The following is a 57671-nucleotide window of genomic DNA, read 5'->3' on the forward strand; positions in this document are numbered from 1 at the left end:
CTGGACTTCGCGGCGATCGACGCCGTGTTCGCCGCCGCCGAGCGGCACGGCCAGCTCGTCATGCCGGTGCTGTCCCCGCAGGACGGCGCGTGCGGCAACGAGCTGTACAAGGACCGCGCCTGGTACGAACACGGCTGGACCACGCGCCGGGCCCCCTTCGCGGTCAGCTACCGCGACTGGGTCCGCCTGGCCGTGGACCGGTGGCGGGTGTCGCCGGCGCTCGCCGCGTGGGACCTGCTGGGCGAGCCCGAGCCCGGCGTGTGCGGCGACGCCGCGTGCAGCCTGCCGCGGCGCTCCTGCCCACCCGACTCGGCGCAGCTGCTGCGCGCGTGGACCGACGCGGTCGGCCGGATCGTGCGGGAGACGGACCCGCGGCACCCGATCACCCTCGGCCTGATCGGCGGGGACCAGTGCGGCAGCGCCGGGGACGGCTACGCGCAGCTCGCCCGGTCGCCGTACGTGGACGTGCTGCAGTACCACGACTACGACGAGGCGGCGTGGCTGCCGGTGCGGCTCGGGCAGGTGACCAAGCCGATCCTGGTGGCCGAGCTCGGCATCGAGGCCGGCAGCTGCCTGCCGCTGCCCGAACGGGCCGAACGCGTGGATGCGGCGCTGACCGGCTACCGCGAGACCGGGGCCGCCGGCGCGCTGCTGTGGGCGTTCGTGCCCGACCCGCGCGGCGGCGAGTGCACGTACGACATCGGCCCCGGCGACCCGGCGTTCGACGTGCTGGCCCGGCACGGGAGCTACTGACCCGTGCCGCGTCGATCGCCGAGTGCGCGGATGTGCGCCCGGTCGTCGTCCTGCATCGAACCACCGTTCCCGCACCGTTCGAACGGACCTGTCCGCCAGTCGGATACGGAACCGGAACACGGTCGCTCGCAGTAATTCGTTTGCGGGTTCACCCCGTGGTGAATATTGTCTGCTGCGTCCGGCGGAGAGGCCGGTCGAACTCGGATGGAAAGTGGTGAATTATGCCCCGGACAGCCGCCGAGCTCCTTCACGATCCCGTGAAGCGCTCGGACCGGTGATCCGCACCCACCATCGGATCGCCTGTCCGGTGTGAGGTCTTCGCGGGATCGACAGTGCTCGGCACACATTGCAGCACAGTTGATCTCACAGAGGAGAACCCAAGTGTCCCACAGTGGCACATCGATATCGCACCTTTCCACGTTCACATGTATCCGGTGCGGGCTGACGGTACCTGCCGCGACGCCTGCCGGTGCAGCACGGACGCACTGCCCGAACTGCCTCGCCGGAAAGCACCGACCCGGACCGGACGCCGGGTGTGGAGCACGCACGCACCCGATCTCGATCGCGGTGCTCCGGGGTGGAGAGTGGATGCTCATCCACCGCTGTACCGCCTGCGGTGGCCTCGACGCGTGCCCGGTGGTCGAGGACGACAACCAGTTGCTGTTGCTCCGCATCGCGGTGAAACCGCTGGCGCAACCGCCGTTCCCGCTCGAGCATCTCGCACAACTGTAGGAGCGCTCGGTGTCCCGCAGGAACAATCGAACAGCTCGAGTGCAGCGGCCGAAGCCGGCACATCGCGACGCACCCGCGCGGCACGGAACATCGTTCCGCTGCCTCGGATGCGGTCTGGACGTGCCGATGCAGGCGCCCGGAACCGCGCACCGCAACCACTGCCCGCACTGCCTGTCCAGTAGGCACGTCGATCGTGTGCCCGGCGACCGGGCCGCCGGCTGCGGGGGCCGGATGGAGCCCATCTCGGTGACCGTGCGCGGGGGTGGGGAATGGGTGATCATCCACCGGTGCCGCACCTGCGGCACGCTCGACGCCAACCGCTGCGCCGGGGACGACAACCCGCTTGCGCTCGTCCGGATCGTGCTGCGGCCGATCTCGGCCTCGGGCGTGCTCCTCGACGGGTAGAGGCCGACGCCCCGGGAGCGCTTTCCATCTCGCTGCGGAAGGCCTTGTCTGCCGGCGGGGACGGCAGGATCGACCGAACGTCGCGGGTGCCGTCCGTCCGTGTCAGCTGGACGGTTCGGTCGCCGGGTGGGCCGGGAGATGAGTCGCGGCCCAGCTGGCGAGAAGCTTGAGCCGGTCTTCGGAGTCGGTTCCGGGTTCGGCGGTGTAGATGGTCAGGTCCAGGACCCAGTCGTCGTCCGCTGCCAGGTCGAGGGAGTGGTAGACGAGGTCGAGCGTGCCGACCACCGGGTGGTTGAACTGCTTGTTCCCGGCGTGATGGATGCGGACGTTGTGTGCTGCCCACCGGGCGCGGAATTCGTCGCTGAGCGTGGAGAGTTCACCGACGAGCTGACGCAGGTCCTTGTTGTGGGGATCGCGGCCGGCCTCGGCGCGCAGCAGTGCCACGGTCACGTTTGCGGCGCCGTCCCAGTCGGGGAAGTAGTCGCGAGCGCCGGGATCGAGGAACTGGAAGCGGGCGATGTTGGCGGTTCTGCGGTCGTCGGCGAACATCGGCGAGTACAGCGCGCGGCCGAGCGCGTTGGTGGCGAGGATGTCCATGCGCCCGTTGCGGACGAACGCGGCGGAGGAGGTCATCGAGTCGAGCATCCACTGCACCCTCGGCCGCACCTGGGCCTGCTTGCGGGCGCGGGGTGCGCGGTGGGTGGGCCGGGCGGCGCGGGCGAGGTCGAACAGGTAGGTGCGTTCGGCCTCGTCGAGTTGCAGTGCCCGGGCGACCGCCTCGAGGACGTCCTCGGAGACGCCGCCGATGTGGCCCTTCTCCAGGCGGGTGTACCACTCCGTGCTCACCCCGGCCAGCACAGCGACCTCCTCGCGCCGCAATCCGGGGACCCGGCGGCGCCCGCCGCCGGCGGGCAGCCCGACCTGCTGCGGGGTCAGCCGGGCCCGCCGGGTGGCGAGGAAGCTGCGGATATCGGCGCGGTTGTCCACGCCGTCCACGGTACGTCCGGTGCGGCGTCGTGGGAGGTTGTGCTTGTACCCCCCATGAACGCGACCTCCCGCGCGGGTGGTGCGCGGTGTTCCATGGAATCGGCCCGGATAACAGCCGGGACACCCACATCAGATCTCGTGCGAACAAGGAGCACCGTCATGCGTGGAGCAATCCTGTACGCCCCCGGCGACGTCCGTGTCGAGGAACGCGACCGTCCGTCCCTCGTCGAACCCACCGACGCGATCCTCCGGCTCTCCGCGGCATGTGTGTGCGGCTCGGACCTGTGGCCCTACCGCGGTGTCGAAACCTACGACGGCCCGATCCCCATGGGTCACGAGTACGTCGGCATCGTCGAGGAGATCGGCGCGGACGTCGCGAATGTGAAGGTCGGCGACTTCGTCGTCGGCTCGTTCTTCGCGTCCGACAACACCTGCGAGATCTGCCGCGCCGGGTATCAGAGCTCGTGCGTCCACCGGGTGATCATGGGCAGCCTCGGTTCCCAGGCAGAGTTCCTGCGGGTCCCGCTGGCGGACGGCACGCTCGTGGCCACTCCGGGCATGCCCGAACCCGACCTCATCCCGTCTCTGCTGGCCGCCTCGGACGTCCTCGGCACCGGCTGGTTCGGTGCCGTCGCCGCCGAGGCCGGACCGGGCAAGACCGTCGCGGTCGTCGGCGACGGCGCCGTCGGTCTGCTCGCGGTGCTGGCGGCCAAGCAGCTCGGCGCCGAGCGGATCATCGCGATGAGCCGTCACGAACCCCGGCAGCGGCTGGCCCGCGAGTTCGGTGCCACCGATATCGTCACCGAACGGGGTGACGCGGGCGTGGCCCGGATCAAGGAGCTCACCGGCGGGCTGGGCGCGCACTCGGTCGTCGAGGCCGTCGGCACCCAGGAGTCGATGATGCAGGCCATCCGGTCCACCCGGCCCGGCGGGCACGTCGGTTACGTCGGGGTCGCCCACGACGTGCAGCTGCCCGGCGAGGAGCTGTTCTTCTCGCACGTGCACCTGCACGGCGGTCCGGCGCCGGTCCGGCAGTATCTGCCCGAACTGATCGACCTGATCTGGAGCCGAACAATCAACCCGGGCAAGGTGTTCGACCTGGAGTTGCCCCTCGAGCAGGCCGCCGACGGCTACAAGGCCATGGACGAGCGAAGCGCCATCAAGGTCCTGCTCCGCCCCTGACCTCCATCGTCACCCGTGGGTGGCCACCGTCCGAGTCTGCCGCGCGGCCGACTCCCGACTCATCAGGAACCGTTCGTTCATGCCTGCATCCCTGACCTCCGTCCGACGCGACGACAGCCGGACCACCGTGGGCGAGGTCGCCCGCGCCTCGAACCTCGCCCCGCCGGGCCGGGCACTGGGTGTCGTGCTGAGCCTGCTCACCGTCTTCGGCCCGATCTCCATGGACCTGTACCTGCCGGTCCTGCCCGCGCTCACCGCCGACCTCGGGGCGAGCACGTCCGCGGCACAGCTGACCGTCACCGCCTGCCTGCTCGGACTCGCCCTCGGGCAGGTCGTCGCCGGTCCGCTGTCGGACCGGTTCGGTCGCCGTCGTCCGCTGCTGATCGGAGTCGGGGCCTTCATCGCCGCGTCCGCCTGGTGCGCGGTGAGCCAGACCATCGAGATGCTCGTCGCGGCGCGCCTGGTGCAGGGGCTGACCGGTGCGGTCGGCATCGTCATTGCCCAGGCCGCCGGTCGGGATCTGTATTCCGGCGCCCGGCTGCTGCGCTACTACGGCCGGCTCACCGTCCTCGGCGGACTGGCCGCGATCATCGGACCGGTCATCGGCGGGCAGCTGGCGAAGATCACCGATTGGCGGGGCACCTTCGTGTTCCTGGCCGTCGTGGGCGTGGCCATCCTCGCAGCGAGTACCGGGGTGTTGCGTGAGACGCTGCCACCGGGTAGTCGACGAGCCGGTGGCCTGGCCGACAGTGGGCGGGTGTTCCGCCGGCTGGTCTCGGAGAGGGTCTTCCTCGGCGCGGTCCTCATCACGGGGTTCGTCAACGCCGCCCTGTTCGCCTATCTCAGCGGCGCGACGTTCGTGCTGCAGGGCATCTACGGCCTGTCGCCGCAGGGCTACTCCTATGCGTTCGGGCTGAACTCGTTGGGATTCATGGTCTTCGGATACCTCGCCGGCCGCATCGCGGAGCGGTGGTCGGTCTACGGCACCCTGGTCGCCGGTCTGATCATGGTCGTGGCCGGCGCCGGTGGCGTGCTGCTCACCGCCACCGCACACCTGCCGCTGGCCGCGATGGTCGTCTCGTTGCTCACGATGGTCAGCGGGGTGGCGGTCACGACCCCGCCGTCGACGTCCCTCGCGCTGGAGAACTATCCCGAGGTGGCCGGTTCGGCCGCCTCGCTGCTGGGGCTGGCCCGGTTCGCATTCGGCGGCGTCACCGCACCCCTCGTCGGGCTGGCCGGCCCGGAGACCGCGGTGCCGCTGGGCGTCGTCACCGTCACGGCAGCCCTGCTCGGCCTCGTCGGCTACGTCCTGCTCCGCCCACCGACAGCCGGCACGCCGGAACACCGTGCGTTCGCCTGAACCTTCAGCCCGGCCCGAAACCACAGCAATTCCACTCAGAGGAGAAGCCTCCATGCGTGTCCATGCCTACGCAGCCTCGTCCGCATCCGCGCCGCTGGCCCCGACGGTCATCGAACGACGGGACGTCGGACCCAACGACGTGCTCATCGAGATCAAGTACGCCGGCATCTGCCACTCCGACATCCACACCGTCCGCGGCGACTGGGGACCCCAGCCCTACCCGCTCGTCCCCGGCCACGAGATCGTCGGTCTCGTCGCCGAGGTCGGTGCCGACGTCACCCGCCACCGGGTCGGTGACCGCGTCGGAGTGGGCTGCATGGTCGACTCCTGCCGCGAGTGCGTGAACTGCCGCAACGGCGACGAGCAGTACTGCCTCGACGGCATGGTCCCCACCTACGCGGGCGTCGACCGGGACGGCACCACCACCCAGGGCGGCTATGCGACCCATGTCGTCGTCGACGCCGACTTCGTGCTCTCCGTGCCCGAGACGCTCGACTTCGCGGCCGCTGCGCCGCTGCTGTGCGCCGGCATCACCACCTACTCGCCGTTGCGGCGCTGGAACGCCGGACCGGGCACGAAGGTCGCCGTCGTCGGTCTCGGCGGTCTGGGGCACTTGGCCGTCAAGATCGCCCACGCCCTCGGAGCCGAGGTGACGGTGCTGTCCCAGTCGTTGAAGAAGCGGGAGGACGGCCTGCGGCTCGGTGCCGACCACTACCACGCCACCAGCGATCCGGCCACATTCGAGCAGCTCTCGAGCCTTTTCGATCTGATCGTCAACACGGTCAGTGCCGCCATCGATGTCGACGCCTACCTCGGTCTGCTCGCGGTGGACGGCACCCTGGTCAACGTCGGTGCACCGGCCGAACCCCTCAGCCTGAACGTCTTCTCCCTCATCGGCGGCCGCCGCTCCTACGCCGGCTCGATGATCGGTGGCATCCGCCAGACCCAGGAGATGCTCAACTTCTGCGCCGCACACGACATCGGCGCCGACGTCGAGGTCATCCCCGCGGACCGGATCAACGACGCCTACGAGCGCGTCCTGGCGTCCGATGTCCGCTATCGGTTCGTCATCGACACCGCCACCCTCGGTTGATCTGCAGCCCGGAGTACCTGAGCGCATGCACGGGCGCGCCCGAACCACCACGCCGAAGGAAGCCCGATGGACACCCGCTTTCGTGCAGTGCACGTGTCGCTGTCGCTGGCTCTCGTAACCCTTGCAGCCGCGTGCAGCAGTCCTCCGGAGCCCACCGTCGACGACGAGTGGGACCGCATCCGTATCGCACTCATCGTCGACGGGCAACGCCTGACGGGAACGCTGTCGGACACCCCTGCCGGTCGCGACCTCCTCGCGCAGCTCCCTTTGACCCTCACCATGACCGACTTCGGATCCGTGGAAAAGGTCGCCGAGCTACCCACGTCCCTGTCGATCACCGGCGCCCCACCCGGCGCAGACCCTGCCCCGGGGGGCATCGGCTACTACGCGCCGTGGAACGACCTCGTCCTCTACTACGGCGACCAGAGCTACCACGACGGCATCGTGAGGCTGGGAACCCTCGACGGGGGAGTGGACGTCATCGGGCAGCACACCGGCGACCTCCTGGTGGAAATCGAGCATGTGGGGGACTGAACCGGGGGAGCGGCCCATGAGCTTTCGTAAGAACGTGGAAGACCCGGAGCGCCAGTGCGAGACCCATACCCGCCGTCCGGAGGTAGTCGTCTTCGGATTGGTCATCTTGATCCTGGTTGTGACGACATACCTGGACTCGAGGTAGGGGGATCGCCGGTTCGGTCGCCGGGCTGTCCGCACTGCTGCGCGTGCTCGCAGTGGGATTCCGAGGGAGCGAAGGGTGGGACCTCACGGTCCCACCCTTCGCCGTCTTCGGTCTCAGGCGTCCGTGTCGAGCGTCGGGGTGCCCTGGTCTTCGGGGAACCACATGCTGACCCGAGCGAGCGTGCCACCGTCCGTCGTGGGCAGCGTGACGCCGGAGATGTAGGCCGAATCGTCGGAGGCCATGAACAACGCTGCGCGCGCGTTGTCCATCAGTGACGGTGGCCGATTCAGCTTGAGGGGGATGGGGGAGATGCCGGGATCCCAGGGGCCGGCGACCTCTTCGTAGGACTGTCCCACCACCGGGGTTCCGGCCGGCGCCAGGAAGTTCGGCGACATGCCGTGCGTTGGAGCGATCGCGTTGACCCGGATGCCGTACTTGCCCAGGTCCAGGCTCAGTCCCCGCACCAGGCCGTTCACTCCCGCCTTCGTGGCCGAGTACATCGCAATGCTGTGGTACGCCACGAACGAGGCGGCGGACGAGGTCGCCAGGATGACACCGCCGCCGTTGGCCCGAAGGGCGGGAACCGCAGCCTTGGCGGTGTAGAAAACACCGGAGAGGTTGACGCCGACCACGTCCTGCCAGTCGGCATCGGTCAGATCCTCGAATTCGACCTGCTCACCCCCGGCGACCGAGGGCACGCCACCGCGGGAGACCACACCGGCGTTGGCGAAGGCGATATCGAGCTTGCCGAAGGCGGAGACCGTCGCCGCGACGGCGTCGATCACCTGCTGTTCCCTGCGCACATCCGCAGTCACTGCGATGGCGTCGCCGCCGTGCTGCTCGATCAGTTCCACGGTTCCCTTGGTGCGCTCCGGGTCGATGTCGACCACCGCCACCTTTGCGCCTTCGGAAGCGAAGAGCTGAGCGCACTGGCGTCCCAGGCCGGACCCCGCTCCGGTGATGAGAGCGACCTTGTCTGGGAGGCGTCCCATGATTGTCCTTTCCCGTTCTGGTTCTTGTCCGATGTGTGGACGGAAGTTGTTGGGCGCGTACGGTCCCCGTGGTGCGGGCGACAAGGCAGAGGTGGTCGCCAGGGGTGGAGTGAGAGGGGGCCGCACGGGTGCTTGGTGTGGAGCGTGTCACAAACTATAGGAGCCGTGGCGCGGACAGTCAACAGATGACAAATATCGATTGACGTAATATGTAACTGGTCGTAATGTGAGTCACAGAGGGGCCGGGCGCGCCGGATGGCTATCACGCGCCCCGTCGCTCCCGTGAGACCTCCTGCTGTCCTCTGCCGACACCGTCCGTGCAGGGAGGCGGCCCTTGTTCGAGCAAGGAGCTCATATGACACTGCACGACAACAGCTTTGCCCCGCCGAGCGGAGCCGCAGTGCCGCGACTGGTGGTGGACCGTTCGGCCTGCGCCGGACACGGACTGTGCTACGGCCGTTCTCCGCAGATACTCGACTGCGACGACGCGGGAGATCCGGTCGTGCTGAAGGCGTTGTTGAGTACCGATCAGGAAATCGCCGCCGCCGAGGCGGCGGCCCTGGTATGCCCGGAACGCGCCCTGAGCATCGAATTCAATTGACCCTACTGTGATCGAGGAACTCACCATGACCAGCACGACAGCTGCCGGCGCCGCTCCTGAAGAGCTCGTCGTCGACTTCGACATCTACGATCCGTCGTTGGCCGGCCCGGTCGACACTGTTCAGGACAAGGCCGCCGAATTGGCGGCGAAGGGCCCGGTGGTCTACTCGACAGCGCATGGCGGACATTGGATCGTCACGCGCTACAAGGAGATCCACGAAGTCCTGCGCGATCCCGAGACGTTCTCGAGCTACCCGAACAACCTCGTTACCGGACCGGGCGGCATGGGCAAGTTCATCCCGATCGAGCTCGATCCCCCGGAGCACACCGGCTATCGCACGGCGCTGCAACCGCTGTTCTCACCCAATCGCATGAAGGCACTGACCGAGCAGATCCGTGGAGTGATCAACGAACTCATCGACGGATTCGCCGCCCGGGGACAGGCGGAGTTCATCTCCGAATTCGCTCACGAGTTGCCGGCCCGGGTGTTCCTGGCGCTGATGGACTGGCCACTCGCGGACGCGCCGATGTTCACCGAGGCCACCGACACCATCCTGATGGGGAAGCCGGGTGCCGGCGAAGAGGAGTCCCAGCAGGCGCGCGCGGCCGCCGGAATGCAGATGCTCGGCTACTTCCAGAACATGGTCGACCAGCGGCGGAAGATGCCCGGCGAGGACGTCACGTCCGCTCTGATTCATACCGAGGTCGAGCTCGAAGACGGAAAGCGGCTGCTGACCGACGAAGAGCTCAACCGCATGTTCTTCCTGCTGCTCATCGCGGGACTGCACACGGTGCAGGGTTCGCTGGCGTGGAGCGTTATTCACCTGGTCAACAATCCGGACCAGCGCGAAGCCCTGATCGCCGACGAATCGCTGATACCCAGTGCCGTCGAAGAGATCCTTCGGATCGAGGCCGCAGTGGTGCCCGGGCGCTGTGCGACTCGCGACGTCGAACTCGGTGGTGTGCAGATCAAGAAGGGTGATCAGCTCATCCTCATGCTCTGTTCGGCCAACCGTGACGCCGAGGAATTCGACGACCCGGATGAGCTTCAGCTCGAACGTCACCCGAATCGGCATCTCTCCTTCGGCTCGGGTCCCCACCGGTGCCTGGGCTCCCACCTGGCGCGGATCGAACTGTCGCTCGCCCTCGAGGAGTTGCACCGACGGATTCCCGATTACGACCTGATTTCCGAGGAGCCGCCTCTCCTGCACGCCACCCAGGTGCGGGGGTGCATGCGGTTGCCCATCCGATTCACACCGGAGGCGTAAGAACGGTTCGACGTCGGCGCTCGAGCGGCGGGGTATGCGCACGCATGCCCCGCCGCTCGAACGTCACCGATCGACATCGCCGCACGCCCGGAACGAATGAGTCGCTGCGAACACAGAACCGATATCCACAGCACCTCCGGTCTGCAATTCGAGGCAGATGTCCACCGGCCTCGGGTGTGAACCGCTCACTGATCCGTCGTGCGCCGCCGCCACGGGGAACCGGCTCGTCCGCACGCCTGCGCCACGGTCGGCAGAGGCATGAGGTGGGGACAGCGGACGAAATCCGGCCCTTGTATCATGAACACGAATTTATCGGTGATTCGCCGAGTTTGCGGGAGGCGGCATGGCGCGACGACGGAACGGGAGTGTCCTCAGTGAGGACGCCGAGGAGGCGCGTGCTCAGATCCTCGAGGCCACGGAAACGGCCTTCCAGCGGTACGGGGTGGTCAAGACCACCATGGACGATGTCGCGAAGGAGGCCGGCGTCTCCCGGCCAACGATCTACCGCTATTTTCGCGATCGCGACACCTTGATCGCAGCAGTCATCGAAGTCCGCTCGCGCCGTTTGTTCGACCAGGCACGTGCGTATTTGCGAAAGCGGAAGACCTTCGCCGAGCAGGTGGTCGACGGTCTCATCTTTCTGGTGGACCGGGGGCGGAAGGACCCGATCATTCGGTTGATCGTCAGCCCCGAACACATGGACATGGCGACGGCGCTACTCGGCAGCTCCGGCCTGGCCAAGCGGCTCACGCACGAGATGTGGGCGCCGCTGATGGACGAAGCGCGCGAGCGCGGGGAGGTCCGCGAAGGGGTTTCCGACGACGAGATCGCCGAGTGGATAACTCTGGTAGAGCTGATACTGGTCGGACGAATGGACTTCGACCAGGGAGACGATGCCGACCATCGACGACTGCTGACCAAGTTCATGCTGCCGGGAATCGTCACCGATACGTCTGCGGCCGACGCTCGTCTGAACTGAACCACGAATACTGTCGGCAGGGGTCCCGAGGCGCGCTGCGCTTCGGGGCCTTTCGCGTGTCCGCCCCGGAGTGCCGCTCGGTGAGCAGGCCCGAATTCTAAGCGACCCCGCAAGAGGCGAAAGTCCCTCTTGCGTGGCTCGCACCCACGCGATATAACGAAATACGAAAATTGTCATGTGTAAGAGCGAGCCACGTCTCGGCTGGAAGGGTGGCGTGAGAGCCCCGGCGGGGAAGAGGCGTCACCCGGCTTTCGCGTGCACCGCGGGCGCGGAGTGCTGCGGCACGACCGAGCCGGCCCTCGGCTCCGGATGAAAAGGTCCCGGCCCAAGTGGGTTGACGTTCGGTCAAATGACAAAATATGATATCTGTCACCTGTTGTTCACGGCATTGCCGTCGCGGTCGAGTCGGCCCGACAGAAAGCCAGGTCGCCAATGGCTCATGTAATCACGCAGCCATGCTGCAACGACGCCAGTTGCGTCTCGGTGTGCCCAGTCGATTGCATCCATCCCACGCCGGACGAGCGGGCCTACGCTCGCACCGAGATGCTCTTCATCGACCCGGCAACGTGCATCGACTGCGGCGCGTGCGTGGACGAATGCCCCGTCGACGCCATCGTTCCGGAAGGGGACATGACGCCCGAGATGCAGGCGTTTCCGGACCTGAACGCCGCCTACTACCAAGACAATCCGATACAACCGAGGCAAATCGGACTTCCCGGGGCGGAGCGGCCGACGATCCGGTCCGCGTCCGAGACGCTCCGCGTCGCAATTGTCGGAAGCGGACCGTCCGCCTGTTACCTCGCCGACGAGCTGACGGCCACCAAAGGCCTCGACGTGCTGGTCACCGTGGTGGAGAAGCTGCCGGTAATCGGGGGCCTCGTCCGCTACGGGGTGGCACCGGACCACGGTCGAACCAAGAACGTAGTCGGGACCTTCGCGCGGACGCTAGGGCGAAAGAACTGCATTGCGTACCTCAATGTCGAAATCGGAAGGCACATTTCGCACGAGGAACTGCTCGCCCATCATCATGCGGTCGTATACGCGAGCGGAGCTGCGGGCGATCGCGCCCTCGGAATTCTCGGAGAGGCCCTGCCGGGAGTCCACTCCGCTCGCGAATTCGTGGCCTGGTACAACGGCCACCCCGACTTCGCCGGCGCCGAATTCGACTTCTCCAGCAGCCGGGCAGTCGTGATCGGGAACGGAAACGTAGCACTCGACGCCGCGCGCATACTGGTCAGTGACGTCAGTCGCCTGATGAAGACCGACATCGCGGACTACGCCCTGGAAGCACTTGCCGCAAGCCGAATACGAGAGGTGATCGTGCTCGGGCGGCGTGCCGCGGACAGCGCCGCCTTCAGCACCCCCGAGCTGATCGGTCTCGGCAACCTTGCCGGCGTGGACGTCACAACCTCCGAGATCGTGCATCGCAAGGACGCAGAGGACTCTCTCACGCGTATGAGGCATGCGGTCCTCGATGGTTACGGCACGACTGAATCCGGCACCGGCAACCGCCGGATTCATCTCCAATTCCTCCGTACCCCAGTGGAAATACTGGGTACCGAGCGAGCGACCGGCATCCGTGTCGAGCGGAACGTCGCCGCACTCGACGGTGCCGGATCGACGGTCGAACCCACAGGCTTCTACGAGACCATCGAGTCGGGACTCATTCTGCGCTCCATCGGGTTCCGTGGCGCCACGGTCGGCAATCTGCCCTTCGACGATGTGCGCGGGGTGCTGCCCAACGATGCGGGAGCTGTCATCGATCCGAGAACAGGGCAGGCCGTGCGCGGGGCGTACGTGGCGGGATGGCTGAAACGCGGACCGACCGGGGTGATCGGAACGAACAAGTCGTGTTCGATCGAGACAGCGCGCCGCATCGTTGCCGACTTCGTCGGTGGCCGCCTGGCGACTCCCGGAGCGGGAACGGCCGAGTTCGACGATCTCGTCGCCCTCCGGCAACCTCAGCGGCTCGACCTGAAGGGGTGGAAGAACATCGACAACCACGAGCGGAACCTGGGAAGAAGTGCGGGACGGCCCAGGGTCAAGATCGTGAGCAGAGACGACATGGTGGACGTAGCGCAAGGGTCCAAGGTTCGTGCCGGCACCTGCGAACCCGAGCGGGTCGCTGTCACCTGACGAACGAGACCACCAGGGACACAATCCACCGGCCCGTGCAGTTCGCACCTACGTCGGTGGCGGAGGAGGCGAGCAGCGATGACGCTGTTGGGCAGTTTGGGGCTGTTGGGTGCGAGCCTGGCCACGCTCGGCTCGAACGCGGGGCTGTACGCGGTGCGCACCGCGGGCCTGCCCGCGCACGAGATCTACGGCGAGGAAGACTTCGACGCGATGCTCGCGCTGCCCAAGCGCACCGTGCGTACCGAGGACGGCGTCGACCTCGCCGTCCGGGAGGTGGGTTCGGCCCTGGCGCCGCTGACGATCGTGTTCGTGCACGGGTACTGCCTGCGCATGCAGTCCTGGCATCTGCAGATGCGCCACCTGCAGGAGCGGTGGGGCAAGGACGTGCGGATGGTCTTCTACGACCAGCGCGGCCACGGGGAATCCGCCGTGTCGACGTCGAAGTCCTGCACCATCGCTCAGCTCGGCCGCGATCTGGGCACCGTCATCGACACCGTCGTCCCCACCGGCCCGGTGGTCGTGGTCGGGCACTCGATGGGCGGGATGACGACCATCGCCCTGGCCGCCCAGCGCCCGGAGTTGTTCGACGAACGCATCGTCGGGGTGGGCCTGCTCGCCACCACCGCCGCCGGGCTGACCAAGACCGGCATCGGCCGTAACCTCGAGAACCCGGTGATCGACGCGTTCCGGCATCTGGCCCGCACCGCGCCGGGGTTCGTGCAGTACGCCCGTGGGGCCGCCAAGGCGATCATCGCGCCGATCCTGCGCGCCGCGTCCTACGGGACGGTGGTCAGCCCGAAGCTGGTGGAGTTCTCCGACCGGATGCTGGCGGAAACCTCGGTGCTGACCATCGTGAACTTCCTGCGCACCCTCGAACTGCACGACGAGTCGGCGGCGTTGCCGGTGCTCGGACAGGTGCCCGTGCTGGTGCTGTGCGGGGACGCCGACATGATCATCCCGTTCTCCGGCTCCGAGGAGCTCGCGGCGGCGTTGCCGGACGTCGAGCTCAAGCGGGTCCGCGGGGCCGGGCACCTGGTCCAGCTCGAGTTCCCCGAGGTCGTCGTCGGTGCGCTGGACCGGCTCATCCAGCGCGGGTTCGCCCACGACGCCGGCAGGAGGCGCGCCGGGTGAACAACCGCGACGAGATTTCCTTCGATTGCCGGCATCTCCGCGAACGGGCTACGTAGGCGCACATGCCCGTCTGGCCTCTGTGGGGATGTCCACGCCGGCCGATAATGCCTTGTTTGCAGGATAATTGATCGCGCTCTGTCCGGCGCTGTGGTTCATCGCGGTCGGCGACGGCTTGCTGAACGTTCCGACAAGGACAAATGACATTCGATCGAGCTGTGCGAGTGCATTATTGCTGTTGCTTTCCGTCTATACCGTTGTGGCCAAGCCGATGTCATCCTGCACGAAGGTGCCGCTCGCGGTGTGCCGGTCAATTCAGCTCCGGCAGAGCCTTATTGGACTAGTTCGGGATGGCCTGCCGTCGGCGACCAACAATTGACAATTTTCGTAGTCTGACTCATAGTTACATGCAATCGAGGTCTGGATCACACATCCCGCCGGAGTGTTCGAAGAGCGTTTCGATCGATAAGCACTCCGGGGGAGTCCAATTGGGACGAGACAATCGGCAGCCTGCAATCGTGACCAATGCGTTCGGAGGCCGTGCCGGCGAACGGGAGGAAAATCGTGGGAGTCGAAGTAGCTGTCGAGGGGTTGACGAAGTCCTTCGGGTCTCAGCGGATCTGGCAGGACGTGACGTTGACGCTGCCGGCGGGTGAGGTGTCGGCGCTGCTGGGCCCGTCGGGTACGGGCAAGTCGGTGTTCCTCAAGTCGCTGATCGGTCTGCTGCGGCCGGAGCGGGGCTCGATCGTCATCGACGGCACCGACATCCTGCAGTGCTCCTCGAAGGAGCTCTACGAGATCCGCAAGCTGTTCGGGGTGCTGTTCCAGGACGGTGCGCTGTTCGGGTCGATGAACCTCTACGACAACGTGGCGTTCCCGCTGCGCGAGCACACCAAGAAGTCCGAGTCCGAGATCCGCAAGATCGTGATGGAGAAGCTCGAGCTCGTCGGTCTGCTCGGCGCCGAGGACAAGCTGCCCGGCGAGATCTCCGGCGGCATGCGCAAGCGGGCCGGGCTGGCGCGGGCGCTGGTGCTCGATCCGCAGATCATCCTGGTCGACGAGCCGGACTCGGGGCTGGATCCGGTGCGCACCACCTACATCAGCCAGACGCTGATCGACATCAACGCCGAGATCGACGCGACGATCCTGATCGTCTCGCACAACATCAACCTGGCGCGGACGGTGCCGGACAACATCGGGATGCTGTTCCGTCGGGAGCTGGTGATGTTCGGTCCGCGCGAGGTGCTGCTCACCAGTGACGAGCCGGTGGTCAAGCAGTTCCTGGGCGGCACGATGATCGGGCCGATCGGGATGTCGGAGGAGAAGGACGAGGCGACGATGGCGCAGGAGCAGGCCCTCGTCGACGCCGGGCACCACGCCGGTGGGGTGGAGGACGTCGAGGGCATCGTGCCGCAGATGAAGGCCACCCCGGGGATGCCCGAGCGGCAGGCCGTCGCCCGCCGGCAGGAGCGGGTGCGGCACATCCTGCACACCCTGCCCGAGGCCGCCCAGCAGGCCATCCTCGAATCCTTGGAACACGAGAACACCATGTCCGATTTCATCGGATCAGAGGCCCCGACGACGGTGCTCCCACGAGTAGCGCTGTGACGCGGCGCCAGTCGCACGGTCGAGACCGGCCGCGGCGAGTTCACGCCGGCAACTATTGCGCCACCCCGGGTGGCCACGAACGAGAAAGGTACCGACCTGTGAGAAGGCGGGACTGTAGGACGACTGCCGTCGAACCCCTGATGGGGGAGCGATGAGGACGGGTCCGGCGCTGCCGGTAGAGACAGAGACGCCGCCGGAGCGTCGGGATCAGGAGCCGATCCCCTGGCGGCGGAACGTCGTACTCCGGAAGATCGGCGGCTACGTCACGAACAAACCGACCCAGAGCCTCGCAACCATCGGCCGGTCTGCGAGGCTCGGTGGCAACGTCGTGCGCTACTGCATCGAGGACACCATTGCACTGAGACTGTCGGTACGCGAGGTGGTCGAGCAGATGTGGAAGCTACTCAAGGTGACGGCGCTGCCCGCCCTGCTGATGGCCGTCCCGATCGGAGCCGAGGTGTCCGTTCAGGTCGGCGGCATCATGAACCAGGTGGGTGCGAACTCACTGGCCGGCGCGGCGAGCGGCCTCGGGGTCGTCGGTCAGGGAGCGCCGATGGCCGCCGGGTTGCTCATGAGCGGTGCGGCCGCATCCGCTATCGCGTCGGACCTCGGCGCGCGAGCGATCCGCGAAGAGATCGAAGCGATCCGGGTCATGGGTATCGACCCGGTGCAGCGACTCGTAGTCCCGCGATTCCTTGCGATGATCGCGATCGCTCCCATGCTGTGCATCATCATCATCGCAGCGGGAGTCTCGGCGGGTCTGTTGATCTCCGCGAACGTGAACGACGTCGTCCCAGGCAGCTTCTGGCAGTCGTTCGGCGCGTTCGCCACGCCCACGGATCTCGCGTTCTCGGTGCTGAAGTCGGTGATCTTCGCCGCGATGGTGGTGTTGATCGCCGGACTGCGGGGACTCGAGGCAAAGGGCGGGCCGACCGGCGTTGCCAATGCCGTCAACGCGTCGGTCGTGCTCAGCGTCTTCTGCATCTTTGCGGCGAATCTTGTCGTGAGCCAGCTGCAGATGATGTTCTTCCCGGCACGGTTGGCATGATGGCGACGAATACTCCAGCACATCGCGGCGCGACCGCGCCGACGTTCCCCGTACGCATCACCGGCACGGCGACGCGCCGGATCCGGGCGAGCGTCGAGGAAGTCGGACAGATCGCGCTCTTCGTCGGCAAGACCGTCTACCTGCTGCCCAAGACTGCCCGTCACTACCGCAAGCAAACTCTCACCACGATGAACAACATGGCCTGGGGCAACGGGTCGTTGGTGGTGGACGGCGGCGTGATCAGCCTGATGTTCTTCCTCGGCATCGCAGTGGGCGCCGTCGTCGCGATCCAGGCGTTCATGGCCTTCGACCTTCTGGGGTTCGGCGCGTTGACCGGCATCATCGGCTCGTTCGGCAACGTCCGTGTGATCGCCCCCATCATCACGGGAATCGGTTTCGCCGCCCAGGCCGGATGCCGCATGACGGCCGAGATCGGTTCGATGCGGATCTCGGAGGAAATCGATGCCACCGAGTCGATCGGACTCCAAGCCATCCCCTTCGTGGTCGGACCGCGGCTCATCGGAAGCATGCTCGTCGTGCTTCCGGGCTACCTCATGGCTCTCGTCGTCAGCTTCGTCACCGGTGGTCTGGTGGTCAAGACGTTCCACGCACAGCCGGAGGGCACCTACGACCACTACTTCGCCCAATTCCTGAATGTGCCCGACCTGGCCGCATCCGTGGTGAAGGCGTTGATCTTCTGTGGTGTCGTCACGATGATCCATTGCTATTACGGGTATTTCGCATCCGGGGGTCCGGCTGGGGTCGGAGCCGCATCCGGACGTGCGATCCGCGCGAGCCTCGTCGCGATCGTCGTCCTGAACTTTCTGATGACGGTCGCCATCTGGGGTCTGAGCCCCGAACTGGTCTTCAAGGGATGATGGGATGAGCACTTCCAGGAACCAGGACTTCCTGCGGGGATCCGCAGCGAATCAGTCCCGAGTATTGGCGGTCGCCGGCGTCGCAGTGATCGGCCTGGCGGGTGTGGTGGTCACCGCCACCGCGTCTCTGTATCCACGCATGACCGCGCCGCACGGGCTCGCCGTCGGGGTCGAGGTCCCCTATGTCGGTCCGGGGGTGACGGAAGGAACCAAGGTGGTCCTGCGGGGACAGAGCGTCGGTCTGGTCGAACGGCTCGACCGAACCGAGGCGGGCTCGGTGCAGATGCGGCTCGTCCTCGATCAGCACCAGGTCGCCGGGCTGACGGACTCGTTCGAGGTGGACTTCCGTCCCGAGAACTACTTCGGAACATCCGCAGTGAACATCGTCGTCATGCCCGGCGGCGACCCCCTCGAGCCCGACACCGAAGTGCAGCGGACGCCAGGAGGCGACTTCACGATGTCGACGATGATCGAGCAGGGCTCGCTCACCATCGACGGAACCCTGACCGACCGGATGGTCACGTCGCTCGACAAGTCGGTGCACTACCTCGACGGACTGGCACCGTGGATCGAGACGGGTGTGCTGGTCGCCGACCGTGTCGCACAGGCGCAGCAGGCGCCACCGAGCGAGCTGATGACGAGATTCAACGACATCCTCGCGGCAACACCAGGATTCAGCGATCAGGCGATCGAGGCACTGATGTACATCTACGACAGCGTCTACAACCGCCTGCCGGACGGCTCGATTGGTGTGGACGATGCCGTCTTCGACGAGTCGAACGCCGGCCTGACGCTGGCCGCCAATCAGCTGTTCGGCCAAGCCGGTGCCCTGCTCGCCTCGCACGGGGAGGAACTGACACCGCTGACGCAGATCGTCGTGGAAGTGTCGGATGTCTTCCCGCACCTCGTCAACGGCGGCCTGACGCCGGAGCAGGCGCGGGAGATCGTTGGTCGATTCGACTCCGCGTTCGTCGACACCCCAGACGGGCAACGCCTCCGGTTGCGCGTCGTGCTCGACGGATTTCCGGCGCTTGCGGCCCCGCTCGGGATCGCCGCCGCGCCGGCCGAACCGAACGGGGGAGAGCGATGAACGCGCGTGCCGTCTTCCTCGCGACCGTCCTCAAACTCGCGATAGCAGCAGCTGTCTCGGCTCTGCTGTTCGTGCTGGTGATCAGCGCCATGCGCAGTCCCGTGGCCGGTGACACCCGCACCTACACCGCGGAGTTCTCCGATGTGTCAGGTCTCGGGGTCAACGGTGACATTCGCACGCGTGGGGTCCGGATCGGCAAGGTCGAGGCCATCGACCTGGTGACTCGCCAGGGCAGCACCATCGCCGAGGTCCGTTTCTCGCTGCAGGAGCCATACGTTCTCACCGCGGACACGACTCTGGCGGTCAAGTACCAGAACCTCACCGGCGTGCGGTATGTGGATGCCGACTTCGGGGAAGATTCCGGGGTCCCCGTCGAAACTCTGCCTCTCGACAGGACCCGACCGTCGTTCGACATCACCGAGCTGTTCAACGGTCTGCAGCCGGTGCTTGACACCATGAGTGCCGAGGACATCAACACCTTCACCGAGAACGCCATCGCCCTGCTGCAAGGAGACGGCGGGGGACTGAAGCCGATGCTCGACGACGCGCAGAAGCTCGCCGATCTCGCGGCCGACCGGGAACAGGTCATCGCGACGTTGACGACCAATCTCGCGCGGATTTCCGACTCCATGGGTGGCCGGTCGGATGAGGTCGTGGAGTTCCTCCGCTCGATGAGCTTCCCGATCGCGAAGGCGATGACAGTCCTCGACGAGTTTCCGAAGACCGCCACGTACGGCCCTGAGTTCCTGACACCGATCAAACGGCTGCTCGACGCCTACAACCTGCAGCCGGGGGCGAACGTCGAGCAGATGGTGGCCGAAGCGTTCTCGTCGCTCGAGGAGACAGCGGAAGCTCTCCGGCTGCTACCGAGTTCGGTGGCGGGACTGCAGATCCCGGTCGGGGATTCCCCCGGACGGGAAGGATGCAGCAAGGGTGTCGCCCAGCTGCCGACCGAAGTCGACGTTCTCCTCAACGGTAGCGGGGTAGTGGTATGCAGCGCACGGTGAAGTCCGCATGGACACGGTTCGGTACTGCCCGTCTGGCGACGTGGCTCGGCAACGACATGCGCATCGGCGCCGGCGTGGTAGCCGTGGCCGTCCTCGCGCTCGTCGCGACGACCGTGCTCTACATAAGTCCCCCGGGCAGGAAGGTGGTGGCCTTCGAGACCACCGACGCGTCCGCCATCTCGGTCGGCCAGGACGTGCGGATCGCCGGGGTGTCGGTCGGCAAGGTGACGGACATGGAGCTCGGACAGTCGACCGTCCGGGTCTCGATGGAAGTCGAGGACGACGTGTTGGTGGGCACCGAGTCGCGGGTCGAGGTCCGGATGCTGACCCCGGTCGGGGGCTACGCGATCACGCTTGTCCCGCTCGGCGTGAGACCGCTCGACGAGGGGGCCCTTCCTGTGGGACAGGTGACCGTCCCGTACTCGATCGGTGACGTACTCCAGGCGGCCCCCAACACCACCGACAACGTCGACGGCGGCACGATCGATGCGAATCTGGTCCAGGTCGCCGAGGCGCTACAGCAGAACCCGGACTCGGTGGGATCGATCATCTCGGGGATGACGGCGATCGCACGTGTCATGGACCGGCAGCGTGAGCAGGTCCGGACGGTCACGGGACTCGCCTCGGAGTACCTGCAGACCTTCAACGCGAATCGCGAGCTCGTCTTCCATCTGATCCGTGAGATGGACATGGTGCTCTCGACGTACAACACCAACCATGCCGGCTTCAACGAGGCGTACCGGCTGCTCGGGCACGTGCTGATGACTGTGGCACCGTACGAGGAGTACTACCTCGACCACCGGGACGAGGTCGCGGCGGCCATCACTCAGGTGCGCGCCATGATCGAGGAATTCAACGCGTCCATGGGGCCCTCGATCGACGCCCTGACTGCGGCCCGGGAGCAATTGGCGAACTGGCTCACGCCCGAGGGGCTGGCCACGATCAGCGGAGGAACGCTCATGGCATCGGACATCTGTATTCCGGTTCCGGGACGGCAGTGCTGACGATGAACAAGGTCAAGAAGGTAGCAACGATCGGCCTGGCAGTGACCGCCGTCGTCGGCGCCGGCTTCACCGCCGCGCGCACGGCCGGAGCCGAACCCGCCCCGTCGTACTGCGCCGAAATGCCGGACGCGGTCGGGCTGTATGTGGGTAATCCGGTCACCCGGATGGGGTTCCCGGTGGGACGGGTCGAGTCGATCGTGGAGAAGGGCGGTCACGTCGAGGTGACGTTCTCGACGGACGGGGATCGCCCGCTTCCCGCCGATGTCAAAGCGGTGACCCGATCCAAGTCGATTCTCGCCGACCGCAGCCTCGAGCTCGTGGGCAACGACACGTCCGGCCCCACGCTCGAACCGGGATCCTGCATTCCGCTGCAGAACAGCCGGACTCCCAAGGCCATCTCCGAGGTCGTGGGGTCGGCGGCGGACTTCATCGAGGCCCTTTCTCCCGAAGGGAGCGCGGACACCGTCGAGATGGCCGTCGCGGGCCTGGACCAGGCTCTGCGTGGACAGGGCGACAACGCCCGGTCGATGATGCTGCATGCCGCCGATGCCATGGAAAGCCCCGACAAGTTCGTCGCCGACATCGGTACTGCCATCGCGAACATGGCGCCGTTGAGCGAGCAGGCTCTCGCCGACTGGGCAGCGATCAAGTCCGTCGTGGAGCAGATGCCGGACGTGGCGGTGGCGGGAATAGACCTGTGGCCCGGAACCATCGACGTGTGCGTGGGAATCGGCTGGCTTGTCGCCACTTTGGACGACATCCAACGCAAGTACGGCGGGGACATCTGGCCGTTCGTGCACGGTCAGGTCGCCGACGCGATCGCACTCGCCGCGGGGCGGACGGGCGAGATCCAAAGCCTCGTTGCGACGGTGCCGTCGCTCGCGGCGGTCGCGGATCAGCAGACGCGGAACGCCGGCGGGCTGACGATGCAGTACACGCCCCCCACCATCACACTGAGCGACGAGGACGCCGACCGGCTGTGCGCACTCCTCGACACCGTCCGGCCGGGTAGCTGCACACCGACCGAATCAGGAGCTCGCGTTTCGCCGACGGGTCTGATGGATCTCGTCCTCCTGAACGGGGCTGCACAGTGAAGACACGGATCGACCTCGGACGGACGGCGCGGGTGACGACAGCGCTGCTGCTGACGCTCGTCGCCTCGGCATGCTCGCTGCGGCCGGAGGACCTGCCGTCGGTCCGCGGTGGCGTCGGGGACGGGTACGAGATCTCGCTCGAGTTCGAAAGCGTCATGAATCTGCCGGCCGGAGCCGATGTGATCATGGACGGCGTACGAGTCGGTGAGGTCCGCGAGCTCGACGTGGCGGACGACAGCGTCGCCGTCGTCGCGGGGATCCGGCAGGACACGCGGGTGCCTGCGGGCGCGAGGGCCATCGTCCGGCAGAACACCCTGTTGGGTGACACCTATGTCGCCCTCGTCCGCGACCCCGACGCCGTCGTCGGGGGATACCTCGAGGAGGGAAGCACCGTCCCGTTGAGCCGGACCACGTCGCCGCCGCAGCTCGAGGACACCATGGCCGTGCTCGCGACATTTGTCAACGGCGGCAGCATCCGAAGGGTCGAGGACGTCATGGCCCGGGTGAACGCGGTGATGCCGCCCGTCCCGGAAGTGGAACGACTTGCGTCGATCGTGTCGGTGGACCTGCGCGACCTCGGCGATCGGACGGCCGAGATCGACCGGCTGCTCGTGGAAATGGATGCCACTGCGGTCACCGTGGACGCCAATGCGGACTCGCTCGCCACGATCTTCGACTCGTCGACCGTGCATTACTGGCGGCGGCTCGCGGTGGATGTCGTGTCGCACATCGGTCAGATCCTTCCTTCCGTCGGAAGCCTGTACGAGGGTGGACTGTGGCTGATCCCGATGTTCGAATCGCTCGCCGACACCACCGACGTCTCCCGGGGCGGGCCCTCGGCCACCGTGGAAGTGTCGAATTTCCTTCGGACAACACTGATTCCGTTTGCCCAGAATCCCTCGGTGGACATCGTCTCGGTGGAAACGGCGGACGGTGATCAGTTGCTTGCCGATGCCGAGAACATCCTGCGCATGTTGGGAGCTGTGAAGTGAGCCGGCGTACAGCGCGGTCGATCGTGGGTATGGGTCTGATAGCGGTGCTCTCGTTCCTGTACATGACTCAGTTGGGCCTGCGGACAGGGTTCATGGAGGACGTCTACACGGCACGGGTGCAGGTCCCCGACACGAACGGCCTGGTGGAGGGCTCGCGGGTGCTGTTGCGCGGGGTGGAGATCGGCGAGATCACCGACATCACCGCATCAGCGGACGCGATCGACGTGTCGTGGAAGTACGACCGGAACCATCCCGTCCCCGCCGACAGTGCCTTCCGCGTGGACAATCTGTCGGCGCTCGGCGAACCGTATCTCGCCGTGTGGCCGGCGTCGGCGGCCGGACCGTATCTGGACGACGGCGCGTTCGTGCCGTCCACCCAGGTTGTGGTGCCGACGACGTTCGAGGAGTTGTCCGAGCGCCTCACCCGCCTGCTCACGCAGGTCGATCCGGAGGGCGTGCGCCAGATCTTCGATGCGCTGGATGTCGCTCTGCCCGACGATCCGCGTGTGCTGGGTAATCTTTCGCGGGCGGGGGAACTGATGGCAGCCACGTTCGCCCAGAACGCGGACAGTTTCACCACGCTGCTGCGGACCGTTCAACCGTTGCTGCTGGACAGCACGACGATTCCCCTGGGGATGCACAACGCCGAGCCGCACCTCGCCGAGTTCGGAAGCGGGTTCCGCGATCTGCTCGCCGGCATCAAGTTCGCTGCCGATCGTGGGCCGCTGAATGCCGGTATCGCGCACGGTGCCAGTCCGTTCATCGGTGAACTGCAGAAGTTCCTCGATGCGACGGCCGCGGACCTCGAGGTCATCGGCGTCGATCTTCTGCCTTCGGTTTCTCAGGGCGCGAGGGCGGTCCGCACGATCGACGTCGGCCGTCTGCTCGACAATGCCCTGACCTCCACATCGTCGGGGGACGCAGTGACCGTGCACGTGCAGGCGCCGGGCAACTGACCGTCCGACGGTCCCGGCACGTCACCCCATCAGATCGATACGAACAGGAATGAGGCGCACCATGCAGATGATCACCTCCGATCAGTCCACCGATAAGAACGACCGCAGTACGGCCGAGGACGGTGTCCCTCCGCGGGAGCAGGCGGATTCGCAGCGGTCCGGGTTCACGGTGCGGCTACAACCCGGGAAGATACTCATCGGTGGACTCGTGGTGGCACTGTGCGCCGCCGTGGCCCTCCTCGGCTGGCAGGTGAGCGACAAGGCAAGCGAACTCGACCGAGTTCGCACCGAGGCGGCCGCACTCGAGCGTGCCGAACAGGCCGCGCTCGAATACGCGACAGGTGCTGCCGAAATGGACTTCCGCGACCTGCAGACCTGGCGAACCCGGCTGACCACCGGAACCAGCCCCGAACTCTCGGAGCGGCTCACTCGCGCGGCGACCTCGATGGAGCAGATCATCGTTCCGCTTCAGTGGACGTCGACGGCGCAGCCGATTACGGCCAAAGCCGAAGCCGGTCCGGACGGCATCTACACGGTCGATTGCTTCGTGAGTGTGGTGACCAAGAACGCCCAGGCCCCCGAGGGCATCCAATCGACGGCGACGTACAAGCTGAGCATGGACAGCCGCGACGAGTGGAAGATCGCCGAAATCAGCGGTGTCGGATCGGCTCTGGGCGACGGCAATACACCCAGGTGAGGGGCGCCGTGCATTGTCGGTGGCGGCGGTCGGTGGAAGGAGGTCGGAGATGTCGTCGAGTGAGCCGGCGAGCATGGTGATGGCGATAGGAACCGCGGTCGGCGTGGTGGTCTCGGGGATGGATCTGCCGCAGCCGCTCGAGGACCAGGCCCGGGTGGCAGTCGAGGCGGTGCAGGAGGCTGCCGGCACTCTGGACCGGCAGGTCGCCGATCTGGTGGCGGGGTTGCCCGAGCCGATGCGTCCGGCGGCGGAGCAGGCCGTGGCGGACGCGACGTCGGCGGCGAAGGACGCGCTGATGCCGCACCTGCCGGCGGAGGCGGCCGCGGTGCTCGAACCGCCGCCGGCGCCGGTGGAGAACCCGGTGCAGGCCGTGCTCGAACAGGTGCCGTCGGTGCCGGCGCCGGCCGCGCCGGCGGGACGGCCGTCGGTGTTCGGGGCGCCGGCCACCGGGGCGACGGGCAGCGGCGCGTGGGCGCCGGGTCCGGCGTGGGGTGGCGGCGCGGTGACGTTGCCGTCGATCCCGGCGATCCTGCCCGGGACGAACCTGGCGCCGATCGGCGCGATCGCGGTGTTCGCGCCGTGGCTGCGCAAGGCCGGCCAGTTGTGCGACGGGGTCGGCGCGCCGGTGCTGGCGGCGCTGTACTCGGCGGAGAACGGCTTCCGGTACGGGCCCAGCGCCCCGGTCTCGCCGGTGGGGGCGAAGGGGCCGGGGCAGTTCATGCCCGGAACCTGGGATGCCTACGGCAAGGACGCCGACGGGGACGGGCGGGCCGATGTGCTGGGCATCGCCGATCCGGTGATGGCGTCGGGGAATCTGTTGTGCGACAACTACCGGCAGATCGAGCAGTGGAAGGCGCAGGGGGTGGTGCGCGGGGACACCCTGGACCTGACGTTGGCGGCGTACAACGCCGGGTTGGGGGCGGTGCGCCGGTCCGGGGGGATGCCGTCGGGGTCGCCGGACTACGAGAACCAGACCAAGCCGTACGTGGCGAAGATCCGGGCGACGGAGATGGTGTTCGCGCGGCTGCTCTCGCCGTTCTTCGGGCTGGGGTTGCCGGGGATGACCGAGACCGGCAACCGGGTGGTGGACCTGGCGTTCCGGTATCTGGGGTTGCCGTACGTGTGGGGTGGCGGCAACGTCAACGGTCCGTCGGGGGGCGGGTTCGACTGCTCGGGCCTGACGTCGTACGCGGTGTACGCGGCGACCGGGGTGAGGTTGCCGCGCACCTCGCAGACGCAGTGGCGGGTCGGCACCGAGATCCCGATCCAGCTGGCCCGGCCGGGGGATCTGGTGTTCGGCAACTGGCAGTCCGACGGGCCGGGGCATGTGGGCATCTACATCGGCGGCGGTCAGATGGTGCACGCCCCGACGTTCGGGGACGTGGTGCGCGTCGGCGCGGTCTTCCCCGGCATGAAGGCCCGGCGCCTGCTCTGAACGGAGACCCTACGGGTCGCTGACTTGTCGGCCCCTTCCCCAAGCAAACCCACGGACCATACCCCGATACCGCGTCTCGGCCAGCACGTCTGGCCGCGTGCCGAAAAGGCAAGCGGCTGAGCTGGACCCGGTCGGACGTGTCGACCCGTGCTCGATCGGGTGCCCGGTGCCGTTCACCGGGACGGTGGAATGCCGGATGCGGTTGGTTAGCGTCGGACCCGCACGGAAAACGACGTGACCGCGTGCGCCTCGGTCACCGGAACGGCCCTCGCACGCACGCAGGGAAAACACCCGTGGCCCCCGGGCACGGCTGGTGACAGTCGTGTGCGAGGGCTGGTGAACGGGTCAGGACGTCGGCGGACTCGTCCGGGTCACGTCGGCGGCGCGGGACGCTGCGCCGGGCCGGTAGACGGGGTGCGCGGCGCGCGGCGCCGGCCACTCCCGGAGATGTACGCCTGGAATCGGCGTGTGGATACAATCCACCTCACGGTGCATGACAGCTCTTCTCTGTCGTGTGCCCAGACCCCGGTTCGGTGTTGGCGCACCGGCCGGGGTCGCCCCGTTTTCGGGGCTGGTGCAGCGATGGTGGCACGCGGCCTGCGGGTGCGTCAACCGATCCGGTACAGACGCCAGGTCGGCTGGTTGTCGCCGTCGTTGGGGATCTCCAGATCGAGGGTCGCGATGTCGGCGCCGGTCTCGAAGACGGTGGGGTAGCGGCGGTTCACCGCATCCGAGACGCCGCGACCCTCGTTCGGCACGGTGAGCAGATACCGCACGCCGTTCGCGGCCGGATCGTTGAGGATGCGGGTGAAGTCGGCGTCGGACGGGATGACGAACTGCTCGGGCCGGTCGGTGGCGGTGAGGACCGCGAACCCGTACACGGTGTCCATCACCACCGAGCCCGGGGGCAGGTCGAGCGCGTCGAGATGGTCCGCGATGCGACGTTCCGTGCCGAACGACGCGATGATGCGGTTCTCCTGGTCCCGCAGCTGCGACGTGTCGTCCGGATCGGGGAACAGCACGGTGCGCAGCGCGTGCTGCTCCTGCGACAGCGTCGCGTTGCCCATCGCGACGAACGTGACCGGCACCGACACCGCGAGCGCGAGCGCCCCGACCGGCGCGAGGGTGCCGCGGTCCTGCGGCCGCACCGTCGCGTGCGCGCCGAGCCGGCGCGCCCGCAGCTGCCCGCCACGGGGCGCGAGCTGCACCACCCACATCGCCGCCAGCGGCACCGCGACGAGGTAGAACCGCAGGAACGGGAACGTCATGCCGCGGAAGTACGACAGGGCCGCGAACGCGAGCACCGCCCCCAGCACGACGAACGGCACGGCGGGCTCGAGGTCCCGGCGGCGCCACGCCAGCACCGCGACGACGGGCGCGAGCAGCGGCAGCGCCGGCCCGAGCACCAGGATCTCGGCGAGGGAGAACGCCAGCGCCCCCAGGCCCCCGGTGGAGCCGCCGCCGCTCTGCTCGAGGATCGCCGCGTTGCCGTACGACGACGAGAACTGCTGCAGCGCTTCGCCGGTGATGAGCCAGCTCGTCGCCGCCCACACGAGGAACGCCAACCCCACCGGGGCGGCGACGAGGATCGCGTCGAGCAGCGCCGCCCGCCACACGCGGGTGCGCCACCACGTCACCGCGACGGCGAGCACGGTGACGGCCGCGCCGACGGCGAGCGCGTCGTACCGCGCCAGATACGCCAGCCCGACGGCGATCCCGGCGACGGCGAGGTCGTGCACGTCGTCGGTGCTGATCCACCGCACCAGCCGGCGCGTCGCCCAGCACAGCAGCATCAGGAACGGCGCCTCGCTCATGCCGTTGGCGCCGTAGTACACGATCATCGGATTGAGCGCGAACAGCGCCGTCACCGTCCACACCAGCCACGGCGACGCACCGCGGTCGCGGGCGAACAGGTGGACCTGGGTGACGGCCCCGGCCATGAACGGCGCCGACATCACCACGGCCGTGAGGCCCCACCGGGTCAGCGCCGGCCACCAGTCCGACAGCGCCACGAGCGGCAACTGCATCAACGCGGTCAGGGGCGTGAACACGAACCCGATGGCCGCCAGGTGCGGGTCGCGGCTGTGCAGGGCGCTGCGCGCGGCCGCGACGCGGCTGAGCGAATCACCTTGGAAATAGGCCACATCCAGCGAAAGGTACAGCCCCACCGCCGCATAGAGCAGGCAGGACAGCCAGAACGCCCGGGCCGAGTCGCCCCTCATGACGACAGCCCGTGGAAGGTCTTCTCCCAGTATGAGGGATTGCGGATCAGCTGATAGGTGCCCTTGATCGCTGCGACCGACATCATCAGCCAGTACACCGGCACCGTCAGGCACGCGAGCCACAGCGCCGAGTTGCCGGTCTCCCGGCACGCGACCAGGTTCATGTACAGCACGGCGGAGTTACCGAACACCAGCGAGATCAACGCGGGGAAGTACACGTACCAGGGGAAGATCTCCTCGATCAGGAACGGCTGCCCGAGCAGCCACGCGATGGTGATCAACCAGAACACCATGTTCAGGCACGCGATGATCGGCGTCCCGGCGAGCAGGGTCGTGAACCGGAGCATCCCGACCGTGCCGATGCCCCGCCACAGTTGTACGGGTCGTCGCACGTGCACGAGCCATGTCTGCAGATATCCCTTGTACCAGCGGGAACGCTGCCGGATCCAGTTGATCGGATCGCTGTTCGCCTCCTCCATCGTCGTCGAGTCCAATACGGCCGTACGGTAGCCCGACTCGGCGATGCGCACCCCGAGGTCGGCGTCCTCGGTGACGTTGTACGGATCCCACGCGCCGATCTCGTCGAACACGGCGCGCCGGATGTGGTTCGACGTACCGCCCAGCGGGATGGGCGAATTCGAGCGCATCAGGCCGGGCAGCACGAAGTTGAACCACAGCGCGTAGTCGGCGGTGAACCAGCCGGTGAGCATGTTCTGGGTGCCGTTGTGGAAGGCCAGCTTCGCCTGCACGCACGCGACGTCGTCGCCGAGCCGGTCGAACGCGACCGCCACGCGCCGCAACTGCAGCGGCTCCGGCAGGTCCTCGGCGTCGAAGATGGTGACGATGTCGCCGGTGGCGAAGTGCAGCCCGTAGTTGCAGGCCTTCGGCTTGGTCCGCGGGTCCGCCGCCGGCACCAGCAGGATCTGCACGCTCTCGCCCAGACCCGCCTGTTCGGCCGCGGCGATGGTGACGGCGTCGTCCTCCTCGAGCAGCAACAGCACCTGCAGCTTCTCGGCCGGATAGTCCAGCGCGGCCATCGCCGCGATCAGATCACCCACCACCTCCGGCTCGTTGTAGGCCGGGACCAGCACCGTGTACGTCGGCAGCGCGTGCCCGGGCACGGCCCGCGCCACGTCGTCGTCGACGGTGAGGATCGCGTCGCGCGCCAGGCCGCGGGAGAACAGCAGCAGCCGGTCCGCGAGCGTCGCGATGTACCCGGCCGTGCACACCGCCATCAGCACGGTCAGCGTCGGCGTCGTCGCGAACACCAGCGCCACGATCGCCGCGGCGACCAGGCCGAGGGTCAGCCACTTCTGCCACGGCACGAACGCCACCGACGCCGACGACAGCGGCCGCTTCTCCCGCAGCCCGTACACCGCGTCGTGCAGCGCGGCGGCCTTGAACTCCTCGTCGACTAGATTCCGCGCCACTGCGCCTCCACCAGATCACGGCCCAGCTCGGTGAGCATGTCCAGGTCCTTGTACTCGGGATCGGAATCCTCCACCGACGCCCGCCCGCGCAGGAACACCGACAGCAGATTCCGGCCGTTCGACGCCATGTTCGGCGTCGGCTGCGGGAACGGCGCATCGAGTTCGTGGTTGTCGACGGTCAGCAGGCTCACCCGCTGCGCGAGGGCGTCGCCGCGCGTCCAGATGAAGTTCATCAGGCTCCAGGTGAGCAGCAACTCGTCGTCGACGACGGTGAAGAAGTCGGCCTGCACGCCGTGGCCGAGGTCCACCCGGATCTTCGGGCTCACCCGCGCCCGCCCGAGATCGTAGGAGGTCTGTACCGGATACACCTCGAACACCCCCACCCGCCGCACCTGCAGGGTCTGCACGGCGACGGTGCGCGGCCGCGACAGCCGATCCCAGTCGGCGCGCGGCTCGACGGCCCGGATCATCTGCCGGCGCAGCTGCGCGGTGGAGCCGAAATACCTTCGCGGCCAGTCGTAGTCGATGGAGTCGATCTGATACCAGCCGGTGGGGACCACCTGCGTGACGGTGCCGCTCGGCGGTGGGCCCACCGACACCGGCGTGAGCTGCTGATCCGGCAGCGGCAGCACGGCGAGCACCAGCGCGGCCGGGACAACGAGGAACAGCGCCGAGCGCGTCGCCTCCCGCGGCGACACCGGGTTCGGGGGCAGCGTGCGCGGCGCGAGGCCGCGATACCGGTACAGGTAGAACGCGCCGCCGACGACGAGCGCCGCCGTGCCCGACGGCACGATCTGCGCGACGGCGACCCGCGCGTCCGGGTAGCGGGTGGTCACCGCGAACAGCAGCGCCAGGCCGAGCAGCATCGTCGCGGAGAAGCCGATCAGCGCGCGGCGCCGGGTGCGGCCGACCGCGACGGCGATCGCGATCGCGCCCAGCAGCACCATCAGGAACCCGGCGGCGAACTTGGTGCCGCCGAGCTGCACGAGCACCGCCCGGTAGAACAACGGCGACGTGCCCAGCAGCAGCAGCCACACCGGCCAGTACCGGGAGGCGACGCGCAGGCCGAACAGCAGCACGCACGCGCCGATCACGAACGTCCACGCCGACAGCACGTCGAGGTGCATCATCTGGTAGTTCGGCCCGTACCGCGGCAGCAGCAGCCACTTGACCGCGAGCGCGATCAGCAGGACGGCGCCGCCGACGATCCGGTCGGTCTGCCGGTCGTGGATCGGCAACTCGCCGCGGCGGCGCCGGGTGACGCCCTCGGCGGCGAGCACCGCGAACGGCGGCACGAGCAGGACGTAGCCGCCGCCCGTGCCGCGGGAGATCTCCGTGAGCAGTTGCTCCCACGTCGACCAGTACCCGAGCACGGTGGCGGCGACGATCACCGTCCACCGTGCGCTGGTGTGCGCGAACAGTGCGGCGCGCTCGGCGGTCGTGACGGTGCTCATGGCGACATCCGATCAGAGCGGGCGCGGCCGGCCGCGACGCCATCGCAAGGCCGTGACGCCCGCGGCGACGAGCCCCACGGCCAGCAGGGCGAGGCCACCGGCGAGCACCCAGCCCGTCGTCCGGCCCAGCGACTCCTGGGTGCCGGGCTCGGCGGCCGGGTCGGTGAGCGCGAGTTCGACCGGGTCGCGGTCGGCGGTGGTGAACAGCACGTCGCCGTCGAGTTCGGCCCAGCGTTGCGGGGTCGCGGCGAGCCAGCCGAGGGTGCGGTCGAGTTCGGCGGGCACCTCGGTGGCGGCGGCGACGAGGACCGTGCGGTCGCCGTCGCGCGCCACCTGCAGCGACGCGAACTCGATGTCGGTGGGGAAGGTGACGGTGGTGGCGTTCCCGGTGGCCGGGTCGAGGAGGTCGAGGGTGCGGCCCTGTGTCCCGGCGAGCGGCAGTTCCAGGGTGTCGGGGACGCGGCCGTCGGCGGCGACGACGATGGCGGGGGTGCCGCCGGTGGCGGCCTCGTCGACGCTCACCCATTCGGGATCGAGCGGCACGGAGGTCAAGCTCTGCAGCCCGGCCACGAGCGCGACGGCCCGGGCGGTGTCGGCGATCCCGGCCTCGGTGGCGGCGACGTTCACCTTCGGCAGCAGCGCCTGCGGCAGCGACCGGAAGCCCCCGGGCAGCGGCGGGTCGGCGGGCTCGGTGGTGAGGCGGCTGCCGGCGTCGACGGTCAGCGTCATCGGCTGCTGCAGGCCGCACTGGTGGGTGCCGCCGGTGGCGCGCAGGGACACCACCACGTCGGTGGTCCGTCCGAGCACGTTGTTCGGCACCGTGATCCACCGATCGAGACGGCCGGACGCGTCGGCGGGCCACGAGTCGACGACGGTGTCGCCGACCGTCACCGACACCAGGCCGCCCTCGGTCGTGGGCAGCGGGGTGTAGGAGCCCTGCAGGTTGATCCGCAGATTGTGGGACGACCGTCCCAGACGGGTCTGGTCGATGCCGAGCGGCACCTCCACCACGCCGACGCCGGTGTCGGTGAGGGCGCCGAGGCCCAGTTCGGCGAGCGTCGTCGCGTCGGGGGACAGCCGCGGCGGCCGGCCCAGCGTGCCGACCGTCGCCGCCGAGGCCACCGCGACCGACGAGATGTCGCTCGTGATGAGGCGGGCCTGGTTGCGCAGGGCGTCGGCGTCGCCGGTGACCGCGAGCGCCGGACCGCCGCCGGGCACCTGGACCAGGGTGGCGGCACCGTCGCCGTCGGTCTCGACGATCGCGATCTGCCGGGTGAACGGCCCGGCCGGGGCGGGCGGCACCGCGTCGTCGCCGGGCAGGGTCTGCACTGTCACCCGCAGCGGCCGGCCCGTGTACTGGGCGGTGACGGCCGCGGTGAGATCGAGAGCGGTGGCCGACTCGGCGGGGGTGGGGTCGGCGGGCAGCGCCAGCTCCAGCGACTCGAGGATCGGCGGCAGGAAGTCGGCGACCACGGCCGGCGGGGTCGCCGCCCCGGTGTAGCGGACGCGTCCGTCGCGCAGCACCACCGAGCGATCCGTCCAGTCCTCGGGGCAGATCCCGTCGAACGGGAGCAGGTGAAGGGTCAGGGTGACGGTGACGGCGCGGTCCGCGATCGGCGCCGCATCCAGGGGCAGCGAGACCGGCACGAGGGTTCCGGCGGCGGGCAGGTCGATGCGGGCGAGCAGTAGCCCCTGCGACTGGACGTCGATCCAGCCGCGGGCGACGTTGGCGGGCATCTGCACCGTCGTGTCGAGCGCGGCGGGCCGCAGCCCGTCCGGCACCGGGACGGTGAGGGTCGCGGTGTCGCTGTGGCCGCGGAAGGCAACCGTGTCGCCGAATCCCAGCGTCTGCGTGCCGAAGACGACGTCGCCGGGCGGCGCGACGGGGTCCTGCGCGGCGGCAGGGCCAGCGGCGAGCACGGTCAGCGCGGCCAGGGCGGGAACGAGGATGGCGTGTCCGGCACGGCGAATTGTCTGGGTCGGCACATCGGGGACTTTACGGTTGTTCGGTACGAAATGTGGGACAAGTGCGACACGGCCGCGATTGCGTGGACGCAATATCGCTCACAGTCCTCCGCGCGTTACCCATCGGCGACCAAGTTCGTACACACTGTGGGTATGTGGTGGTGGGTTGCGGCGGTTCTGGGCGCCTGGCTGCTCGTCTCGGTGGCGGTCGGTCTGGTCCTGGGCAAGGTGCTGCGCGTGGCCGACATGGAGGAATCCCTCGTCGAGATCCAGCGCGCCGAGCGCGAGAGCGAACGTCGCACCAACAAGCCCTGACATCGCTTTACATGCTTTTGACCAGCGCTTTAGTGTTTGTACTCGCGAGTAATGATCTTGAGGACTAGTGTTCCTGTGTCGCCTTCCTGTCCCCCCTGCGAAGGCGACGCTCGCAGGCCGGTAACCCCCCATCGCCGGCCCGCGCTGAGGCCCCGCCGTTTCGCCACCACGATCGGCGGGGCCTCACCCCTTTCGGGCGGCGTGCCGACCGATACGCTCGGGCGGTGACCGAGCCGCGCACCGCACCCCGCATCACCATCACCTACTGCACGCAGTGCAACTGGCTGCTGCGCGCCGGCTGGATGGCGCAGGAGCTGCTCAACACCTTCGGCACGGATCTGGGCGAGGTCGCGCTCATCCCCGGCACCGGCGGCATCTTCGTCGTCACGGCCGGTGATCGGGTGGTGTGGGACCGCAAGACCGACGGTGGGTTTCCCGACATCGTCACGCTCAAGCAGCGGGTGCGGGACGTCGTGGATCCCGAGCGGGATCTGGGGCACGGGGACGCCGCGCGCCGGGCGCAGGAATAGGATTTCTACGGCCGTATCCGGCGCCGGTACCGGCAGAACTACCCGGCCGGTTTCCAGTCGTGCTCGTGTTATCGGGTTTCGTCCGCATGCGGTGCTCTGTATCGATACCCACTCGTTGCGGCTGTGCAACATCGGTCCACCGATTTCGGAGCACACTCGGGCCATGCCTGTCGGTCGGAAGTGGTGCGAGGTCGAGAACGAGTTCTTTCCGGCCGAGGAGTTCCAAGGCGACGTGCATATGCACTGCCAGGGGCGGGCGTGGGGAATTCCGGACAGCTACGTGATGCCGTCGAAGTCGCCCGAGGACGCGGATTGAGATCCGCGGTCGCACTGGTGAGAATGTGGAGCCCTGCCGCGAGGCGCTCGCAGGAACTCGAGAGACTCCGGCTGGAGGCGGAGCGTGCGGAGGAGGCGGAGCGCAGCGCCGCGCTCGACAAGGCGACGACCGACTTTCAGATGGCCGGCTGGGCTGCCGAGTACGAACTGCGGAAGCTGTTCCAGGAGAACCTGTACGACGCATCCAAGGGCGGTTTCGAGCGAAGTAGAGACAGTGCGAAGTTCGTGCAGACAGCCGCCGCTGCCATCGGAACCATCTATATCGGCGTGTTGGGTGTGGCGTTTTCGGTGACCGATAATTCGCTACCCCTGCGCGGGGTCTTTGCCCCGCTCTTTCTGGGTATGGCCGTCGCCTTTTCCGGGTTCTATCTGGCCTTCCTCATGCCTGCGAGTCGCTCGACGCTGCGCCCTCCGACGGGCACCCTGCACAATCACCAGATGCAGCGGTTGATCTTCTTCATGGAGTGGGTCAATCGAGCGACGGGGCAGCGGCGGTACTTCATTCAAGCGAGTGTGCTCAGCCTGGCGGTGGGACTCGTCTTCATCGTCGCACCCTTCGTCAGCAGTCCGCGCCCTCCCGAAGTTCCTGCCATGCCCACCCCACCGGCCGTGCCGGCCGCGACAGACCCGGATCTGCAGCCCCGAGCGGTCGAACTGTTCCTCATCCAAGTGGACGAATTTCGGCGGGCGGTTCTCGAGAGAAACAAGGCGATTGCGGAATCCGCGCAACAGAGTGTCGAATTCGAGGAGCGGGAAGGTCGTTTGAATGCGTGGTCTGCTGTCCTGGCCGGGGTGGGCCTGATCGTCGTTCTCGTGGTCCCGGTCTTCTTCTCGCGGGAGCGAGCACCTACGCCGTGACGTGGAGGGCCGAGCACCGCGGGTGGGGCCGCACCGTGGACTATCCGGTATCGGTCCCGTGGATCAGTACACCGTGCCGGCTGGCTTCCTGCGTTCCGCAGCGGCGCCGGTGGACCAAGCCGGGCACGGATAGGAGCCCGGCGAGCGCACGGCGGGTACCGATCTCTCGAGCAGCGCTATTTCGCAGACGTAATGTTTTGGCGATTTGCCCGATTCAATGGACCGTCAGGTCCTTCCTCTTCGAATCGAGGTCTTCGTGAAGCGTCTTCTCGCCGGAATCCTGGGCTGTGCCGCGATCACCGTCGCCGTACCGGCCACCGCAAGTGCGGGCACCGGAAGTGCCGATATCCTTCCCCGCATTCTTCCCGCGGCGCTCTGCGTCGTCTCGTCCGGTTCCGGTCAGTGCGCGCTCGTTCCGCTTCCCACGCCGGGCGCGGTGATCGGCGCTGCCGAGTCGACGCGCCTCACCGTGGCCGAGTAGGGACCGGGAGCCGCGGCAGCTTCGTGCACAATCCCGGCGCGCGTCGGGCGGGACCGTTCCTCCCGGAGCCGGACAGCATCACCGGCCACAACTGCGATCAGCACCGACAGCGCTGCCCACAGGACCACCAGGCGCACGACGATGTCCATCCGTCGAACCCTGAACGATGCCGACCGAGTCCATCGTTTCGTCCGCGGCGACGGACGTGGACTGGAATAGTCCGCTGAAACGACACCGAGAGTGCAGATTGGAGGCGCGGCGTGTAGGCGCGGGCGGTGCCGCTCGAAACAGACCGACCAACTCGCATGTGAGGCCGCCTCGGGTTACGGTGTTTCGGAACATTCCGACCGGGGGGTCGAAGTGGACGCCGCGACTTCTCGCGGAATCGCCGTACTCGAGGGAGCTTTGATGCAATCCGTTCTGAAGAAGACCGCTGTGGCCGTTGTCGGGGTGGGAGCGCTGGCGCTGTGCGTGCCGGGGACCGCGGTCGCGGCAGGTAACCCGTCCGTGGGGGCGTCGGGCACGCCCGGCTCGATCACCGTCGATTTCGACTTCGCCGGGGTGGACGTCGCCGGCGGTGTCACCTGCGTGACCTATGTGTCGACCAAGCAGAGCGGGCTCGACGCCGCCGATCCGTCGGGCCGCGCCGATGCACAGGCGCCCGGCTCGAAGTTCTCCGTCGAGAACACCAGCACCTCCGCCATCACCTTCGTCCAGGACGGCCAGCCCGTCTCCCAGGGCCCGCAGCCCATCGCGGCCGGCACCTACTACGTGTACTGGGGTTGCCAGGACGCCGCCGGCACCCAGTGGGACAACGTCGGCCTGAAGTCCGGCGCGCCGTTCCAGAACCCGATCGTCGTGAACGTCGCCGGCGACGGCGCCGCTCCCGCACCCGCGGCCCCGGCCGCGCAGTCCGCCCCGACCAAGTCGGAGGGGACCGTTCCGCAGGCGGACGCCGCGCCCGAGACCGACGACGTCATCGACACCCCCGAAGAGCTGATCGGTCTCGTGATCGATCTCTTCGGCGATCAGCTGCCGGACCTCTCGCAGAGCTGACCTTCGGCACGCGCAGGCGGCATCCTCCACGGGATGCCGCCGCCGCGTGGTTCCCGGGAGTGGCAGTTGCATTCGCGCACGGTCGCGCCGGGCGCGCGCGTTCGATAGGGGAGCGACATGGGCGGAGGAGCCGCGACCGATGCGGTGGTCCTGGTGGGAGGCAAGGGAACGCGTCTGCGGCCCCTGACGCTGTCGGCGCCCAAGCCGATGCTGCCCACGGCGGGACTGCCCTTTCTGACGTATCTGCTCGCGCGGATCAGGAGCGCGGGCATCACCCGCGTGGTGCTCGGTACGTCGTTCAAGGCCGAGGTATTCGAGGAGTACTTCGGTAGCGGCGAGAGCATCGGGCTGGAGATCGAGTACGTCACCGAGACCGAGCCGCTCGGCACCGGCGGCGGCATCCGCAACGTGCTGCCCCACCTGCGCTCCGACAACGTCATGGTGTTCAACGGCGACGTTCTCGGCGGCAGCGACCTGCGCGAGATCCTGCACACGCACGAGGTCAACCACGCCGACGTGACGCTGCACCTGGTGCGCGTCGCCGATCCACGCGCCTTCGGATGCGTGCCCACCGACGCGGACGGACGGGTCACGGCGTTCCTGGAGAAGACACAGGATCCGCCGACCGATCAGATCAACGCCGGCTGCTACGTCTTCCGTCGCGAGTGGATCGAGAAGATCCCGGCCGGACGTCCCGTCTCGGTGGAGCGGGAGGTATTCCCGGCGCTGCTCGTCGACGGCGCCCGCGTGTTCGGCCACGTCGACGCCGCGTATTGGCGTGACATGGGGACGCCGGACGACTTCGTCAAGGGCTCGGCCGACCTGGTCCGGGGAATTGCGCCGTCGCCGGCGCTCGACGGTGAGCGCGGCGAGGCCCGCATACACCCGACAGCCCGCGTCGCCCCTGGGGCGATGCTGATCGGCGGAACCGTGGTCGGCCGCGACGTCGTGGTCGGTGGCGGAGCCCGGCTCGACGGAGTCGCGGTGTTCGACGGCGCACGCATCGACGCGGGAGCGGTGGTGGAGCGCTCGATCGTGGGATTCGGTGCCCGGATCGGGCCGCGTGCTCTGGTTCGTGACGCCGTGATCGGCGACGGCGCCGAGGTCGGAGCCCGCTGTGAACTGCTACGCGGCGCGCGGGTGTGGCCGGGAGTCGTCCTGCCGGACGGCGGGGTCCGGTTCTCCACCGACGTGTAGAGACATGCAGGACAAGCTGATCCGGTTCCGGGGAGGAGCTCGATGTATCCGCTTCGCGGGGCCGTTCGCAACTATTCGTGGGGTTCGCACACCGCGCTGGCCGAGCTGACCGGCCGGTCTGCGCCCACCGAGGAACCCGAAGCCGAATTGTGGCTCGGTGCCCATCCGGCGGCCCCGGCCGTGGTGGACGAAGACGGCTCTACGGTGTCGCTGCTCGATCTCATCTCGCGCGATCCCGAAGGCCAGCTCGGATCGGAATGTGCTCGAGAATTCGATGGTCGGCTGCCGTTCCTGTTGAAGATCCTCGCGGCCGAGCAGCCGCTCTCGTTGCAGGCGCATCCGAGCCGGGCGCAGGCTCGGGAGGGGTTCGCGCGGGAGAACGACGCCGGAATTCCATTGGGCGCACCGCACCGCAACTATCGGGACGACAACCACAAGCCCGAGATGGTCGTGGCGCTGAGCCGTTTCGAGGCGCTGGCCGGCTTTCGGGCCCCGACCGAGACGGTCGAGTTCCTTCGTGACCTGAGCGTCCCCGAACTGACTCCCTACGCGTCGGAGTTGGGCGACCACCTCGACGCGACGGGGCTGCGCGCCCTGTTCACTGCGTGGATGACGCTGCCGACCAAGTCCCTCGTCGCGCTGACGGATGCCGTTCTGGCCGGGTGCGAGCGCTACCTGGCGGCGCGGGCCGGCTCGGACGACGAGTTCACCGTCGCGGCACGCACCGCCCTCGACCTCGGCCGGGCCTACGCCGAGGACCCGGGCGTCATCGCGTCGCTCCTGCTCAACCGGGTGACCATGGAACCGGGCGACGCATTGTTCCTGCCGGCGGGGAACCTCCACGCATACCTGCGGGGCACGGCCGTGGAAATCATGGCGAACTCGGACAACGTGCTCCGCGGCGGGCTCACGTCCAAGCACGTGGACGTGCCGGAACTGCTGCGCGTGCTCGACTTCGGATCGGTGGACGTGACATGGGTACGTGCACGCATCGACAGGGACGAATGCCTGTACGCACCGCCGGTGCGCGAGTTCGAGTTGGTGCGAGCCGAATTGGATCTATCGGGTACTTCGAGACCGACCTCTGCTGCATTCGGTGGCCCGGCGTCGCGGCTCCTGCTCTGCGTGGAGGGATCAGCTCAGCTGCGGTGCAGCGATCAGATACTGAACCTCGAGCGGGGGGAAGCGGCGTGGGTTCCGGGCTCGGACCCCGAACTCGTTGTACAGGCCAGGAGTCCTCACGCGACGGTGTTCGCGGCAACACTGCCAGTTCCGTCGGAGTCGACCTGAGTGGGCCGACAGCGCCAACTCTTCACACATTGTTGGTTCAGTACTCAGCGTGCATCGGTGTGCTGAACACGCCCGCTGAGTACCTCTGGGAGAATGCGTTGCACAGTCTTCGGCACGGGATACCTGGGCGCCACTCACGCCGCATGTATGGCAGAACTGGGGCATGACGTCCTGGGCGTCGACATCGACCCCGGGAAGATCGCGAAGCTGGAGGCAGGGGAGGTGCCCTTCTTCGAGCCCGGCCTTTCCGAGGTATTGCGACGAAACCTCGAATGCGGACGGCTTCGTTTCACCACGTCCTACGCCGAGGCGGCAGACTTTGCGGACATCCACTTCATCGGTGTCGGTACCCCACAGAAGAGCGGCGAATTCGCCGCGGATCTGTCCCAGTTGCATGCGGTCGTCGACGCGCTCGCCCCGCTCCTGACCCGTTCGTCGCTGATCGTCGGGAAGTCGACGGTGCCGGTCGGAACGGCCGAGCAACTGGCAGAGCGTGCCAGGAGCGCCGCCCCGGCCGGCGACGACGTCGAGGTGGCGTGGAACCCCGAGTTCCTTCGCGAGGGGTACGCGGTACAGGACACTCTCGCCCCGGATCGGCTGGTCGTCGGGGTCGACCCTAGTCGCGGCGGGCGAGCCGAAGCGACACTGCGTGACTTCTACGCGTGCCAGATCGCGGAGGGCGTGCCCTTCCTGGTCACGAACATTGCCACGGCCGAACTCGTGAAGGCTGCTGCGAACGCATTCTTGGCAACAAAGATCTCGTTCATCAACGCCGTCGCACAGGTCTGCGAAGCGAGTGGCGCAGATGTGGTCGAGCTGGCCGATGCGCTCGGCTACGACGCCCGGATCGGGCGGCGATTCCTCAATGCCGGCCTCGGATTCGGAGGTGGGTGCTTGCCGAAGGATATCCGGGCGTTCATGGCGCGGGCCGGCGAGCTTGGTGCCAACAACGTTCTGCACCTGCTCCGGGAGGTGGACGGCATCAACATGGGGCGCCGCACCACGATGGTCGAGATGACGAAAGAAGCCTGCGGCGGATCGCTCCTGGGCGCCCGGATCGCAGTCTTGGGCGCGGCCTTCAAGCCCGACTCCGATGACGTTCGGGACTCCCCAGCTCTCAACGTGGCGGGACAGCTCCAATTGCAGGGAGCAGCGGTGACGGTCTTCGATCCGAAAGCAATGGAGAACTCTCGACGGCTGTTCCCCACCCTCACCTACGCGGCGGACATCCCCGAGGCATGCCGAGGTGCCGACGCTGTACTGGTACTCACCGAGTGGCAAGACTTCAAAGAACTGGATCCGGAGGAGATCAGCGCAGCAGTTCGGGCGCGCACCGTTCTGGACGGGCGTAACTGCCTCGACGCGCAGCGCTGGCGTTCCCACGGCTGGCGCTACCGCGGCATGGGCCGATGACGGAGTAACCAGGTCCGCCGGCGGCCGGGTCCTACTGCAGGGCGCCGGTCGCAGCGTCCGGATCGATCTGCTTGAGCCGGTCCGTCAGCCAGGATCGCAGCATCGGGCCGTACTCCGGGCTCGCCAGGGCCGAGTCGACGCACGCTCGCAGGTAACCGCCGGGATTGCCGAGGTCGTGCCGCGAGCCGCGGTGGACGACGACGTGTACGGGGTGGCCCTCGTCGATCAGCAGCGAGATGGCATCGGTGAGCTGCAGTTCCCCGCCCACGCCGGGCTTTACACGGCGCAGCGCATCGAAGATCGCGCGGTCGAGCAGGTAACGGCCGGCTGCGGCGAGGGTGGACGGCGCGTCCTCGAGCTTCGGTTTCTCGACCATGCCGAGCACCTTCATCACATCCGGGTTCGCGACGCCGGGCACCTCCTGGACCTCGAAGACGCCGTACGAACTGACCTGGGCTTTCGGCACGTCGATGGCGCACAGGACGGTGCCGCCGCGCTTGGCGCGCACACGGGCCATCACCTCGAGGACGCCGCAGGGCTGGACGAGATCGTCGGGAAGGAGGACCGCAATCGCGTCCTCGTCGTCGTCGAGGGCCTGCTCAGCGCAACCAACCGCATGTCCGAGACCGAGCGGCTGGGCTTGAACGACGGATTCGACGTCGAGCAATCTCGGTGCCTTGCGCACCTTTTCGAGCAGGTGATGCTTGCCCTTCGCCGCCAGGTGATTCTCGAGGACCAGGTCCTCGACGAAGTGCGCGACAACGCCGGCCTTGCCCGGCGCGGTGACGATGACCAGGCGGCCCGCACCTGACTCGGCAGCCTCCGAGGCGACCAGTTCGATGCCGGGGGTGTCCACGACGGGCAGGAGTTCCTTGGGGACCGTCTTGGTTGCGGGGAGAAACCGCGTGCCCATACCCGCAGCCGGCACCACCGCCGTCTTGAACACGCTCGGGTTCTCGGCGATCAATTCGCCCATGGCGACACCTCGTCTCTCGATTGGGGCAAATCGGATGCCCATATGCGGGAAGGCACCCGCGCCATCAGGAATGTCGGTCGGAACAAGTACGCGCCGCACTGTCGCGGTGTGGGAGAGTTTCCGCAGGAATGCGCGATTGTGCGAAGTTTAACCCATCGCGCGAAACTCGCGACCTTCCTCGTTTGCCAGTGTGCGGCCACGGGGCAATGCACGAGGCCGTCGCCGATACTCGCCGAAGACTCTTCCAGGTCAGGGCATGTCAAACATGCCGGTCGGCGTTGAGGAGGCCTGACTGCACTGCCGTGCCGGCGAATACGCCGGTAACACCTGCCCCGAGATTCGAAATCTTGCACGGCAAGTACATGTTCTGTATTAGCCTTTGCCTCCTACAATCTGTACGTTCAGTTGAACTGGTCATTCGTCCAACTTGCTGCCGCCTCAGTTGCATGTCGCGGCCGTGTGTGACATTTCACACTGTAACGAAGAATCGCCTACGACCGAATGGTCGACAGCCCTCTGGTGGGAACAAACCGTCTGACCTGGTAATTGCTGAGAAGTTACTGAGAAGTAGGAGATCACCCCAGGTCAGCGTGCCCCATCGCCGGTCCCAGGCGCATCTCGATCGAGATGCAAGTCGTTGGCCAATGGCCCAAGATGTTCCTTACCGAGGGCAACGCAGGTTTGAGATGTGTGCGGTACGGGGAGGTATTCACACACCATCGATGCCGTCCGCGTGTTCCGCCCGAGGTGATCGCACCAGTACGGGCACCTCGCCCGTGTGGGGCTCGGGGAGGGAACAGAATGAAATCAGCAGTGGACCAGTCGGACCGGATGCACACCACGGCCGACTCCACAAGGGACGTGCCAGCAAGGCACGGGCCCTATCTGGTCGGAGACCGCTCCGGCAACACCCGACGGTCATGGCGGAAGGCGTATGGCAGGCGCCCGTTCTGGACCGGCAACGTCGTCTTGGCCATCGTCCTTGCTCGCGTCGTTCATTTCGGGGAGGCGGACCTGCTCGCAGCCACCCCGTTCACAAAGTTGAACTATGCCGTCGTGTCGGTCTGCCTCGCTGCGGCGTGGACCGCGACTCTCGTGCTCTTCCACACCCGATCACGTCGCGTCGTCAGCAGCGGATACGAGGAGTTGCAACGCATGATCTCCGGAACGCTCCGGCACTTCGGCGCTATCGCGACAGTCTCGCTCGTGAGCGGCGCGCGGATTGCCATCCGGATAGCGCGCCATTCGTTCGAGCGATATTGCTTTTCCGAGGCCATGCCGCGCAACCACCTTGTGTGGTCCGCAATCTCTGGCGAGAAACGCCCATCTGCAATTTGAGTACATGACGGCGGCTTCGAGGGCACCCAGCGTGCCCAAGAAATGAAATGTACGGCAGATGTGCCAGTGTCGTCTCCACCGCTGCTCTGTCACTGGCAACCGGAAATTGGCGAAATTATGTGGGAGAACTCATTGAACGCCATCGGCGCGAACGTTGAAGAGACGACCGATAACTATCTTGCACTTGCCGGCAACAGCAAACGACAGAGTGTGACAGGGCGACGTGCACGCCAGGCTTGGCAGCAGAAGTACGCCAGGACATTATGGGTCACGGACGGCCTAGTCGTGGTGATATCGATGGGCCTCGCTCATCTCGTCCGTTTCGGAGGCTCGGACCCAGCAGCATATACGCCATCGGCAATACACCTCACGTACAACAGCGTGACCTGTGCTCTGGCCATTTTGTGGATTTCCACCCTCGCCATTCACGACACCCGCTCGACTAGAGTCATTGGCACAGGGCCGGAAGAGTATCGACGTATCGGAAGCGCGACCTTCCGCTTCTTTGGACTCATCGCAATAATCTCTTTGCTCTTCCGTCTTGATATTGCCCGCGGATACTTGGCGATCGCACTCCCGGTCGGACTTGCAGGGCTGTTAGTGAACAGATGGGCCTGGCGACGCCTCGTCGTCAAGTTGCGCCGCAAGGGGGAGCTTAGAACCTCCGTGCTAGTCGTCGGCGGCCCACAGTCGGTACACCACCTCGCGCGGTCTTTTGAGCGTCAACCATCAGCAGGGTTTGAGGTAATCGGGGTCTGCATACCCGGACACACTGGGAACAAGGGTGACCACGTTGTTGTTGATCAGCGCGCGATTCCCATACTAGGTGACGACCGTTCCGTTCTTGAGGCACTTGAGTTCTCCAACGCGGATACAGTCGCGGTTTCAGCAACTGAACATCTCGGGCACGAGGGAATCAAGGAGCTTGCATGGGCGCTTGAGCCGCGCAACGTGGACCTCATCGTCGCTCCGAACGTCGTCGACGTCGCCGGGCCAAGAGTCGTAATGCGCCCGATCGCCGGACTACCGCTACTCCACGTCGAGAAGCCGAACTACCAGGGCGCGACGAGATTCGCGAAGGTGGCCTTTGACCGCACAGGTGCGGTCTTCCTCCTCCTTGTACTAATGCCGGTCCTTCTCCTGGTTTCAGCCATCATAAAGATTACGGATCAAGGACCCGTGTTCTATAAGCAGACTCGGATTGGTCTGGACGGACGCGAATTTCGAATGTGGAAGTTCCGGTCGATGATTCCGAATGCCGACAGACTGATCGACGACATGAGGCGCCATGGCGATCACTCCGAGACGTCGTTTTTCAAGTCTGCACGCGATCCCCGAATCACTCCGATCGGGCGACTAATCAGAAGAACAAGCGTTGACGAGCTTCCTCAGCTCTTCAATGTACTGCTCGGGGACATGAGTCTCGTCGGGCCGCGGCCCTTGGTGCCCGGCGAGGGAATGGGAATCAAGCACTTTGTAGAACGAAGAATGCTTGTGCGCCCTGGCATGACTGGGTTATGGCAGGTATCTGGGCGCTCGGATCTACCCGAGGAGGAACGAGTGCGTTTAGACCTATTCTACGTTGAAAATTGGTCGATGATTCAAGATTTGATGATTATCGGACGAACTGTACGAGCCGTCCTGACGAGCCGCGGTGCCTACTAGTGATACGCCGCCGGGAAACCCGACTTCTGAGACCGAATCGGCTCCCGTTCGGAGCAGATCCACTATGAAGGTCCTTCACGTAACGGAATGCTACAACGCCGGCGTCCGACATGCGCTCTGCGCGATAGCGGAAGCAGTTCCGGATATCGAGCACTACTTAATGGCAACCGGCGGGAATATTTGGGCAGAACAGGAGCTATTTCGCAACGTAGAACCACTGCCGTCCGGCCACGTTGCTCGGATCCGAGCAGTAAAGCGGGCCGCGCGCCACTACTCTGCGGATGCAATCCACGCGCATTCGAGCTGGGCCGGCGTTTACGCACGCATCCGCTCTGCGCCGGTTCCTGTGATATACCAACCCCACTGCTACGCGTTCGAAGACTCATCAAAGGGCGTAGTCCGCCGTTCGGCGTTCCGCGCTGCCGAGAAGATGATGTCACGACGTACCGCCGCTACGATTGCATTGAGTCCGCACGAAAAGGAGCTGGCGGAAGGTCTTTCGCGCTACAACCGTGTGTTCGTAGTTCCGAACGTACCGTCAATCGAAGGACCTGGGACAGAAAAGAGCGACACTCGGCCTCCTCGGGAGTTCATCGTATCGATGTCCGGTCGTGTGACGACACAGAAGGATCCAGAGTTTTTTGCAGCCGTTGCACGTACGGTGCGCTCGCGTCATCCTCGGATCAGATTTCGTTGGATCGGCGCTGGCGATGAGCACCTAGAACAAATTCTACATGCGTCCGGAGTCGAGGTAACCGGTTGGAAGTCGGGAGCTGAACTAGCTCGCACTCTAAGTAGCAGCTCAGTATATTTTCACACTGCGAGATATGAGGGGTTTCCGCTTGCAGTGCTCGATGCTGCTGCATTGGACATTCCGATCGTCGTACGCAATATCGCTGCGTTCGCCGGAACGCCCTTGCGGATTGTTTCCACAACGGCTGAGGCCGCTGATGCAATAGTCAGAACCGCAAGTTCCGACCTGAAAGCTGACCTTGTGCGCCGAGGACGCCTCTTGCTCGACAAAATGAACTCGCGATTGCAAGCTGGGGCACTCGACGAGGTATACAGATACGTATCGGAGAAATGACAAGTGAGAGTCGCATTCCCGCGTCGGATTATTGATACACACGTGGGTGGAAACACGACGTACACTCGGGCGCTGGAGGCAGGTCTACGTGCGCGGGGTATTGAAACAGCTCGAATCGCAAGTGGCCGAAACGCGCCGCACACAGCTCTCCTGGAAACACTCCAGGGCATGCGAGTACAGAGTTCAAATACGATTCTGCACTACACCGCTGATACCGGTCCCATATTCTCGACGCGTGGACCTTCAGTGGTAACCGTGCATGGAGTTGCAAGTCGCTGGATCTCGACTGCGCGTACTTGGACGCAGGAGAATATATGGAGAGCGAGGGTGGCACGGGCGATCAAGTCGACGGACCGGATCATCACTGTGTCCGAATCAAGTGCTCACGACGTCTCCGCCGTCTTCAACCTGGCGCTCGAAGACATCGCGGTTATCCCTCATGGAATTGACTTTCAAATGTTCCGAGCGAAAACCGATCTGTCCGACACTCTGGCGCACCGTCTTCGTGATGTAGAGTTTGCGCTCTATATCGGGAACATTGAGCCACGTAAGAATCTAGATGCACTTATCGACGCCGTTGAAGATGAGGCAGCTCTGCCATGCGGTATGAAGCTGGTCATCGCCGGCCGTCCCGCATGGAACTTTGAAGAGACAATGCGCCGGATCGAGCATGGAAAGAACGTTATCTATCTAGGTTTCGTATCGGATGCCGATCGGGTTGCATTACTGCAGCAGTGCTCCATTTTTGTATTCCCGAGCCTCTACGAGGGGTTTGGGTTCCCGGTACTGGAAGCAATGGCAGCAGGTGCCCCGGTTGCATGTTCCACCCGAGGGTCCCTCAAAGATCTCGCAGGCCCCGCAAGGCGTTTTGAAGAGCTAGATTCGTCGGGAATCGCACGCGGCCTCTCGGAATTTATCGGGGATATTAGCTGGAGGGCGCGCGCGACGATCGATGGTCCGAAGTGGGCGCAGCGATTCGACTGGTCGGAAAGTGTGGAAAAGCATACCGCGCTATACAAGGAGCTTGTTTCGCAATGAGAATTGCCGTCCTGCATGCCTACAGTGCCCAAAATGCCGGCGACGGATTACTAGTGGAGGAAACCCTTGAACTGCTTAATGAGGCCCTAGGCGGAGGTCACGAATTTGTACTCGTCGCGTCGTATCCGCATACATTCTCGCATCTCGGTACGATCGTGCACAGGTCAAAGCCAGGCGTTTTTGGCTACAGCATGCACTATCTCAAATTCCTCCGCAGAATCAATGACTTCGACGTGGTCGTAGGGGTCGGAGGGGGATACTTACGCGCCAGCAATATGCGCGAGTTTATGAAGGGGCTCTTGGTCCAGGGACCGCAGCTCTACGCCGCCGCGAGCGCCAAACATCAATCCGTTTACTTGCCGCAGAGCGTGGGACCATTCAGTTCGATTGGGTGGGCCTTAGCTCGGAATCTTCTGAGGAAGATTGATCTGCTGTACGTCCGCGATGATCGGTCGCTGCATGAGGCGCACCTCGACCATATTGTGCGGTCCCCAGATCTTGCCGTTCTGGCGATTCGCTCCACGCCATACAATGACGACCAACCCATATCCGCTACACCAGTACTGTCAGTGCGTGAGGTGCGTGGTTCCGTACCTTATAGGGTCAGATTAATCGGCGAGCGGTTGCGTCATTTCGATGGATATGTTCAAAGTTCTGTTTCTGGAAATGACGACCGCGTGGCAATGGCGTCCATGAATCCACTGGAAATAATTTCTCGCCGCGATCTACTTGAGTCACCGGCGCTCCCTAGGCGGATTGTAATCGCGATGCGGCTTCATGCGGCGTTAATGGCAGTTCAAGCTGGCCACTATGTTATCCATCTGGCGTACGAAAGGAAGGGCTTTGGCGCATTCGAGGACCTCGGACTTTCAGACTATGTTATGAATTCGAATAATGTCGATGTGGATGAAGTCGAGATGAAGGTTCGATCTCTCCTATCCTCCGAGGGGTCGCGTAGGGAGTATCGCAATCGACTCGAGCAGAGCTTGGATCGGATCGCGGAGTCTCGTTGTGCGCTAGTCAATGATCTCCGACGTCAGGTTTCCTCGGCTGGAGTTAGCATCTAACCGTGGTGTTTGCCGGCGTCGTTGAGATCCTGCATTGCTGAACGTTTGGAGTGTGATGTGCCGTTCGATCCACCATGCACGGTTGGCCCCGATAGTAAGGAAGGCGCCCCTGAGCCGACGGTGCACCTCTACTTTCCGTGGTGGCTGCACCCGGCTGTCGCTGCGAGCGTGCTCATTGCCCTTATGCTGTCGGTCCTTTGGACAGTGGATGATTACTCGTACGCACTATGGCAAACCCCGAAGTATTTGACATCTAACTATTTGCTTACGGCCGCCTGCAGCGCACTTGTTTTTCTAGCCGGAATTTTTATTTCATCTGGAAAGCGAACCAAGAATTATTATGAGCTGCGGGTGTCCGCTTGCACGGAAACCACCCTAGTCTCGATAACAAAATGGTTCTTCGGTGGTGCGTTATTCGGCTATGCGTTTTGGCTCGTGTCTGCCGGAGTTCGAGGCGTCAACTTTGGGCAGCTTGTCGCCGTGTTTAACTTGGAGCCGGGAGCAGTCAGCCAGGTCAAGCAACTGAGTGCGCCCATTACAGGTATAACCACGCTTACGCAATTGGCCCCGTTAGCGATTGCATTAGCGACCTTCCTGGTTCGCTGCAGCGTTGTCGGTATGCGGAAGTACATTGTGGTGTTGGTTGCTTTAGGCGCGTTTCGAGCCTTCTTCTACGCTGAGCGGCTCGCCCTCATCGAGGCAGTCGTTCCGTTTGCGCTTGTTACTGTTGTTGTACACCGGGCGTCATCGAGATCCCGGCTCAGCCGGTTCTTTTCCAATTGGGCACCATTTCTTGCGGTTCCGGGACTCTGGTCGATTTTCGGCATATTTGAATACACTCGAAGTTGGTCGTTTTACCGCCAGACGCTTGGCGTGAGTTTCTGGGAGTTCAACTCGCAGCGATTGTTGGGATATTACGTTACGGCTGTCAACAATTCTGCGCTATATCATGGGATGGTCTCTGATCAATACCAGAGTCTTGATCGGAGTTTCGCTGCGCTATGGAATGCGCCGTTGGTCGGCCAGTTGTTTGGTGAGCCGGAAGTTTCCGGTGCGGAGTCCTCAATGTGGTGGCGAATGGCCCTCGCGCGAGGGGGTAACCCTGAGTACACGAATATCGGCACGTTCCTTGTGACGGACGCGGACCTCGGTACATTCCTCAGCATGGCGTATTGGTTCGTGTTGGGTGTTGGTATTGGCATCCTTTATTCGAGAATGCGCAAGGGGCACTTGGTATCGCTATTGATGTATTGTTCGTCGTTTGTGGGCATCCTGGAACTCTTGCGGATTATTTACTGGACGCATGGTAGGTTCGCGCCAGTGTTACTGGGGGGCGTAGTTCTTCTGATTGCCTTACATAGGGTACGTGGTCCGGAGGTTCGAACGAGACACCGTATTCGTGCTTCAATACCCGTTTCCCAAGTTGCGAATATTAGTGAAGCGGATCGCTAGGAGGTACTTGCATATGGAGGTCGCAGTTGTGGTGCCAACCCTTGGCGTACGGAACTCGTTGGAGCGGTTGATATGTTCGATAGATCGCCAGTCGGTGTCGATTTGTGAGGTGGTAATTGTAAACCAGGGCGAGGCATCGTCGGTTCTTTCTCAGATTCCGTCCGGCCTGAGTTTTACGGTCCGTGTTGTTGAATCCTTGCCTGGTGTCGCTCGCGCTCGGCGGGTCGGAATCGAGTCTCTGGAATGTAATTGGGACGCGGTAGCTCTGGCCGACGACGATACATGGTATGCAGACGGTGCATTATCGGTCGCGGCATCAGCGATAGAGGCGGGAGCAGATGCGGTGTCGGGCCAAGTGGTAACGGGGGGTTTGGATGCTCCGCGAGTCGCTTTCGGGGCCGATGATATGTGGCTTGACGATCGTTCGGTTTGGTCCTCGGCGATCGAGGCGGGTTTAGTGTTAAGTCGGAGATTTGTTGAACGTGTCGGGAGCTTTGACGAGTCTTTGGGAGTCGGGGCTGATTCGCCGTGGCAGTCTGGTGAGGGGACCGATCTGTTGCTCCGTGGTTTAGGATCGGGCATGAAGATTCGGTATGTGAGTAGAATGGTTGTTTACGAGGATGATCTTGCTGTTCGGGATGTTGGCTTACTTCGGTTGCGCCTGCGCAATTACGCACGAGGGACAGGTCGTGTCTATGCGATGCGATATTCTCGGCCTCGAAGGGGAGAGTTCGTTCTCCGTTCACTCGGTCGACTGTTGATGTTCAAACCGCGGTCCTGGCGGGGATTTCTCGATGGACTTTCCGTTTTTGTTGGGAGAATGGAGGGACTTGCCGGGAGGGCGAAACCTTTGGGCAAATGCGTTAAGCCTTCCTAGTTTCGATTGAGCTTATGCGCGTGGTGTGCCGAAGCCCCTTACGGAGGTGGATACTGTTTAGGAACAGTAGGCTAACGTTGGGGATGGCTGATCAACTTATCGCAAGTCTGGGTACGCTGACCTTTTTGATTGTAGCGGCGAATTTCCTTTCGCCGGTGGGGTTGGGTCAGTTCTCTCTCGGCGTTTCGTCCGTGCTTCTTGCTCAAAGTGTGAATCGAGCGCTGTGCGGTGAGACTTTACTCGTTCGTCGGAGCCTTCATCGGACAGTCGCATCGGAGATCGATAGCTGCCTTGGTCTCGCAGTTATTGTCGGCGGGATTGCAGGATTGGGATCGTTGATTGCTGCTGTCGTTTGGGACGGGTATCGCGAAGTGTTTGTTGCCGTTTCGGTTTCGGCGATTGGTATGATTCTCCACGATACTGTGAGGTATGCACTGATCGCCGGCGAGCGATTGACACCGCTCCTGGTTGCCGACTCTCTACTTCTTGTTGGTGTTAGTGGTGGGATGGCCGCGGCTGGGGCATTCGAACTCGGCCCGTCCGCGATGCTGGCTGTGTGGGGTTGTGGTGGATTCTTGTCCGCGGTTTCTGTCGTTGCATATTGTCAATATAGGTGGTCTCTTCGAGACTCGCTTCGCTGGTGCCGATCTGCGATTAGTCAGTCGTCGGCGTTTGTGGTGGAGGCGGTCCTTGGCGCAGGCATTGGGTATTTAACACTGGTGCTGATTGCAGTCTTTGCTGGTGATGAAGAGGTCGCAGTGTTTCGAACGGCATTGACCATTTTTGGTGTGACAAGCGTTGCGATTAATTTCCTTCGGTCGTCGTATCTTCGGCATCTTCAGCGGGAGGAGCTGCGATCGGGTGCGGGGATACGTCGGGTGTCAGTGCAAATGTCGTTGATTGTTGCTGCGGCGGTGTTTGGTACTGCCTTCGGGCTCGCTGTTGTTCCGGATTGGCTGGGCGCACGCCTTTTCGGTGAGACTTGGTTTCTCATTGGTGCTGTGATTGTTCCGGCAGCCTTGAATCGGTTAATGGCTGGCATTTCTAGCGTTCCGACGGTTGTCCTTCGCGCAATGGGGATAGCATGGCCAGCGACGAGAATGCGGATTATTGTAACTTTAGTATCATTCGGATTGGGGCCGCTCGGCGCGTATCTTTACGGAGCGCCAGGCGCCCTTTATGCAGAATCGATCTCGTATGGACTGATTGCCGCCGCGCTGTTTGGTGTTGCGGTAAATCGAACTCGGTAAATCTGCGAGTCTCGCGTCTGCGGATAGGCCGTAGCTGTGTCGGCGCCTTAGGGGTGTTGTGCTACTCCGGCTCTTCGTAGTTGGTAGGGCTTGATGTTGTCCGATCCGGTGCCGTTTCGGTGATTGAAGATGGGCCCGCGCGCTTGTGAGCTGGCCGTTCTTAAGGCCACCAGACCGTCAAGGAACGCGGGCATGCTTCACGGTAGTTGATGGCTGCACGATCTCGACGTCGAGCCATCGCGGCGCGTCGGCGACGGCGGTCTGTTCGTCAGGCTCGGCACCGATCCGCGGTGGGTCGGGTGTGGCCGCAGTGCGGGCAGAGGTCGGCGCGGGCGACGCATTGGGTCGCGACCCATTCCCTTGACATCGAGGTCGGCCCCGACCGCTCCGACTCAAGTGGCCGAGCGGAAGTGTTTGTGCAACAACAATTCAGGCTATCGCATGGTGGTCACCGAGTCGGTACTGGGCTTGCCGGCCCGTGCCCGGGTCTCCCTGCGGGTGAAGACGCGATGACGGCCGCGGCCGTCATCGACGCAGGCCGCTCGGTGGCCGCCGTCGCCGCCGAGGACCGGTGCGGCTGGCACACCGTGCGCGGTCGGGTCGTCACGGTCGGCGATGCCGGACTCGATAGGGGGATGATGAAGTACGTCGGACGGATCGCGTTCATGTTCCGCAATCCCGATCATCAGCGAGGGCGGGTACGGTGGGCATGGAGCCGCCGCTCACGTCGGAGCACACCCAGCCGGCATCAACGCGACTGCTAACTGCGAACAGCCGCTATTCCACCGTCACGGACTTGGCGAGGTTGCGTGGCTTGTCGACGTCGTAGCCGCGCGCCTGGGCGACCTCGGCGGCGAAGACCTGCAGCGGCACGGTCGACAGCAGCGGCTGCAGCAACGTCGGCGCGGCGGGGATCTCGATGAGGTGGTCGGCGAACGGCCGCACCGCCTCGTCGCCCTCCTCCGCGATCACCACGGTGCGGGCACCGCGGGCCTGGATCTCCCGGATGTTGCTCAGCAGCTTCGAGTGCAGCACCGCCCGCCCCTTCGGCGACGGCATCACCACGATCACCGGCAGCCCGTCCTCGATCAGCGCGATCGGACCGTGCTTGAGCTCGCCGGCGGCGAAGCCCTCGGCGTGCATGTACGCCAGCTCCTTGAGCTTGAGCGCACCCTCGAGCGCCACCGGATACCCCACGTGCCGGCCCAGGAACAGCACCGTCGACGACGCCGCCAGCTCCCGCGCCAGGCGCCGCACCGGCTCGACCGTCTCGAGCACCCGCGCGATCAGGTGCGGCATCGCGGCCAGATCGGCGTACTCGCGGGCCACCTCGTCCGGGTACTTGGTGCCGCGGGCCTGCGCCAGCGCCAACCCCACCAGGTAGTTCGCGGCGACCTGCGCCAGGAACGCCTTGGTCGAGGCCACCCCGATCTCCGGGCCGGCCCGGGTGTAGAGCACCGCGTCGGCCTCCCGGGGGATCTGCGCGCCGTTGGTGTTGCACACCGCCAGCACCCGTGCCTTCTGATCCTTCGCGTGCCGCACCGCCTCGAGGGTGTCGGCGGTTTCCCCGGACTGCGAGATCGCCACCACCAGCGTCGACCGGTCCAGCACCGGATCCCGGTACCGGAACTCGCTGGCGAGCTCGACCTCCACCGGCAACCGCGTCCAGTGCTCGATCGCGTACTTGGCCACCAGACCCGAGTGGTAGGCGCTGCCACACGCGACGACGAACACCTTGTCCACGTCGCGCAGCTCCTGATCCGACAGCCGCTGCTCGTCGAGCACGATGCGGCCCCCGGCGAAGTGCCCGAGCAGCGTGTCGGCCACCGCGGCGGGCTGCTCCTCGATCTCCTTGAGCATGAAGTAGTCGTGGCCGCCCTTCTCGGCGGCCGCCAGATCCCAGTCGATCTCGAACGGGCGGGTCACCGCGTCGGTGCCGCCGTCGAAATCGGACACCTGATACCCGTCGGCGGTGATCACCACCACTTGGTCCTGGCCCAGCTCCACCGCGTGCCGGGTGTGCTCGATGAACGCGGCCACGTCCGAGGCCACGAACGTCTCGCCGTCGCCGACCCCGACGACCAGCGGCGTCGACCGGCGCGCCGCGACGATCGTGTCCGGATGGTCGGCATGGGTGAACACCAGCGTGAAGGCCCCCTCGAGCCGGCGCAGCACCGACAGCGCACTGGCCTCGAAGTCCCCCGCGGTCGGCCCGTCCGCATACGCCCGGGCCACCAGATGCACCGCCACCTCGGTGTCGGTGTCGCTGGCGAACTCCACCCCGGCCTTCTCGAGCTCCACCCGCAGCGGCGCGAAGTTCTCGATGATGCCGTTGTGCACCACCGCCACCTTCCCCGACCCGTCCCGGTGCGGATGCGCATTGCGGTCGGTGGGACGACCGTGCGTGGCCCACCGGGTGTGCCCCATGCCGGTGGTGCCGGCGAAGTGCTCCACCCCCACCTCGTCGAGCTCGGCCTCGAGATTGGCCAGCCGGCCCGCCTTGCGCTCGACGGCCAGGCCGCCCGCACCGTCCAGGACCGCCACACCGGCCGAGTCGTAGCCCCGGTACTCCATCCGCCGCAGTGCCTCCCCCACGACATCGAGAGCCGGGCGATGCCCGACGTACCCCACGATTCCGCACATGGAGGAAAGCCTATTCGTGTTGGGGTACTTAGGCAGAATGAGAAGAGATCAGTGCCTGCTCGCGGGCTACCTCGGAGTGAGGCTGCAAATCTAAGAATTACTGTCAGCCTCAAAGTTGTCGTGGTTCAAGTGTTTGGGGAAATGTGACTGATACCGCTGTCTTCCATGGCCTCGTCTTCATGTGTTCGCTCTTCGCGTCCGCGGCATGGTGTCTCGCTCGGCCAAACGTATTGTCCGCGGCAGCAACTGTGCTGGCGTCTTTCCTTTGGCTTCCGCTTAACGGCCCGCTGGAGGGTCGAGTGCTGTACGTCCTGAACCCCGGTCATGGACTCACCGAATCAGACCTGCTGTCGTTCGTTGGTTTCGCAATTGCAACATGGGGGTTCTGGGACTCCCACCGACACCGACGTTACAAGCGAGGCGGTCCAGGGCGGTGGCGGTAAGTCGTCGACCCGCTCTTAATCACACACAGGCACTTCCGCGCTGACCTTCGGCTCATCGACGAGTGGCTGTACCGGAACGGTCGCTTCGCCACCCGCCGTCGGTTCAGTCAGTTCGAAGACGACCTCGACCGTTTCGCCACGTGGAATCGCGAACTGGACGCTGTACACCGGATGGCCGAGTTCCCGCCCGGTGAAGCTCATTGCTGCCGTGCCGTTCACCGTCACCTTGTCGAGCTTGGCACCCCGCGTCGCAACCAAAGACAGATCAGTCAGGTTGGAGCCGAACGGTGCGCCCACGGGGTTGTCGAACATACCGGCCACGTAGTTGGTGAAGTTGCCGGCCGGAAGGTCGTTGGTCAGTCGCACTGCGACCGTCGAGGTCCGAGTGTCGCCGCGGCACGAGCTGGCGGTGTACTCGATTTCCCGCCTCAGGTGGTAGTCCAGCTTGTTTCCACCGAGGTTGTTGACCACGACCCCGGCATACGGTGCCGGATCGTCGGGAACGGTGTGGCCCAAAGGTGTGTCCGCAAGTACCGCCTGTTCGTCGGGATTTGCGCTCCACACGGCGAGACGCCCTTCGCCGGCTGCGCGGCCCAGCGCCTCCAGAAGGGCCTGGGGACGACTGATGCTGCCGGTCATCTTCTGGACAACTGCCGATGCCACCCGCTCAAGGTATTGCTTGCGCGCCGCCTGGTTGTCGCCGAAGCGCGAATACGCGTTGGATTCGGTGAGTTCCACGACGTTGTCGGCGGTGATCTTCTCACCGTCCTGCAGTATGACTGGGCCGACCACCTCGAGGACGTAGCTGAGCGCCACCGGATCGGTGGCCACGGCGCCGTCGACGCGCTCACCCGATTCCTGCAGCCACAAGGACTGCCAGATCTGCGCGGCGTAGGGGAAGTGGGAGCTGACGTTGCTGTTCACAGCCCGAGTCGTCGGCTGGCTGTGTCCATATGTGCGTTGGAAGTCGGGGCCGAGATCAATCGGCTGGAACGGACCCATGAAGTCCCGTCTGGATATGTCGTCGACCCGCACCACACCGCCGGTCGCGCGGACGATGCCGAACCCGCCGAGCAGGCCGCCCGTGCCCCGAGCCTCCGCGTTGGTCTGGAAGCCGATGAAGTAGCTGCGCGGCCCGTCGGCGCCGAGCATGGCCGGCGCGATCTCGGCCGCGAGGGAAGTGTTGTGGAGCAAACCGGACAATTCGGCTGTCTGGTCCTGCAATTGGACGCGGGCGTCGTCGATCGGGCCGAGGTAGGTGCCGTCGATGTTCTGCGCGCGCGCGTCCAGTTCGGCGGCCGCCGCCGCGGTGGTCTCGAGGACGGGGGCGGCGTCGCGCAGGGCGGCGAGGTTGATGCGGGCGCCGTCGAGGATCAGCTGATCGGGGGAGACGGCCGAGCCGGCATCCACGGCAGGCACCAGAACATCCGATGTGAGGCCTGTCACAACGTCGCTCATCTGCTGGCTCGAGGCGAAGGGGCTGCCGAGCCAGGGGATCGCCGCGGCGATGTTCCACGGCAGCGAGTGGGTGGAGTCCTGGGCCTGCTTCGCGTACTTGTCGGCGTCGCCGGCGGTGCGCAGGGCCGTCTCGGTATCGCCAGCCAGCAGAGCCTCTTTGGAACTGGTGGCATAGTCCCGTGCCTGTTCGAGGCTCGACTTCGCCTGCAGCCCTTCGTAAGCCAGCCAGGTTCCGAGGCCAACGACGACGACCGCTCCTGCGGTGCAACCGATCGCGACGGTCCGGCGCTTGTGGCGCTCGGCGGCGATCTGCTCGTCGGTCTTGCGTCGGCGCACCTTGCGCCGCCGTGGTTCCGGCGAAAGTGACTCGTCGGTAACATCGTTCACGCGGTCAAACCCCCTTCGATTCCTCCGCGGCGACCATATCCGAGAAACCGGTCGGATGGTCGGTTCGAGTGGTGAGTAACGCTCAGGATCGTTAGGGTCGATGTATTCGACGGTGATGGATGCAGGGAGGCGTCCACAACGTCGTCGACCGAGGGTTCCCACTGCACGCCCTCGGTCCCGAGGGAAAACGAGGGGGTGCGGTGCCGTCTTTTGCCATGTCCACGAGTCAGCGTGGACTGTGGTTTGCTCAGCAGCTCACCCCGGACGTCCCGTTCACCATCGCCCAGTACCTGGACCTGCACGGCCCGCTCGACGCGGACCTGATCCGCGCGGCCTGCAACCGGGCCGCCCGCGAGGTCGAATCCGGCACGCTGTTCCTCGAGATGGTCGACGGCGAGCCGCGGCAACGGGTGATCCCCGACGTCGACGACTACCCCGGCTACCTGGACCTGCGCGGCGACGACGACCCCGAGGCCGAGGCGCGACGGTGGATGGACGAGACCTACACCCGTCCGCTCGACCCGCTGCGCGACCGGCTCATTGCCACCACGCTGATCCAGCTCGCCGACGATCACTTCTACCTCTTCACCTACATCCACCACCTCGCCCTCGACGGGCACGGCGGCATGGTGATGCTCGGCCGCAGCGCCGAGCTGTACACGGCGTGGGCGCGCGGGGAGGCGCCGGCTCCGCTCGCGGCGCTGAGCCTCGAGCAGATCGCCGAGCACGAGCTCGCCTACCTCGGCAGCACGCGGCAGGCCGTCGACCGCGAGCATTGGAGGCAGCGCCTGGTGGACCTGCCGCCGCCCGTCACGCTCGCCGCCGGTTCCGCCGCCCCCTCGATGCCGTGCCGACACGTCGGTGCGGCGCTCGGCGCCGAGGTGACCGACGCCGTCGCCGAGTTGGCCCGCGACGCCAACTCCACCGACGTCCCGATTGTCGTCGCCGCCTTCGCCGCCTACCTGGCCCGCATGACCGGCACCACGGACGTCGCGCTGAGCCTGCCGGTCTCGGCCCGCACTACCGCGCCGCTGCGCCGCTCGGCGGGCTCGATCTCGAACATCGTGCCGCTGCGGGTGGGCGTGGAGCCGGACGTGACCGTCGCCGAGTTGGTGCGGCGCGTGCAGGTGGAGCTGACCGGGGCGCTGCGGCACCAGCGGTACCGCTACGAGGACATGCTGCGCGACCTGCACGCTGTGGGCGATCACCGGGAGACCCGCAGCGCGTTCGGGCCCGTGGTGAACCTGATGATGTTCAACCCGGAGTACGCGTACGGCGACGTCTCCGGCGACTACAACCTGCTCTCCACCGGTCCGGTCGACGACCTGTCGGTGAACGTG

General features: G+C 65.8%; 50 protein-coding genes (2 of these 50 only partly in view). 41 read left to right on the forward strand and 9 right to left on the reverse strand.

Annotated features, from left to right (window positions below; translation table 11 throughout):
* The 3 genes from OCS65_RS07495 to OCS65_RS07505 form a co-directional block, all read left to right on the forward strand.
* Positions 1 to 753, forward strand: partial view of a glycoside hydrolase 5 family protein gene (locus tag OCS65_RS07495; protein ID WP_044475974.1) — the 3' portion only. 309 nt of this gene lie to the left of the window's left edge; 753 of the gene's 1062 nt are visible here — the last part of the coding sequence; the start codon falls outside the window, past its left edge; the stop codon is at positions 751 to 753.
* 381 nt (positions 754 to 1134) lie between these two features.
* Positions 1135 to 1485 carry an RNHCP domain-containing protein gene (locus OCS65_RS07500; protein ID WP_044475973.1) on the forward strand — a complete coding sequence of 117 codons (351 nt, stop codon included), beginning with the start codon at positions 1135 to 1137 and terminating at the stop codon, positions 1483 to 1485.
* Positions 1486 to 1524: 39 nt separating this feature from the next.
* A complete protein-coding gene (locus tag OCS65_RS07505; protein ID WP_255326705.1) occupies positions 1525 to 1890 on the forward strand; it encodes an RNHCP domain-containing protein in 366 nt (121 codons plus the stop codon).
* A 102-nt stretch (positions 1891 to 1992) separates the two neighbouring features.
* Here OCS65_RS07505 and OCS65_RS07510 read toward each other — a convergent pair whose 3' ends face one another.
* Positions 1993 to 2886, reverse strand: a complete 894-nt coding sequence (locus OCS65_RS07510; RefSeq protein ID WP_263509294.1) for a helix-turn-helix transcriptional regulator — start codon at positions 2884 to 2886, stop codon at positions 1993 to 1995.
* A 150-nt stretch (positions 2887 to 3036) separates the two neighbouring features.
* On the opposite strand from OCS65_RS07510, the gene OCS65_RS07515 reads away from it, so the two are divergent.
* The 4 genes from OCS65_RS07515 to OCS65_RS07530 all read left to right on the forward strand — a co-directional run bounded on the left by OCS65_RS07515 (position 3037) and on the right by OCS65_RS07530 (position 7046).
* The gene (locus OCS65_RS07515; RefSeq protein WP_006936628.1) at positions 3037 to 4059 is read left to right on the forward strand and encodes a zinc-dependent alcohol dehydrogenase family protein; all 1023 of its coding nucleotides are present in this window, start codon (positions 3037 to 3039) and stop codon (positions 4057 to 4059) included.
* 79 nt (positions 4060 to 4138) lie between these two features.
* The gene (locus OCS65_RS07520) at positions 4139 to 5419 is read left to right on the forward strand and encodes a multidrug effflux MFS transporter (RefSeq protein WP_043798377.1); all 1281 of its coding nucleotides are present in this window, start codon (positions 4139 to 4141) and stop codon (positions 5417 to 5419) included.
* 52 nt (positions 5420 to 5471) lie between these two features.
* Complete coding sequence (locus OCS65_RS07525) at positions 5472 to 6512, forward strand: NAD(P)-dependent alcohol dehydrogenase (protein WP_263509296.1); 1041 nt, start codon at positions 5472 to 5474, stop codon at positions 6510 to 6512.
* 66 nt (positions 6513 to 6578) lie between these two features.
* Positions 6579 to 7046, forward strand: a complete 468-nt coding sequence (locus OCS65_RS07530) for a cyclophilin-like fold protein (RefSeq protein ID WP_102799249.1) — start codon at positions 6579 to 6581, stop codon at positions 7044 to 7046.
* Between the two features lie 258 nt (positions 7047 to 7304).
* Here OCS65_RS07530 and OCS65_RS07535 read toward each other — a convergent pair whose 3' ends face one another.
* Entirely contained in the window at positions 7305 to 8183 is an 879-nt protein-coding gene (locus OCS65_RS07535; RefSeq protein WP_102799248.1) for an SDR family NAD(P)-dependent oxidoreductase, read from the reverse strand.
* A 355-nt stretch (positions 8184 to 8538) separates the two neighbouring features.
* On the opposite strand from OCS65_RS07535, the gene OCS65_RS07540 reads away from it, so the two are divergent.
* The 16 genes from OCS65_RS07540 (at position 8539) to OCS65_RS07615 (ending at position 26103) form a co-directional block, all read left to right on the forward strand.
* The gene (locus OCS65_RS07540; RefSeq protein WP_102799247.1) at positions 8539 to 8784 is read left to right on the forward strand and encodes a ferredoxin; all 246 of its coding nucleotides are present in this window, start codon (positions 8539 to 8541) and stop codon (positions 8782 to 8784) included.
* A 25-nt stretch (positions 8785 to 8809) separates the two neighbouring features.
* Positions 8810 to 10051 (forward strand): cytochrome P450, encoded by a 1242-nt coding sequence (locus OCS65_RS07545; protein WP_044475976.1) that lies wholly within the window; start codon positions 8810 to 8812, stop codon positions 10049 to 10051.
* A 343-nt stretch (positions 10052 to 10394) separates the two neighbouring features.
* Complete coding sequence (locus OCS65_RS07550) at positions 10395 to 11030, forward strand: TetR/AcrR family transcriptional regulator (RefSeq protein ID WP_006936621.1); 636 nt, start codon at positions 10395 to 10397, stop codon at positions 11028 to 11030.
* A 432-nt stretch (positions 11031 to 11462) separates the two neighbouring features.
* Complete coding sequence (locus OCS65_RS07555) at positions 11463 to 13166, forward strand: 4Fe-4S binding protein (protein WP_263509299.1); 1704 nt, start codon at positions 11463 to 11465, stop codon at positions 13164 to 13166.
* A 78-nt stretch (positions 13167 to 13244) separates the two neighbouring features.
* The gene (locus OCS65_RS07560; protein ID WP_029545654.1) at positions 13245 to 14297 is read left to right on the forward strand and encodes an alpha/beta fold hydrolase; all 1053 of its coding nucleotides are present in this window, start codon (positions 13245 to 13247) and stop codon (positions 14295 to 14297) included.
* A gap of 561 nt (positions 14298 to 14858) precedes the next feature.
* The gene (locus OCS65_RS07565) at positions 14859 to 15902 is read left to right on the forward strand and encodes an ABC transporter ATP-binding protein (RefSeq protein ID WP_263509301.1); all 1044 of its coding nucleotides are present in this window, start codon (positions 14859 to 14861) and stop codon (positions 15900 to 15902) included.
* 151 nt (positions 15903 to 16053) lie between these two features.
* A complete protein-coding gene (locus OCS65_RS07570) occupies positions 16054 to 16950 on the forward strand; it encodes an ABC transporter permease (RefSeq protein WP_006930742.1) in 897 nt (298 codons plus the stop codon).
* A complete protein-coding gene (locus OCS65_RS07575) occupies positions 16950 to 17828 on the forward strand; it encodes an MlaE family ABC transporter permease (RefSeq protein WP_006930741.1) in 879 nt (292 codons plus the stop codon). The genes OCS65_RS07570 and OCS65_RS07575 overlap by 1 nt, the downstream gene beginning before the upstream one ends.
* A 4-nt stretch (positions 17829 to 17832) precedes the next feature.
* On the forward strand, positions 17833 to 18918 hold the full coding sequence (locus OCS65_RS07580) for an Mce family protein (RefSeq protein ID WP_263509304.1): 1086 nt from the start codon (positions 17833 to 17835) through the stop codon (positions 18916 to 18918).
* Positions 18915 to 19925 carry an MlaD family protein gene (locus tag OCS65_RS07585; protein ID WP_029545645.1) on the forward strand — a complete coding sequence of 337 codons (1011 nt, stop codon included), beginning with the start codon at positions 18915 to 18917 and terminating at the stop codon, positions 19923 to 19925. Before OCS65_RS07580 ends, OCS65_RS07585 begins: the two co-directional genes overlap by 4 nt.
* Positions 19910 to 20929, forward strand: a complete 1020-nt coding sequence (locus tag OCS65_RS07590; protein ID WP_235193993.1) for an MlaD family protein — start codon at positions 19910 to 19912, stop codon at positions 20927 to 20929. Before OCS65_RS07585 ends, OCS65_RS07590 begins: the two co-directional genes overlap by 16 nt.
* A gap of 2 nt (positions 20930 to 20931) precedes the next feature.
* Positions 20932 to 22023 carry an MlaD family protein gene (locus tag OCS65_RS07595; RefSeq protein ID WP_044475574.1) on the forward strand — a complete coding sequence of 364 codons (1092 nt, stop codon included), beginning with the start codon at positions 20932 to 20934 and terminating at the stop codon, positions 22021 to 22023.
* Complete coding sequence (locus OCS65_RS07600; RefSeq protein WP_006930735.1) at positions 22020 to 23015, forward strand: MlaD family protein; 996 nt, start codon at positions 22020 to 22022, stop codon at positions 23013 to 23015. The genes OCS65_RS07595 and OCS65_RS07600 overlap by 4 nt, the downstream gene beginning before the upstream one ends.
* The gene (locus OCS65_RS07605; RefSeq protein WP_263509307.1) at positions 23012 to 23971 is read left to right on the forward strand and encodes an MlaD family protein; all 960 of its coding nucleotides are present in this window, start codon (positions 23012 to 23014) and stop codon (positions 23969 to 23971) included. The genes OCS65_RS07600 and OCS65_RS07605 overlap by 4 nt, the downstream gene beginning before the upstream one ends.
* 61 nt (positions 23972 to 24032) lie before the next feature.
* Entirely contained in the window at positions 24033 to 24668 is a 636-nt protein-coding gene (locus OCS65_RS07610) for a hypothetical protein (protein ID WP_006930733.1), read from the forward strand.
* 49 nt (positions 24669 to 24717) lie between these two features.
* A complete protein-coding gene (locus OCS65_RS07615) occupies positions 24718 to 26103 on the forward strand; it encodes an NlpC/P60 family protein (protein ID WP_263509309.1) in 1386 nt (461 codons plus the stop codon).
* A 608-nt stretch (positions 26104 to 26711) separates the two neighbouring features.
* Here the strand turns inward: OCS65_RS07615 and OCS65_RS07620 are convergent.
* Genes OCS65_RS07620 through OCS65_RS07635 form a run of 4 tightly spaced genes read right to left on the reverse strand, consistent with a single transcriptional unit; the run spans position 26712 to position 33195 of the window.
* A complete protein-coding gene (locus OCS65_RS07620; RefSeq protein ID WP_263509311.1) occupies positions 26712 to 28325 on the reverse strand; it encodes an ArnT family glycosyltransferase in 1614 nt (537 codons plus the stop codon).
* Entirely contained in the window at positions 28322 to 29755 is a 1434-nt protein-coding gene (locus tag OCS65_RS07625) for a glycosyltransferase (RefSeq protein WP_263509313.1), read from the reverse strand. Before OCS65_RS07625 ends, OCS65_RS07620 begins: the two co-directional genes overlap by 4 nt.
* Entirely contained in the window at positions 29740 to 31209 is a 1470-nt protein-coding gene (locus OCS65_RS07630) for an exosortase/archaeosortase family protein (RefSeq protein ID WP_263509315.1), read from the reverse strand. The genes OCS65_RS07625 and OCS65_RS07630 overlap by 16 nt, the downstream gene beginning before the upstream one ends.
* A 12-nt stretch (positions 31210 to 31221) precedes the next feature.
* On the reverse strand, positions 31222 to 33195 hold the full coding sequence (locus OCS65_RS07635; RefSeq protein ID WP_263509317.1) for a cellulose biosynthesis cyclic di-GMP-binding regulatory protein BcsB: 1974 nt from the start codon (positions 33193 to 33195) through the stop codon (positions 31222 to 31224).
* 132 nt (positions 33196 to 33327) lie between these two features.
* Between OCS65_RS07635 and OCS65_RS07640 the strand changes: the two genes are divergently transcribed.
* From OCS65_RS07640 to OCS65_RS07680, 9 genes are all read left to right on the forward strand, one after another.
* A complete protein-coding gene (locus OCS65_RS07640; protein WP_263509319.1) occupies positions 33328 to 33489 on the forward strand; it encodes a hypothetical protein in 162 nt (53 codons plus the stop codon).
* A 224-nt stretch (positions 33490 to 33713) separates the two neighbouring features.
* Positions 33714 to 34019 (forward strand): Rdx family protein, encoded by a 306-nt coding sequence (locus tag OCS65_RS07645; RefSeq protein WP_043797019.1) that lies wholly within the window; start codon positions 33714 to 33716, stop codon positions 34017 to 34019.
* Between the two features lie 163 nt (positions 34020 to 34182).
* Positions 34183 to 34335: a hypothetical protein gene (locus OCS65_RS07650; protein WP_157127564.1), complete on the forward strand. Its 153-nt coding sequence runs from the start codon at positions 34183 to 34185 to the stop codon at positions 34333 to 34335.
* A gap of 23 nt (positions 34336 to 34358) precedes the next feature.
* Positions 34359 to 35213: a hypothetical protein gene (locus OCS65_RS07655; protein ID WP_050035774.1), complete on the forward strand. Its 855-nt coding sequence runs from the start codon at positions 34359 to 34361 to the stop codon at positions 35211 to 35213.
* Between the two features lie 217 nt (positions 35214 to 35430).
* A complete protein-coding gene (locus OCS65_RS07660) occupies positions 35431 to 35694 on the forward strand; it encodes a hypothetical protein (RefSeq protein WP_263509321.1) in 264 nt (87 codons plus the stop codon).
* Positions 35695 to 36102: 408 nt separating this feature from the next.
* On the forward strand, positions 36103 to 36750 hold the full coding sequence (locus OCS65_RS07665) for a hypothetical protein (RefSeq protein ID WP_203329993.1): 648 nt from the start codon (positions 36103 to 36105) through the stop codon (positions 36748 to 36750).
* 117 nt (positions 36751 to 36867) lie between these two features.
* Positions 36868 to 37947, forward strand: a complete 1080-nt coding sequence (gene manB, locus OCS65_RS07670) for a mannose-1-phosphate guanylyltransferase (RefSeq protein WP_263509324.1) — start codon at positions 36868 to 36870, stop codon at positions 37945 to 37947.
* 42 nt (positions 37948 to 37989) lie between these two features.
* Positions 37990 to 39237, forward strand: coding sequence for a mannose-6-phosphate isomerase, class I (gene manA / locus OCS65_RS07675; RefSeq protein WP_263509326.1), 1248 nt, complete (start codon positions 37990 to 37992; stop codon positions 39235 to 39237).
* 93 nt (positions 39238 to 39330) lie between these two features.
* On the forward strand, positions 39331 to 40650 hold the full coding sequence (locus tag OCS65_RS07680) for a UDP-glucose dehydrogenase family protein (protein ID WP_263509328.1): 1320 nt from the start codon (positions 39331 to 39333) through the stop codon (positions 40648 to 40650).
* 31 nt (positions 40651 to 40681) lie between these two features.
* Here OCS65_RS07680 and OCS65_RS07685 read toward each other — a convergent pair whose 3' ends face one another.
* Positions 40682 to 41626: a UTP--glucose-1-phosphate uridylyltransferase gene (locus OCS65_RS07685; RefSeq protein ID WP_263509330.1), complete on the reverse strand. Its 945-nt coding sequence runs from the start codon at positions 41624 to 41626 to the stop codon at positions 40682 to 40684.
* 801 nt (positions 41627 to 42427) lie between these two features.
* Here OCS65_RS07685 and OCS65_RS07690 point away from each other — a divergent pair.
* The 8 genes from OCS65_RS07690 (at position 42428) to OCS65_RS07715 (ending at position 51400) form a co-directional block, all read left to right on the forward strand.
* Positions 42428 to 42964, forward strand: coding sequence for a hypothetical protein (locus OCS65_RS07690; protein WP_251549638.1), 537 nt, complete (start codon positions 42428 to 42430; stop codon positions 42962 to 42964).
* Positions 42965 to 43096: 132 nt separating this feature from the next.
* The gene (locus OCS65_RS07695) at positions 43097 to 44629 is read left to right on the forward strand and encodes a sugar transferase (RefSeq protein WP_251549636.1); all 1533 of its coding nucleotides are present in this window, start codon (positions 43097 to 43099) and stop codon (positions 44627 to 44629) included.
* Between the two features lie 160 nt (positions 44630 to 44789).
* The gene (locus tag OCS65_RS29925; RefSeq protein WP_420833247.1) at positions 44790 to 45716 is read left to right on the forward strand and encodes a glycosyltransferase; all 927 of its coding nucleotides are present in this window, start codon (positions 44790 to 44792) and stop codon (positions 45714 to 45716) included.
* 168 nt (positions 45717 to 45884) lie between these two features.
* Positions 45885 to 46754 (forward strand): glycosyltransferase family 4 protein, encoded by an 870-nt coding sequence (locus OCS65_RS07700; protein ID WP_251549634.1) that lies wholly within the window; start codon positions 45885 to 45887, stop codon positions 46752 to 46754.
* Positions 46751 to 47821, forward strand: a complete 1071-nt coding sequence (locus OCS65_RS07705) for a polysaccharide pyruvyl transferase family protein (RefSeq protein WP_251549632.1) — start codon at positions 46751 to 46753, stop codon at positions 47819 to 47821. Before OCS65_RS07700 ends, OCS65_RS07705 begins: the two co-directional genes overlap by 4 nt.
* 57 nt (positions 47822 to 47878) lie before the next feature.
* Positions 47879 to 49273, forward strand: a complete 1395-nt coding sequence (locus tag OCS65_RS07710; protein WP_251549630.1) for an oligosaccharide repeat unit polymerase — start codon at positions 47879 to 47881, stop codon at positions 49271 to 49273.
* 13 nt (positions 49274 to 49286) lie between these two features.
* Positions 49287 to 50150 carry a glycosyltransferase family 2 protein gene (locus OCS65_RS29930; RefSeq protein ID WP_373566447.1) on the forward strand — a complete coding sequence of 288 codons (864 nt, stop codon included), beginning with the start codon at positions 49287 to 49289 and terminating at the stop codon, positions 50148 to 50150.
* Between the two features lie 83 nt (positions 50151 to 50233).
* Entirely contained in the window at positions 50234 to 51400 is a 1167-nt protein-coding gene (locus OCS65_RS07715) for an MATE family efflux transporter (protein WP_251549628.1), read from the forward strand.
* 777 nt (positions 51401 to 52177) lie between these two features.
* On the opposite strand, the gene glmS is transcribed toward OCS65_RS07715, so the two are convergent.
* Positions 52178 to 54043, reverse strand: coding sequence for a glutamine--fructose-6-phosphate transaminase (isomerizing) (gene glmS / locus OCS65_RS07720; RefSeq protein ID WP_263509334.1), 1866 nt, complete (start codon positions 54041 to 54043; stop codon positions 52178 to 52180).
* A gap of 458 nt (positions 54044 to 54501) precedes the next feature.
* Positions 54502 to 56331, reverse strand: coding sequence for a DUF4012 domain-containing protein (locus OCS65_RS07730; protein WP_373566446.1), 1830 nt, complete (start codon positions 56329 to 56331; stop codon positions 54502 to 54504).
* A gap of 215 nt (positions 56332 to 56546) precedes the next feature.
* On the opposite strand from OCS65_RS07730, the gene OCS65_RS07735 reads away from it, so the two are divergent.
* Positions 56547 to 57671 carry the start of a non-ribosomal peptide synthetase gene (locus tag OCS65_RS07735; RefSeq protein ID WP_263509336.1) on the forward strand. The gene runs 17784 nt beyond the window's last position, so only the first 1125 of its 18909 coding nucleotides appear in the window; the start codon lies at positions 56547 to 56549; its stop codon lies off the right edge, out of view.

This window comes from Rhodococcus aetherivorans (genome assembly GCF_025722975.1).
Classification (GTDB): domain Bacteria; phylum Actinomycetota; class Actinomycetes; order Mycobacteriales; family Mycobacteriaceae; genus Rhodococcus; species Rhodococcus aetherivorans.

Excerpts from the sequence above, each read along its gene's own strand:
- OCS65_RS07515 (WP_006936628.1), top strand. The coding sequence starts at position 3,037 with ATGCGTGGAGCAATCCTGTACGCCCCCGGCGACGTCCGTGTCGAGGAA.
- OCS65_RS07520 (WP_043798377.1), top strand. The coding sequence starts at position 4,139 with ATGCCTGCATCCCTGACCTCCGTCCGACGCGACGACAGCCGGACCACC.
- OCS65_RS07525 (WP_263509296.1), top strand. The coding sequence starts at position 5,472 with ATGCGTGTCCATGCCTACGCAGCCTCGTCCGCATCCGCGCCGCTGGCC.
- OCS65_RS07530 (WP_102799249.1), top strand. The coding sequence starts at position 6,579 with ATGGACACCCGCTTTCGTGCAGTGCACGTGTCGCTGTCGCTGGCTCTC.
- OCS65_RS07535 (WP_102799248.1), bottom strand. The coding sequence starts at position 8,183 with ATGGGACGCCTCCCAGACAAGGTCGCTCTCATCACCGGAGCGGGGTCC.
- OCS65_RS07540 (WP_102799247.1), top strand. The coding sequence starts at position 8,539 with ATGACACTGCACGACAACAGCTTTGCCCCGCCGAGCGGAGCCGCAGTG.
- OCS65_RS07545 (WP_044475976.1), top strand. The coding sequence starts at position 8,810 with ATGACCAGCACGACAGCTGCCGGCGCCGCTCCTGAAGAGCTCGTCGTC.
- OCS65_RS07550 (WP_006936621.1), top strand. The coding sequence starts at position 10,395 with ATGGCGCGACGACGGAACGGGAGTGTCCTCAGTGAGGACGCCGAGGAG.
- OCS65_RS07555 (WP_263509299.1), top strand. The coding sequence starts at position 11,463 with ATGGCTCATGTAATCACGCAGCCATGCTGCAACGACGCCAGTTGCGTC.
- OCS65_RS07560 (WP_029545654.1), top strand. The coding sequence starts at position 13,245 with ATGACGCTGTTGGGCAGTTTGGGGCTGTTGGGTGCGAGCCTGGCCACG.
- OCS65_RS07570 (WP_006930742.1), top strand. The coding sequence starts at position 16,054 with ATGAGGACGGGTCCGGCGCTGCCGGTAGAGACAGAGACGCCGCCGGAG.
- OCS65_RS07575 (WP_006930741.1), top strand. The coding sequence starts at position 16,950 with ATGGCGACGAATACTCCAGCACATCGCGGCGCGACCGCGCCGACGTTC.
- OCS65_RS07580 (WP_263509304.1), top strand. The coding sequence starts at position 17,833 with ATGAGCACTTCCAGGAACCAGGACTTCCTGCGGGGATCCGCAGCGAAT.
- OCS65_RS07585 (WP_029545645.1), top strand. The coding sequence starts at position 18,915 with ATGAACGCGCGTGCCGTCTTCCTCGCGACCGTCCTCAAACTCGCGATA.
- OCS65_RS07590 (WP_235193993.1), top strand. The coding sequence starts at position 19,910 with ATGCAGCGCACGGTGAAGTCCGCATGGACACGGTTCGGTACTGCCCGT.
- OCS65_RS07595 (WP_044475574.1), top strand. The coding sequence starts at position 20,932 with ATGAACAAGGTCAAGAAGGTAGCAACGATCGGCCTGGCAGTGACCGCC.
- OCS65_RS07610 (WP_006930733.1), top strand. The coding sequence starts at position 24,033 with ATGCAGATGATCACCTCCGATCAGTCCACCGATAAGAACGACCGCAGT.
- OCS65_RS07615 (WP_263509309.1), top strand. The coding sequence starts at position 24,718 with ATGTCGTCGAGTGAGCCGGCGAGCATGGTGATGGCGATAGGAACCGCG.
- OCS65_RS07620 (WP_263509311.1), bottom strand. The coding sequence starts at position 28,325 with ATGAGGGGCGACTCGGCCCGGGCGTTCTGGCTGTCCTGCCTGCTCTAT.
- OCS65_RS07630 (WP_263509315.1), bottom strand. The coding sequence starts at position 31,209 with ATGAGCACCGTCACGACCGCCGAGCGCGCCGCACTGTTCGCGCACACC.
- OCS65_RS07640 (WP_263509319.1), top strand. The coding sequence starts at position 33,328 with ATGTGGTGGTGGGTTGCGGCGGTTCTGGGCGCCTGGCTGCTCGTCTCG.
- OCS65_RS07650 (WP_157127564.1), top strand. The coding sequence starts at position 34,183 with ATGCCTGTCGGTCGGAAGTGGTGCGAGGTCGAGAACGAGTTCTTTCCG.
- OCS65_RS07655 (WP_050035774.1), top strand. The coding sequence starts at position 34,359 with ATGTGGAGCCCTGCCGCGAGGCGCTCGCAGGAACTCGAGAGACTCCGG.
- OCS65_RS07660 (WP_263509321.1), top strand. The coding sequence starts at position 35,431 with ATGGACCGTCAGGTCCTTCCTCTTCGAATCGAGGTCTTCGTGAAGCGT.
- OCS65_RS07665 (WP_203329993.1), top strand. The coding sequence starts at position 36,103 with ATGCAATCCGTTCTGAAGAAGACCGCTGTGGCCGTTGTCGGGGTGGGA.
- manB (WP_263509324.1), top strand. The coding sequence starts at position 36,868 with ATGGGCGGAGGAGCCGCGACCGATGCGGTGGTCCTGGTGGGAGGCAAG.
- manA (WP_263509326.1), top strand. The coding sequence starts at position 37,990 with ATGTATCCGCTTCGCGGGGCCGTTCGCAACTATTCGTGGGGTTCGCAC.
- OCS65_RS07680 (WP_263509328.1), top strand. The coding sequence starts at position 39,331 with ATGCGTTGCACAGTCTTCGGCACGGGATACCTGGGCGCCACTCACGCC.
- OCS65_RS07685 (WP_263509330.1), bottom strand. The coding sequence starts at position 41,626 with ATGGGCGAATTGATCGCCGAGAACCCGAGCGTGTTCAAGACGGCGGTG.
- OCS65_RS07690 (WP_251549638.1), top strand. The coding sequence starts at position 42,428 with ATGAAATCAGCAGTGGACCAGTCGGACCGGATGCACACCACGGCCGAC.
- OCS65_RS29925 (WP_420833247.1), top strand. The coding sequence starts at position 44,790 with ATGGCAACCGGCGGGAATATTTGGGCAGAACAGGAGCTATTTCGCAAC.
- OCS65_RS07700 (WP_251549634.1), top strand. The coding sequence starts at position 45,885 with ATGCGAGTACAGAGTTCAAATACGATTCTGCACTACACCGCTGATACC.
- OCS65_RS07705 (WP_251549632.1), top strand. The coding sequence starts at position 46,751 with ATGAGAATTGCCGTCCTGCATGCCTACAGTGCCCAAAATGCCGGCGAC.
- OCS65_RS29930 (WP_373566447.1), top strand. The coding sequence starts at position 49,287 with ATGGAGGTCGCAGTTGTGGTGCCAACCCTTGGCGTACGGAACTCGTTG.
- OCS65_RS07715 (WP_251549628.1), top strand. The coding sequence starts at position 50,234 with ATGGCTGATCAACTTATCGCAAGTCTGGGTACGCTGACCTTTTTGATT.
- glmS (WP_263509334.1), bottom strand. The coding sequence starts at position 54,043 with ATGTGCGGAATCGTGGGGTACGTCGGGCATCGCCCGGCTCTCGATGTC.